Source organism: Thermosporothrix hazakensis (assembly GCF_003253565.1).
Taxonomy (GTDB): Bacteria; Chloroflexota; Ktedonobacteria; order Ktedonobacterales; family Ktedonobacteraceae; genus Thermosporothrix; species Thermosporothrix hazakensis.
The window spans coordinates 57,672-109,753 of the sequence record NZ_QKUF01000021.1; the positions used below are offsets into that span (position 1 = coordinate 57,672).

The 52,082-nt window shown below is 52.5% G+C and carries 45 protein-coding genes and 1 pseudogene (1 of these 46 only partly in view); 25 read left to right on the forward strand and 21 right to left on the reverse strand.

Going from position 1 to position 52,082, the window contains the following annotated elements:
- Positions 1-168, reverse strand: the 5' portion of a protein-coding gene (gene priA, locus EI42_RS22475; protein WP_111324888.1) for a replication restart helicase PriA. It extends 2,439 nt beyond the left edge of the window; 168 of the gene's 2,607 nt are visible here — the first part of the coding sequence; its start codon is at positions 166-168; its stop codon lies beyond the left edge, outside the window.
- Between the two features lie 13 nt (positions 169-181).
- Positions 182-2,278, reverse strand: a complete 2,097-nt coding sequence (mutL, locus tag EI42_RS22480; protein ID WP_111324889.1) for a DNA mismatch repair endonuclease MutL — start codon at positions 2,276-2,278, stop codon at positions 182-184.
- A 291-nt stretch (positions 2,279-2,569) separates the two neighbouring features.
- On the opposite strand from mutL, the gene EI42_RS32735 reads away from it, so the two are divergent.
- The 3 genes from EI42_RS32735 (at position 2,570) to EI42_RS22490 (ending at position 5,683) form a co-directional block, all read left to right on the forward strand.
- Complete coding sequence (locus tag EI42_RS32735) at positions 2,570-2,716, forward strand: hypothetical protein (RefSeq protein WP_170142831.1); 147 nt, start codon at positions 2,570-2,572, stop codon at positions 2,714-2,716.
- A gap of 137 nt (positions 2,717-2,853) precedes the next feature.
- Positions 2,854-4,218: a dipeptidase gene (locus EI42_RS22485; protein WP_111324890.1), complete on the forward strand. Its 1,365-nt coding sequence runs from the start codon at positions 2,854-2,856 to the stop codon at positions 4,216-4,218.
- Positions 4,219-4,309: 91 nt separating this feature from the next.
- Complete coding sequence (locus EI42_RS22490; protein ID WP_170142832.1) at positions 4,310-5,683, forward strand: M20/M25/M40 family metallo-hydrolase; 1,374 nt, start codon at positions 4,310-4,312, stop codon at positions 5,681-5,683.
- 127 nt (positions 5,684-5,810) lie between these two features.
- Here the strand turns inward: EI42_RS22490 and EI42_RS22495 are convergent, their stop codons facing one another.
- The 4 genes from EI42_RS22495 to EI42_RS22510 form a co-directional block, all read right to left on the reverse strand.
- Positions 5,811-6,935: a carboxylate-amine ligase gene (locus EI42_RS22495; protein ID WP_111324892.1), complete on the reverse strand. Its 1,125-nt coding sequence runs from the start codon at positions 6,933-6,935 to the stop codon at positions 5,811-5,813.
- 462 nt (positions 6,936-7,397) lie between these two features.
- On the reverse strand, positions 7,398-7,784 hold the full coding sequence (locus tag EI42_RS22500) for a cytidine deaminase (protein WP_111324893.1): 387 nt from the start codon (positions 7,782-7,784) through the stop codon (positions 7,398-7,400).
- 87 nt (positions 7,785-7,871) lie between these two features.
- A complete protein-coding gene (locus EI42_RS22505; protein ID WP_111324894.1) occupies positions 7,872-8,729 on the reverse strand; it encodes a DUF3592 domain-containing protein in 858 nt (285 codons plus the stop codon).
- Positions 8,730-8,910: 181 nt separating this feature from the next.
- Entirely contained in the window at positions 8,911-9,543 is a 633-nt protein-coding gene (locus tag EI42_RS22510; protein ID WP_111324895.1) for a GNAT family N-acetyltransferase, read from the reverse strand.
- Between the two features lie 264 nt (positions 9,544-9,807).
- On the opposite strand from EI42_RS22510, the gene lgt reads away from it, so the two are divergent.
- The 4 genes from lgt to EI42_RS22530 all read left to right on the forward strand — a co-directional run bounded on the left by lgt (position 9,808) and on the right by EI42_RS22530 (position 15,415).
- Positions 9,808-10,920, forward strand: a complete 1,113-nt coding sequence (lgt, locus tag EI42_RS22515) for a prolipoprotein diacylglyceryl transferase (RefSeq protein ID WP_111324896.1) — start codon at positions 9,808-9,810, stop codon at positions 10,918-10,920.
- Between the two features lie 211 nt (positions 10,921-11,131).
- Positions 11,132-12,064 (forward strand): ABC transporter ATP-binding protein, encoded by a 933-nt coding sequence (locus EI42_RS22520; RefSeq protein WP_111324897.1) that lies wholly within the window; start codon positions 11,132-11,134, stop codon positions 12,062-12,064.
- Between the two features lie 27 nt (positions 12,065-12,091).
- On the forward strand, positions 12,092-13,459 hold the full coding sequence (locus EI42_RS22525) for an ABC transporter permease (RefSeq protein WP_111324898.1): 1,368 nt from the start codon (positions 12,092-12,094) through the stop codon (positions 13,457-13,459).
- A gap of 291 nt (positions 13,460-13,750) precedes the next feature.
- Positions 13,751-15,415: a hypothetical protein gene (locus EI42_RS22530; RefSeq protein WP_111324899.1), complete on the forward strand. Its 1,665-nt coding sequence runs from the start codon at positions 13,751-13,753 to the stop codon at positions 15,413-15,415.
- An 8-nt stretch (positions 15,416-15,423) separates the two neighbouring features.
- Here the strand turns inward: EI42_RS22530 and EI42_RS22535 are convergent, their stop codons facing one another.
- Positions 15,424-16,854 (reverse strand): hypothetical protein, encoded by a 1,431-nt coding sequence (locus EI42_RS22535; RefSeq protein WP_137686163.1) that lies wholly within the window; start codon positions 16,852-16,854, stop codon positions 15,424-15,426.
- 224 nt (positions 16,855-17,078) lie between these two features.
- On the opposite strand from EI42_RS22535, the gene EI42_RS22540 reads away from it, so the two are divergent.
- Entirely contained in the window at positions 17,079-18,740 is a 1,662-nt protein-coding gene (locus EI42_RS22540) for an ArnT family glycosyltransferase (protein ID WP_111324901.1), read from the forward strand.
- 31 nt (positions 18,741-18,771) lie between these two features.
- Here EI42_RS22540 and EI42_RS22545 read toward each other — a convergent pair whose 3' ends face one another.
- The gene (locus EI42_RS22545; protein ID WP_111324902.1) at positions 18,772-20,112 is read right to left on the reverse strand and encodes a hypothetical protein; all 1,341 of its coding nucleotides are present in this window, start codon (positions 20,110-20,112) and stop codon (positions 18,772-18,774) included.
- A gap of 515 nt (positions 20,113-20,627) precedes the next feature.
- Here EI42_RS22545 and EI42_RS22550 point away from each other — a divergent pair.
- The 4 genes from EI42_RS22550 to dtd are packed head-to-tail and all read left to right on the forward strand — an operon-like array spanning position 20,628 to position 23,680.
- Positions 20,628-21,287 carry an MBL fold metallo-hydrolase gene (locus EI42_RS22550; protein WP_111324903.1) on the forward strand — a complete coding sequence of 220 codons (660 nt, stop codon included), beginning with the start codon at positions 20,628-20,630 and terminating at the stop codon, positions 21,285-21,287.
- A gap of 20 nt (positions 21,288-21,307) precedes the next feature.
- Entirely contained in the window at positions 21,308-22,717 is a 1,410-nt protein-coding gene (locus tag EI42_RS22555; protein ID WP_111324904.1) for a UDP-glucose dehydrogenase family protein, read from the forward strand.
- Between the two features lie 4 nt (positions 22,718-22,721).
- Positions 22,722-23,237 (forward strand): holo-ACP synthase, encoded by a 516-nt coding sequence (gene acpS / locus EI42_RS22560; RefSeq protein WP_211326314.1) that lies wholly within the window; start codon positions 22,722-22,724, stop codon positions 23,235-23,237.
- Complete coding sequence (gene dtd, locus EI42_RS22565) at positions 23,234-23,680, forward strand: D-aminoacyl-tRNA deacylase (protein ID WP_111324905.1); 447 nt, start codon at positions 23,234-23,236, stop codon at positions 23,678-23,680. Before acpS ends, dtd begins: the two co-directional genes overlap by 4 nt.
- Before the next feature lie 65 nt (positions 23,681-23,745).
- Here the strand turns inward: dtd and EI42_RS22570 are convergent, their stop codons facing one another.
- Positions 23,746-24,585 carry a hypothetical protein gene (locus tag EI42_RS22570; RefSeq protein ID WP_137686162.1) on the reverse strand — a complete coding sequence of 280 codons (840 nt, stop codon included), beginning with the start codon at positions 24,583-24,585 and terminating at the stop codon, positions 23,746-23,748.
- Between the two features lie 570 nt (positions 24,586-25,155).
- Between EI42_RS22570 and EI42_RS22575 the strand changes: the two genes are divergently transcribed.
- Together EI42_RS22575 and cysS are read left to right on the forward strand one after the other, a co-directional pair.
- Positions 25,156-25,929 carry a TatD family hydrolase gene (locus EI42_RS22575; RefSeq protein WP_111324907.1) on the forward strand — a complete coding sequence of 258 codons (774 nt, stop codon included), beginning with the start codon at positions 25,156-25,158 and terminating at the stop codon, positions 25,927-25,929.
- 1 nt (position 25,930) lies between these two features.
- Entirely contained in the window at positions 25,931-27,118 is a 1,188-nt protein-coding gene (cysS, locus tag EI42_RS22580) for a cysteine--tRNA ligase (RefSeq protein WP_111324908.1), read from the forward strand.
- Between the two features lie 59 nt (positions 27,119-27,177).
- Here cysS and EI42_RS22585 read toward each other — a convergent pair whose 3' ends face one another.
- Positions 27,178-28,353 (reverse strand): phosphoribosylaminoimidazolecarboxamide formyltransferase, encoded by a 1,176-nt coding sequence (locus EI42_RS22585; protein WP_111324909.1) that lies wholly within the window; start codon positions 28,351-28,353, stop codon positions 27,178-27,180.
- A 309-nt stretch (positions 28,354-28,662) separates the two neighbouring features.
- On the opposite strand from EI42_RS22585, the gene EI42_RS22590 reads away from it, so the two are divergent.
- The 3 genes from EI42_RS22590 to EI42_RS22600 all read left to right on the forward strand — a co-directional run bounded on the left by EI42_RS22590 (position 28,663) and on the right by EI42_RS22600 (position 34,013).
- Complete coding sequence (locus EI42_RS22590; RefSeq protein ID WP_111324910.1) at positions 28,663-30,996, forward strand: MFS transporter; 2,334 nt, start codon at positions 28,663-28,665, stop codon at positions 30,994-30,996.
- A gap of 11 nt (positions 30,997-31,007) precedes the next feature.
- Complete coding sequence (locus EI42_RS22595; protein ID WP_111324911.1) at positions 31,008-32,108, forward strand: hypothetical protein; 1,101 nt, start codon at positions 31,008-31,010, stop codon at positions 32,106-32,108.
- A 366-nt stretch (positions 32,109-32,474) separates the two neighbouring features.
- A complete protein-coding gene (locus tag EI42_RS22600; protein WP_111324912.1) occupies positions 32,475-34,013 on the forward strand; it encodes an APC family permease in 1,539 nt (512 codons plus the stop codon).
- Between the two features lie 50 nt (positions 34,014-34,063).
- Here the strand turns inward: EI42_RS22600 and EI42_RS22605 are convergent, their stop codons facing one another.
- A complete protein-coding gene (locus EI42_RS22605) occupies positions 34,064-34,933 on the reverse strand; it encodes a MurR/RpiR family transcriptional regulator (RefSeq protein ID WP_111324913.1) in 870 nt (289 codons plus the stop codon).
- Between the two features lie 148 nt (positions 34,934-35,081).
- Here EI42_RS22605 and EI42_RS22610 point away from each other — a divergent pair, with 148 nt between their 5' ends.
- Complete coding sequence (locus EI42_RS22610; RefSeq protein WP_111324914.1) at positions 35,082-35,948, forward strand: DMT family transporter; 867 nt, start codon at positions 35,082-35,084, stop codon at positions 35,946-35,948.
- Positions 35,949-36,280: 332 nt separating this feature from the next.
- Complete coding sequence (locus EI42_RS22615) at positions 36,281-37,735, forward strand: MerR family transcriptional regulator (protein ID WP_111324915.1); 1,455 nt, start codon at positions 36,281-36,283, stop codon at positions 37,733-37,735.
- Between the two features lie 5 nt (positions 37,736-37,740).
- On the opposite strand, the gene EI42_RS22620 is transcribed toward EI42_RS22615, so the two are convergent.
- From EI42_RS22620 to galU, 8 genes are all read right to left on the reverse strand, one after another.
- Entirely contained in the window at positions 37,741-38,613 is an 873-nt protein-coding gene (locus tag EI42_RS22620) for an alpha/beta fold hydrolase (protein ID WP_111324916.1), read from the reverse strand.
- A gap of 80 nt (positions 38,614-38,693) precedes the next feature.
- Positions 38,694-39,401 (reverse strand): succinate dehydrogenase iron-sulfur subunit, encoded by a 708-nt coding sequence (locus tag EI42_RS22625; protein ID WP_111324917.1) that lies wholly within the window; start codon positions 39,399-39,401, stop codon positions 38,694-38,696.
- 14 nt (positions 39,402-39,415) lie between these two features.
- Complete coding sequence (sdhA, locus tag EI42_RS22630; RefSeq protein ID WP_111324918.1) at positions 39,416-41,167, reverse strand: succinate dehydrogenase flavoprotein subunit; 1,752 nt, start codon at positions 41,165-41,167, stop codon at positions 39,416-39,418.
- A gap of 18 nt (positions 41,168-41,185) precedes the next feature.
- Positions 41,186-41,605: a succinate dehydrogenase, hydrophobic membrane anchor protein gene (gene sdhD / locus EI42_RS22635; protein ID WP_111324919.1), complete on the reverse strand. Its 420-nt coding sequence runs from the start codon at positions 41,603-41,605 to the stop codon at positions 41,186-41,188.
- A gap of 54 nt (positions 41,606-41,659) precedes the next feature.
- Positions 41,660-42,067, reverse strand: a complete 408-nt coding sequence (gene sdhC / locus EI42_RS22640; protein WP_111324920.1) for a succinate dehydrogenase, cytochrome b556 subunit — start codon at positions 42,065-42,067, stop codon at positions 41,660-41,662.
- Positions 42,068-42,531: 464 nt separating this feature from the next.
- Positions 42,532-43,866 (reverse strand): metallophosphoesterase family protein, encoded by a 1,335-nt coding sequence (locus tag EI42_RS22645; protein WP_111324921.1) that lies wholly within the window; start codon positions 43,864-43,866, stop codon positions 42,532-42,534.
- Positions 43,867-43,899: 33 nt separating this feature from the next.
- The gene (locus EI42_RS22650; protein ID WP_111324922.1) at positions 43,900-44,292 is read right to left on the reverse strand and encodes a hypothetical protein; all 393 of its coding nucleotides are present in this window, start codon (positions 44,290-44,292) and stop codon (positions 43,900-43,902) included.
- Between the two features lie 258 nt (positions 44,293-44,550).
- A complete protein-coding gene (gene galU / locus EI42_RS22655; RefSeq protein ID WP_111324923.1) occupies positions 44,551-45,435 on the reverse strand; it encodes a UTP--glucose-1-phosphate uridylyltransferase GalU in 885 nt (294 codons plus the stop codon).
- A 251-nt stretch (positions 45,436-45,686) separates the two neighbouring features.
- On the opposite strand from galU, the gene EI42_RS22660 reads away from it, so the two are divergent.
- Positions 45,687-46,208, forward strand: a complete 522-nt coding sequence (locus EI42_RS22660) for an EXLDI protein (RefSeq protein ID WP_111324924.1) — start codon at positions 45,687-45,689, stop codon at positions 46,206-46,208.
- A gap of 427 nt (positions 46,209-46,635) precedes the next feature.
- Positions 46,636-47,139, forward strand: a complete 504-nt coding sequence (locus tag EI42_RS22665; protein WP_111324925.1) for an Hsp20/alpha crystallin family protein — start codon at positions 46,636-46,638, stop codon at positions 47,137-47,139.
- A 64-nt stretch (positions 47,140-47,203) separates the two neighbouring features.
- Here the strand turns inward: EI42_RS22665 and EI42_RS22670 are convergent, their stop codons facing one another.
- Positions 47,204-47,908 (reverse strand): hypothetical protein, encoded by a 705-nt coding sequence (locus EI42_RS22670; protein WP_111324926.1) that lies wholly within the window; start codon positions 47,906-47,908, stop codon positions 47,204-47,206.
- 340 nt (positions 47,909-48,248) lie between these two features.
- On the opposite strand from EI42_RS22670, the gene EI42_RS22675 reads away from it, so the two are divergent.
- Positions 48,249-49,358 carry a tyrosine-type recombinase/integrase gene (locus EI42_RS22675; protein WP_111324927.1) on the forward strand — a complete coding sequence of 370 codons (1,110 nt, stop codon included), beginning with the start codon at positions 48,249-48,251 and terminating at the stop codon, positions 49,356-49,358.
- A 671-nt stretch (positions 49,359-50,029) separates the two neighbouring features.
- Here the strand turns inward: EI42_RS22675 and EI42_RS34970 are convergent.
- Positions 50,030-50,221, reverse strand: a complete 192-nt coding sequence (locus tag EI42_RS34970) for a helix-turn-helix domain-containing protein (RefSeq protein WP_111324928.1) — start codon at positions 50,219-50,221, stop codon at positions 50,030-50,032.
- Positions 50,222-50,359: 138 nt separating this feature from the next.
- Here EI42_RS34970 and EI42_RS22685 point away from each other — a divergent pair, with 138 nt between their 5' ends.
- From EI42_RS22685 to EI42_RS22695, 3 genes and pseudogenes are all read left to right on the forward strand, one after another.
- Positions 50,360-50,836, forward strand: coding sequence for a DNA-binding protein (locus EI42_RS22685; protein ID WP_111324929.1), 477 nt, complete (start codon positions 50,360-50,362; stop codon positions 50,834-50,836).
- 78 nt (positions 50,837-50,914) lie between these two features.
- Positions 50,915-51,032, forward strand: a pseudogene (locus EI42_RS34725) (phage antirepressor Ant); the annotation flags it as partial.
- A 417-nt stretch (positions 51,033-51,449) separates the two neighbouring features.
- Complete coding sequence (locus EI42_RS22695; RefSeq protein WP_111324930.1) at positions 51,450-51,977, forward strand: DUF6036 family nucleotidyltransferase; 528 nt, start codon at positions 51,450-51,452, stop codon at positions 51,975-51,977.
- Positions 51,978-52,082 lie beyond the last annotated feature (105 nt).

Consider the following 52,082-nt stretch of genomic DNA (forward strand, 5'->3'; position numbering starts at 1 on the left):
ATCGTCCAGCAATGCCCAGACAATCCCCTCAACCAGACGTTCCCCATATGGTGCGGCAACCAGTTGGCCGGGTTGTAATGCAGCCTCCAACTCCACAGGCACCTGATAGGTTAACAGTGGTTGCTCAATAGTCCACCGTGCAGCAGACGGCACAATAGCAGCTAGCATACAATACTCACATCTACCGACGCTCAAACTCGTGTGCAAGGGCAGATAAGCCAAAGTTAATCATCGTTGGCCGCCCATGACAACAACTGAACGGCGCTTTCGTCTGCTGTAACTGCTCGATCATCTCCCGCATCTCGGCAACGGTCAAAAAGTAGTTCTGCTTGATCGCAGCTTTGCAAGCGACATTTGCCAGCGCCTGTTCTTCCCAGGTCTCAGTATGACCCAGATTCTCTTCTGCCGTCAACTCCACCAGGAGTTCTTGTAAGGAGGCCTTATTCAAACGCTTGACCAGCACATCAGGAACCGCACTGATCGAGACCGTCTTACCATCCTCAATCGCCAACGCGAAGCCGATATGTTCCAGTTGAGCGCGATGTTCCTCAAGGGCTTCAAGCTCTGTTGGAGCAAGCGTGATTTCAATTGGAGTCAGCAGGAGCTGCGATAGGGGAGTACGCGCCTTCCAGTTCGCGACCATGCGTTCCAGCAAGATGCGCTCGTGTGCTGCATGCTGATCGATCAAATACATGCCGTCGGGCCCTTCGGTCACAATATAGCTCTGCGCAAGCTGGCCGATGACCCGAAGTTTTGGAAAATGAACCGGGCGTTCCGGCACAAGCGCCGTCTCCACAGGCCGCACTACCGGCTCGACGGGCAGCGCTATCGGTTCAGCGGGCACGGGAACAGGAGCGACCTCGACCGGCGGAGGCGAAACAACAGGAGGGAGCTCTTCCTGAGACGGTACCGACGTTATCTCTTCAGGCAAAGTAATCCCGAGCGTGGGCGGCATCCGAGAAGGTGCGTGCGCGGCGGTCCGGCTTGCTGTCGGTTCGGGCTGCTTCGGCTCCTCAACCGGTGCCGGCTTGACGGGTTTTTCCTGTGGGGTCACGCGGACATGGCCCTGCCAGAGACGCGAGAGCAGCGGCGGCTTCGTTCCCGTCTCCTCCTCGGTAAATGTGATCCAGGGACTATCAGCCGGGAATGTAGTCTCTTCCTTCTGCGTGGGAAGTGGCTGTTCTGTGGTCGGTTCCTCTTCTTCTACCGGCAATTCCTTTTCCCGGGCCTTTGGTGGCTCAGGAGCGCTTTTCGGCTGCCACTGTGGGAGTTGTGGATCTGCCAGCAGAGCCTTGCGTACCGCCCGTAAAATTGAGGCATATACACGGCGTTCTTTGAGAAAGCGAATCTCGGTTTTCGCGGGATGCACATTCACATCCAGCAAAGCCGGGTCAATCTGAATATTCATCACAGCCAGCGGATGCCGTCCCGCCAGCAAAAGCGAGTGATAGGCGTTCTCGACCGCTGCCGTCAAGACCCGACTCATCACCCAACGCCGATTGACAAAGAAAGAGATATGTTGCCGGGTACTTTTATAACAAGAAGGACGACTGGTATAGCCCTGTACCAGCGGGTAATCAGTATCGTCATCATGTTCGTCATCGCCGTCGACGGGCACCATCTGTTGCGCGATTTGCAGCCCATACACCTCAACCAGTACGCTGAAGAGTTTACCATCTCCGGGTGTCGCAAAAACCTGCCGATTCTCGCTAAAAACCATAAAGCGAATCTCGGGATAGGCAAGCGCATACTGTTCCAGCAAATGCAGGCAGTGGCTGACCTCGGTGTTTCGACTTTTGAGGAACTTCAGGCGAGCAGGCACAGCGCTGAACAGATTTCGTACTGTGATAGTGGTCCCTACCGCAACAGCAGCGGGTGTCACCTCCGAAATACGGCCATTCTGAGCCTGGATCTGCGCACCATGTTCAGCATCACGCGGGCGGCTCTGAAGCGAGACATCAGCTACCGCTGCGATACTGGCAAGGGCTTCCCCCCTGAAACCAAGTGAGCGAATATTTTCTAGATCATCGATAGAGGCGACTTTACTGGTTGCATGGCGCGATAAAGCCAGCGGCAATTCATCAGCAGTAATGCCACACCCGTTATCCGTCACTCGAATAAGTTGCAGTCCCCCATGCATCAGATCAACGCGTATCTGAGTTGAGCCGGCATCTATACTGTTCTCGATCAGTTCTTTCACAACGGAGGCGGGCCGCTCTACCACTTCACCAGCCGCAATCTTCGCCGCAACATCTGGCGCAAGTTGACGTATAGGCATTGTTTCTCTTCCCCGGCAATATTGTTGTCTTTAAGAACGATTGTTCATGGATGATTATAACACAGTCCACGCTCGTTGTAGAGCCCTACTTTTTTCCTGGAACCAGTTTAAGCACTTAAAAAACGCAGGAACTGAAAGTCTCTATACTATAGAGAGAACATATGCGGCCGTGCGGCTCTATCCTCAAAAATGAGCGCACAGCGTCATTCTACCAGAATATGTTTTGAATGCATACAGCCGTCACAGCCTCTGTAGTGGTTTTGCCCGGGTAAGGACAAGGAGCAAAAGCCCATGCCAGTTCTACTGATGATACGTCCATCGCACAAACAGCTTGTTCCCCGCATACCATTCTTCTCTAGCGAGCCCGACGAAGAGGATGAAGAATCGGGCTGTCCGGGCCCCTATGATGATGATGGGGATCTCGTTTTTCTACCCTAGAACAAGCGTGCTGCGGTGGCTCCTGTCAGGGTCACCGCTTTTCTCGGGATAAAGCCGCCAGAAACCTTTACTTAGGATGCTGTACAATGCTACCATGAAGAGAGAGTTCCGCTTATAGATAGAAAGGGTTTTGGCTGATGTCCCAACTGGAAACATACATCACAGAGAACGAACAGCGTTTTCTAGAAGACCTCAAAGGTTGGCTCCGTATTCCCAGTATCAGCACGCTTCCCGAGCATGCGAAGGATGTACGTCAGGCAGCCGAATACGCGGTCAATCAATTACAACGGATCGGCTTTGATGCCACGTTGATCGAGACCAAAGGTCATCCCCTCGTTTATGGGGAATGGCTCAAAGCAGAGGGAAAACCCACACTTCTTATTTACGGTCACTATGACGTTCAGCCCGTTGATCCTATAGAGCTCTGGGAAAGCCCCCCTTTTGAGCCAACTATCCGCAATGGTAACATCTACAGCCGCGGCGCAAGCGACGACAAGGGCCAGACAATGCTGATTCTCAAAGCGCTTGAAACGCTGATGGCCGTTGAAGGCAAGCTTCCGCTGAATGTGCGCGTCCTGATTGAAGGCGAGGAAGAGGCCGGCGGCGCGTCTATTGAGCACTATGTCAAGTTTGAGCATGAGAAGCTGAAATGCGATGCGGTCTTTATCTGTGATACCGGGATGCCGTCAGCCGATATTCCTGCCCTGGTTGCCGGACTGCGCGGCATTATCGCCGCCGAGATCGAGGTACATGGCGCTCGGCGTGACCTGCATTCTGGCGTCTATGGTGGCGTTGCCCCCAATCCCCTTCACGCGCTATCCCTGATTATCAGCCGCCTCAAAGGAGAGGATGGGCACATCAACATCCCCGGCCTGTATGATAAGCTGCGTCCGGCTCCCGAGGTGGAGAAGGAGTTCTGGAGAAACGATCCGCTGCACCTGGGCGAAAGCATGCTCAAGGAGATGGGCATCAAACAGTTCGTAGGGGAAAACAACTATCCGCCACTGGAACGTGTCTGGGCACGTCCCACCTTCGAGGTACATGGGATCGTCGGAGGCTTCACAGGTGAAGGCTCCAAGACCGTGATCCCCGCAGTCGCAAAGGCCAAAGTCAGCCTGCGCCTTCCGCCCGATCTGAAGCCAGATGAAGTCTTTGAGCTGCTTCAGAAGGCAGTGAAAGATGTTGCTCCGGCAGGAGTCGACGTCACTGTGCACATGGGTCATGGAGGTGATGGGCTGGTCGTCAATCCTGAAGCACCGATTATGCAGGCAGCCGCCGAAGCGCTGAAAGAGGTCTACGGCAAAGAGCCGATCTACACTCGCGAGGGAGGCTCTATTCCCATAGCGGCCCTCTTCAACTCCACGCTCAATGTACCCGTGGTGCTGATGGGCTTTGCTCTGCCCGATGACAACCTGCATGCCCCGAACGAGAAATACTCTATCGATCAGTTCTTCAAGGGCGTGCGCACTGTCATCCGCTTCCTGCAAAATGCGGGAGCATAAGCCCCGGAAGGGAGCGCCGAAAGCCAGGTGTACGGTGCTCCCTTTTTCTTTTTCCCCCTCACTGACACCTCACAGGACGAAAGGAGAAGACATGATGTCAGTCGACATGCAGCGCATCCAGACCTATCTATCAGAACATGCCGGAGAGGCTCAAGAGCTTCTTGAGCGACTCTGTCGTCAACCCAGTATTTCCGCTCAGAACATCGGTATCGCTGAAATGGCCAATCTGGTGGAAACGTTGCTGCAAGAAAGCGGCTTCTCTACACAGAAACTCGTGGCTCAAGGAAGCGCCCCAGCCGTGTTCGGGGAAATTCGCGGACGCAGTTCCTTTACCCTTCTTCTCTATAACCACTATGATGTTCAGCCTCCCGAGCCGCTGGAGCTGTGGGAATCGCCGCCCTTTGAACCGACAGTCCGTGATGGCAAGCTCTACGCCCGGGGCGTTGCCGATAACAAGGCTGAAATCGCGACGCGCCTGACCGCGATTCGTGCCCTGCTGGCTCTCTATGGCGAGCTCCCCATCACCATTCGCTGGCTTATTGAGGGCGAAGAGGAGATCGGAAGCGTCAACTTTGACGCCATCGCCGAGAAATACACGCATCTTTTGCAGGCTGATGGTGCGCTCTGGGAAGGCGCGAACTTTGGCGACAACGGGCGTCCAGAGCTGATGCTTGGCGCGAAAGGGCTGCTCTATGTCCAGCTTGATGCCGATGGACTCGGGGTTGACGCGCACTCGGGCTCAGCGCCGATTCTCCCGAGCGCCGCGTGGAAGCTGGTACAGGCACTGGCGACGCTCCGTTCACCATCTGGCAAGGTACTGATTCCCGGCTTCTACGATGCGGTGAAAGAGCCCACCGAGCAACAGATTGCCGCCCTTGCGGCACAGGATGATACCGAAGAGCAGTACAAACAGGCCTACCATTTCGAGGAGTTTGTGGATGGCCTGAGCGGGCTGGAACTGCGCAAGCGGCAGGCATTTGCGCCGACCTGCAATATTGCTGGACTGCTCAGCGGCTACACAGGAGAGGGAACCAAAACGGTCTTACCCGCCCGCGCAATGGCAAAACTTGATTTCCGTCTGGTGCCCGATCAGGACCCTGAAGATATTCTGGCAAAGCTTAAAGCGCATCTTGTAACTCAGGGATACGGCGATATCCGTATAACGGCCTTTGATTATTGCCGGGCCGATATGACGCCGATTGAAGATCCCTTTGTGCAGCGCATTCAGGCCATTGCGGAAGCTTTCGCGGGCAAGCCTGCCGAGATTACACCGCTTGGTGGAGGGACGCTGCCCCTGCTGGAATCCCTGCGTAAGCGGGTCGGCTTGCCGGGTCTGTCAGCTCCGGGGAATGCCGCCTACTGGGGAAGCGCCGCTCACTCACCCAACGAAAATATCAGACTGGCTGATCTTGAGCGTGCAGTGCAGTTCAATTGCTATCTGTTCGCCTCTCTGGGAGAAGCATAAGTCGGGATATTCGGGGGCGACGTGGGGCCCTGATAGCTCCTGTGGCTACCAGGGACCCCACGTCGCTACCACGTCATGTTGAATAGCCACAGGACAATCAGCAGGACCTGCACGCGCATCTGCCAGCCTACCAGGGTTTATTCAGAACAACATCCTGTACCATCTGTTGCATCAGGTAATGGGTCACGGCATGGACACTGCCCGTTTCATGATAAACAGCAAGCTGTCGATCCGCTCCGGTCCCTCGGGGATCTTCAAGCAGAGCACGGAGATAGTTGATCTCGCGGCGACTGCCCAGATCATCAAGCACATCGTCTACAAAATCCAGCATCTCGTTCACGGCATCCCGCATCGACATGCGTCGCGCCTGCACAAAGTCGACATATTCCGCATCGAGACCATAGCGAGCGGCCCTCCATTTATTCTCTTCAATATATGTAGGAGGCAAAACCTGCGTCGCCAGATTCCGTTCATGCAGACGGGTTACCTTCGCAACCAATGCCTGGCAGAGTGCGGCCAATGCAATCGTATCTTCAAAGGTCGCAGGCATATCAGCAATGCGGAACTCAACAGTCTGGTAGAACGGATGCGGGCGAATATCCCACCAGATGCGTTTTCCGTCGTCAATACAGCCGGTTTTGATAAGTTCCTGTACGTATGTATCGAATTCCCGGGTGGACTGGAAGAGGATCGGGACACCAGAGCGAGGAAAGCGCCGCCAGACAATGGAACGCCATGACTTGATGCCGGAATCGCGCCCGGCCCAGAAAGGCGAGTTCGTCGAGAGCGCCAGAATATGCGGTAGCCAGGTACGCAACTGATTCATCAGCGGCACAGCCAGTTCATGCGAGTCAATACCTACATGCACATGCAAGCCAAAGATCAGGATTGAGCGCCCGACATCCTGAAACTCTTCCTCCAACTTCTCATAGCGCTCATTCTGTGTGCGTATCTGGTCGTGCCAACTGGAGATAGGATGCGTACCCGCACTGATCAGGGCCAGTCCTTCGGACTCAACCAGTTGTCCCAGGATGGAATGCATATGCTGTAAATCAAGGCGCAAAGCAGCGATATTCGGACAGACATTCGAGATCAGCTCTACAGTTGACTGTAACATTTCTGCCTTCATGTGTTCACCCAGGATGGACGCGCCTTTTTCCAGAATTGTGTGAATATGGGATGCAAGATGGCCGGTCTTTTTATCAACCATCTGAAATTCTTCTTCGACGCCGAGGGTGAAACGCTGCGCCATAGCACATACTCCTTCCTGCGATCAAGCAAACACAGGGTAACAGCAGACAACAAAGGAGAGTACGGTTCAGGCTTTGCGGTGATCCACACTCCTCTATGAGAGGAAGATGCGAGAAAAACCGTGTCCTGTTGTCTCCTCTCCCGTTATGCCACCCTCGGGGGACACATACGGTGGCACATACAGAACAAAGAGAGGAGTCACGACAGGCAGGCACGATCCACTCATCAAAAGAGAGGAAAGAAAAAAGCAGAGCCCAGAAACACCTGTACTTTACAACTCCGAGCCAGTTTTCAGAAGCAGAACGTGTTCGATTGTTGTGGTACTGGAGCACAGAAGCGCCAAACCACATTGGACACCTCTAGCGAAGAACGCAATTGACGCACCAGGGGAGCCGCACTACAAGTTGTTATATCCGGGACTTATAGCGTATCTAAGAATCCCTCCAGATGTCAAGGGGAATTCCTACAAACCGAACGCATACGGTAACAGGTCTTTCACAGAAAATTCACGCTCTACTCCGTCAAGGTAGATCGTCGCGTCAGGTGCCAGATCTGCCAGCCATTGCCGACAGGCCCCACAGGGCGAACGACCGGCAATCGATGCAGTCGGAGGCACATCGATGCAGGCAACCGCAACTTGAGTGATTGGGCCAGCGCCCGCACTCACCGCGGCCGACAACGCCGAACGCTCAGCACACAACGTCAAGCCATAACTTGAGATCTCGATGTTCACACCAACAAACACCTGATCTCCAGCTACCAGCGCCGCCCCTACCCGAAAATGTGAAAAGGGGCAATGGGCACGCAGAGCCGCTTCACGAGCCATTTGCAATAACTGCTGTCTATCCATACTATCCTGCTTTCCATTATATCATTACGAACTTCTACATTCAATACAGGTAACTTGTTTCAGCTTGTTTCCTACCAGGCAGGGAATTTACGAAAAGCCGGGTATGCGCATCACAATATCATAGAGAAATGAGAGCAGCATAGCCAGCAGTGGAAGCCCGATCACCAGCCCGGGAAGCACAAAATAGAGCGGCGGGCGATCCCCAAAACGATCATATCGCGGTTGCCTGGGATCATAGCAGATCGGTACTTTGAGCCAATCAACAAACTCCCGCTCCTCTAGCGGCGTTGACACGTATTTAATGTAGCGTACAGTGTCTTCTCCTCCTTTGCGCCCCCGCGCCTTATAGAGAATAGTATGCTCGGAAAAAGGCTCTCCGCGCCACCAGAGGAAGCTTCGTCCCGGCTTCACCTCGGTTTTGACGACTGCGCCTATGACGACGACGCCGCGAAAGCGCAGCACCAGAAAGCGCCAGATTAACCATTCCAGACAGAGAAAGAGAATAGGCACAAAGAGCGCAAAGACAAGCGCGTAAAAAAAGAACTGCCCCGATGCCATCTGGAATGTATATCCCTGAAATACCAAGAAGGCATGCGTCGGGTCAGCCGGATCATACCAGCAAGGAGTGGCTTTCCCGGGCTGGAAACGTGCCAGAAGCGCATTCACTTCCTCACGTTTCCGATAAATGCGGGACTCCGGCCCGTCAAATCCCTCAGCCTGAACGACGTTGCCATTGGCAGGATATACCGCATAGCGTACATACGGGGCAAAAGCGGCGGTCACAGGCCCCTGTATCGTGCGCACGCGCTGCTCCAAAATAGTGCAGGTTCCCCGCTGAAAGGCCCCATAATACAGCGCCCGGCGCACCGGACCAAAGGAAGCCAGAGCCACCACAATGATAAGGAGTATGATGACACGACGCTGATAAAAAGATCGATCCTTCACCTTTGCTACACTTCCTGATCCAGATTACTGCTTCTGCCATTGACATACGAACAGAAAGAAGCGCTTCTTCTCACATCTCTTCACAGCTCAGTTGCTCCTCCCCCGGAAGTACCAGCACAGGCGCAGATCTTTCGCTGAAGGAAACGCTTCAAGGAAGCATTATAACGCAGAATATGGAAGGTTATCTATCGTTTCCTGCACGCGCTTGCAGCAAAAAACGGGAAAATCCCCCGGGATAGCGGCTCTGCCACTCCTCGCGCAACACGCCATAGCCCAACCCATCATAATATATACCTCCGACAATGCGGGCTTTGCGGAAACGTGCTTCCTGGACATAACCAAGCTTTTCCGCCAGGCGCATCATTCCAGTATTCCCCGACCACGTCCGCAGGTCCAGCCGCACAAGGCGTTCATCTACGCGAAATAAATAATCACTCCATAGGCCAAGTGCCTCAAAGCCGCGTCCGCCGCGCCAGTAGGCCGGATCATAGATCACGATACCCACACATAACCAGTTTGTTTCACGGCTCTCCCAGTAGCTTGAAACGGTTCCTAGCATGCACTCCGTCGCCCGGTCAGCAATCACAAGATTGGTGCGTATGGGCGGGAATGCATGTTGTTCAATTTGTTCCTGCTTCTCCCGGCAAATCTCCTCCAGACGCTCGGGCGAGGGCAATGGATAGTAGGGACCATCAAACGCCTTCCAGGGGGCATCAGGACGCATCCAGTTTCGGTAATAGTCCAGATCCGGGAGCCGCCAATCTCGCAACAGCACCTGGTTTCCGGCCAGAGAGATCGGTTCCTCACTGCACATATTCAGCTCCTTCCTCAAAAATAACATATAACACTTCTTACCTCTTTTTCAACTCTTGAAAGATACAGTTCCCTACTTGCACGTAATGGAAATGCATACTATCATACAAGCAAGAGGGAGAGCGGGCGGCTTGTCACAAACATCATACCGTAAATTTCGTAAAGAGAACAGGCATCACGTTTCTCCAACTTTGTTGGGGCGCAACTCGGTAGCAATGAGCTCCTCTGACCTTTTGAAAAAAGAACAATACGGAGTAAGGAAAGCATGCACACACTCTCCGCAATAACCGCAACGCAGCCGCTCCTCGATTGGGGTTGGTTGAAAATCGGGCCACCAATCTACCTGAATATCAATCCTGTCCTGCTGCAAATTGGCCCGATCGCCCTGCGCTGGTACGGCTTGATGTACGTTGTTGCTATCTTGATGGGTCTCTGGTTCATTCAGGGATATTGCAAGCGTAAGGGCATCACCCAGGAACTTGTATACCGCCTGCTCTGGTGGTGTATTGCAGCAGGTATTATCGGCGGTCGCCTCTATTTTGTGATCCAGCAAGATAATCTTGTCGACTACTACCTGAAACAACCAATTCATATCATCGCAACCTGGGAAGGTGGAATGGCCTTTTATGGCGCGATCTTCCTGGTTATTCCTACCTTGATCTGGCGGGCACGAGTGGAACGCGTCAATCCGCTAGTGCTGATCGATGCGGGAGTCCTGTTTGCGGCAGGAGCGCAGATCTTCGGTCGGATCGGAAACTTGATTAACGGCGATATTATCGGCTATCGCAACGACCACATTCCCTGGGCAACCGTTTATCTGCATCCCGATAGCTGGGCCTGTCATAACCCGAGCACCTGTGGCGTTCCAGTTGAGCCAGCCGCAGGATACGAGATGCTCGCCAATATTGCCCTTTTGCTTGTGATGCTTTTCCTGGCGAAACGCTTCCGTCGCCCCGGCGCCCTGATGCTGGTCTACCTTTTCGGGTACGCGATTACACAGTTTGTCGTCTTCTTTGCTCGTGATAACGTAATTGTGGAGCCATTCGGGCTGGCCTGGGGCCTCAAACAGGCGCAATGGACATCACTTGTCGTCCTGATCGCGCTCCTGCCTATTACCTATCTGGTTATGCGTAAATCACGGCCTGTGCCAGAGGGAGAGACCGCGATCACCTATGGCGTTACGCAGAAGCAGGAGTCTGAGACCGCACAGCCAGAGGATACCGAGCCCAAAGAGGGGGACGAACAAATCCAGGAGCCTGACAGGACAGCAGAAAACGCCCTGGAGGAACCTATCATTCCGGATGACCAGAAAAAGCCAGAACCAGAGGGTCACCGGACAGAAAAGACCGAGCCAATTGTGAACTCAAAAGAAGAATAGCCTCGCACGTTCCCTGCCAGGCAATTCTACGAATGTTTGTCTGGCAGGTTCTTTTTTCACTCCGCGCTCACATACTACCGGCGAATAACCTCATACGTATATGCTCTATGAGAAAAGGCACAGGGACATACTATCCTCCCAATACAAACCATGCAACGCTCTGGCAGAGAAAGATGCACAGCATAGAAGATAAAGAAGGAGATCCGCATACATGGGACTGACCGTGGAGCACATCAACAAATCGTTTGGCTCATTCCAGGCCATCAAAGAGCTCTCAATGGAAGTGAAAGAGGGCTCTCTATTTGGCTTTCTTGGAGCCAATGGCGCGGGAAAAACGACTACCATGCGCATGATTCTGGATATTATCCGCCCCGACAGTGGACGAATCACGTGGCAGGGCACACCCGTCCATGAGGTTCCCCGACATCACTGGGGCTACCTGCCCGAAGAACGGGGGCTCTATCCCAAAATGATCGTAGAAGAGCAATTGCTTTTTCTGGCGCGCCTCAACGGCCTATCAAAACAGGATGCACAGAAGGAACTTGACGAATGGTTGGAGCGCTTTCAAATCAATGCCAATCGGAAAAAGAAGGTTGAGGAGCTCTCGAAGGGGAATCAGCAGAAGGTACAGTTCTTAGCAACCATCATGCATAATCCCGATATCTTGATTATGGATGAGCCCTTCAGCGGTCTTGATCCGGTGAATGCCAATGTGTTGAAGGATGCCTTTCTTGAGATGCATCGTCGTGGCAAAACAATCATCTTCTCGACGCATCAGCTCGAACAGGTGGAGGAAATGTGCGAGGATGTTGTGATCATCAATAAGGGGGAGGTTGTCGTTCAGGGCAGTGTGCGCGAGATCAAGCGCCAGCATGGACGCAACATCGTCCGTATCAAACTGGACAACGACCCGGAATGTGCCTGGCTCGACACCATAGAAGGCGTTCAGGTACTTAAGCGGCGTCAGGATTATATTGAGCTGCGCATTCAACCCTCCGTCACTCCCAACACTATTCTCGCAGAGGCCCTGCGTCAGAATGGCATGGTCACGCTCTTCGAGCTGGTTGAACCATCTCTTACTGATATCTTTATCGCGCGAGTGGGGCAAATCGCGCTTCCCGATGCCCCTTCCCACTCTGCTTAGTATCTAGAAGAAGGAAAATGTCAGACCATGAGTCAGATACCGTCACCCCCAAACGAGAAACAGACAACGCTTGCTCCAGGGCAAGGAGGCGCCGCTTCACAACACACACTACGCAATATCTCCCTGATTATCGGACGAGAATATACTACCCGTGTAAGACAGCGCTCGTTTGTGATCAGTACCATCATTATGCTGATCATTGTTGCGCTTGGAACCTGCGTCCCGACCATTATCGCCTTCTTTAATCAGGGCAGTAACGACCAGAAAACCCTGACGGTTGCAAACAATGCAGGCTCCATCGCGGGTATGGAGAACACCACACTCCAGAAGACACTCTCTGATCTCCTGAATGGAGACGCCTCACACTATAAGCTGAAGCTTGAGCAGGGAAACAGCCAGCAACTTGAGCAGCAGGTAAAAGCAGGAAAGCTTTCTGTACTGGTTGTTATCGATCGAGGAGCCGATCAGAAGCTGCATTTCAAGTACTATACCAGCAATACCGATAGTATCGATCCCGATCAATCAGCAGTGCAAGCGATGGCGCAACAAATTGCCATTCTGGACCGGGCTAATCAGCTCCACCTGACCCCCCAACAGACACAGGATCTTTTTGCCCCCGTCACCCTTGACGTTGTAAAAACGCAACAGGATGCCCGCTCCGGGACAGACCTGGCTATTGGTATGATAACCGCCTTTATCGGCGTCATTCTGATCTTTGTCACTGTCTTTATGTATGGAATTCAGGTGGCGAACGGTGTCGCTGAAGAGAAGGGCAACCGCATCATTGAGATTCTGGTCAACGCCACAACGCCATTTCAGTTGATGGTTGGAAAGGTGATCGGAATCGGCGCGGTGGGGCTGACTCAGATGGCGGCACTGACCGTTACCGGGATTCTGTTCCTGCTACTTCAACATCCTTTGCAAAACGCTCTGGGCATCGGGCAGACCGGCATTACCATCGCGCTGGCAGGCGTTTCAATTCCGTTGCTACTGCTTGTCTTCGTCTTCTTTATTCTTGGTTTCCTGCTCTACGCAACCCTGTTCGCGGCAGTTGGTGCGCTGGTCTCACGGCAGGAAGAGGTCTCATCGGCCGCGACACCTCTTACCTGGCTCTTTATGATTGGCTACATCGTGAGTCTCTACGGCGCAACAACAGCAAGTGCGATCTGGTTCAAAATCCTGTCATTCATCCCCTTCTTTACGCCAACTGTGATGCTTGTGCGCGTGGGCACTATGTCAGCAGCGCCCTGGGAGATTGGGCTGAGCATTCTCCTGATGATTGCAGGAATCTTCGTGTGTGCATGGGTAGCCGCTCGCATTTATCGCCTCGGCATTTTGATGTATGGGCAACGACCGAATATGAAGGAAATCATCAGAATGATTCGCTCGAAATGAGCTGTTGCGGGGTCCATCGGTAATGGACCTCGCTTTTTCTATATGGCCCTATAAGAAATTTGTACCAGCAATGATTGAGCTATAGGCTAAAAACTGTAGAGATATTTTCCCGATATCTACGCTTCCTTTCTTGCAAAAATAATAACATTCCTCGCACTACAAATACGAAATATTGAAAAGGCTCTCTATGCTATAATAGTAGCATGTCGGTCAGGCGGCAATGAGATCATAGCTAAAACCACAGATACGCCGAACAGGAGTGCTGGGATAAGAAACGTGGAGGGGAGCTTTATGGGGACGCTGCAAACATCGGCACCACAACGTGATTTTGAGGTCAAGACACATACATTTTTAGAGCAAGCAAGGACACGTCAGGAACTCTACCAGGAACAGTATCATCTGTTGAGAAGCCGACTGATCCGTCTGCAAACGCAACTACGACAAGCGCAGAGGCACAGCAGGACAGCGCCAGAGAGAGTGGAGCGACTGCGCACAAGCATCGCCGAGAATCAGAATAGCCTGCATATCCTGCTTTCCTGGATGGAAGATGCACTTGAGAACTACCACATCTTTCTGGAACAAGAGCGCGAGAACAGCAAGCGCTATCAGCAAGAACGCCAGAATCTGAAAAGGCTCATGCGCCAGTGCGCCACGCAGCAGCGCCGACTCCAACGAGGGGGAACACTGGATAAATACGAGTTCCGAGAGTTACAGAAGCTCATTCGCCTGATGCCAGCATTACAGCAACGCCTCAATACACTTGGCTCCTCAGAAATCCAGAGCATGCAATCACAGCTCGATTTGTTAACCCTCAAAAAATATACCGATGAAATCAGGGAACAGCTTTTCCCGACCACTACCATTTTTACCACCCTCAAAACGCTCTGGAACTGGGCACAGCGCAGCACATCCCTGACGCTCGGGAGCATGTGCATACTGGTCGGGCTCTTCCTGCTGATCAATCTCTGGACCCCTCATTTTCACCCGGGCGCCCAGTTTCATCACCTCTGGCACTATTACCTGAGCGCCCCGGCAGCCTTTACCGGGGGGATCTTTGGCGTATGTAACCTGTTACTCAGCACCTGTATTCTCACCCTGACAGGGCCAACCCGGGATATGAGACGCGAGCTACACTACCTGCGGACGCGCTTTGGCTCTATCGCGGGCTCGCTCTACTGGTTCCTGTTGCATAGCCTGCTTGGCATGCCCATCCTCGCGCTGGTTGCCATCGGGCTGGATCTTTTTGTTGGCTATCTCTTTGCCGAGGTCATGGTACATCATCTGTACATGCCCCGTTTTGCCAACAGCAACGCGATTGTTCTGGGCGTCGTGCTGAACTGGTTTCAAGCGCCCTTCGGGGGAACGCTCTACACTGTCCGTCAGGCCCTGCTCTTTGGTTTTATCCCGCAGATTGATAAGGAGATCAACCGACTTGAACTGTTACTCCAATCGCGCAGGCGTGCGGCACGTTCCCCGCGCATTCCCGACGGCTTCTACCTGAAAGGAGTCAATTTCCTGCTCATCCTCTGTATCGCAGAATTCCTCCTGGTCGGGCTGTTGCTCAACGGCTTTGGCTTTGCCTCCGGCCCCAATCCATCCCAATGGGAGATGGGCGTTATCTCGGTGCTTTCAGGCATCAACGGGATAGCCACAGGCTATCTGTTCACCTGGATAGCAACGCTGGTTATCTGGTTTACGCAGGTTGGTTGGCCCCAAAGCAAAGATGACTGGTTGAGCTTCCAACAAACCACCCTTCCGACCATGCTTCTTTCAACTTTCGGGGCAATGGCTCCATTTCTGGCAATTGTGGCGCTCTCCCTGTTTGCTTCGCCGCAGCTCAATCAGGCAGCGCTTACGCCACAAAAAATAGCCCTGAACGTCTGCCTGTCACAACTCTTCGGTGCGTTACTCTCGCAACTGGTGACCGCGTGGCAGGCACGACGAATCAGGGCCTGACGTCCTTTTCAGGAGGGGATGGAGGCAACCATTCCCTCTTTTCTTTTCGCATCCTCTTCAGGTAAATAGCCATGCACACGCGTCCAGCGAAGCAACTGCTGCATTTTCGTCTTCGTTTTTTTCCGTTGCTCAAGCACCTTCGAGACCTGCTGTATCAGCGCGCGCTTCTCGTCCAGCACGATCGCTGGATGCACCATCGCACAGAGCACCGCGTCATGTCCGAAATAGAGCCGGTCTTCGTCATATGCGTGGGCAGCAACTTCGAGCAGGCGCACAGGATCATAGCCCCCATTTGCCGCGACCACCAGACGGGCGAGCTTGACGAATTTGGGCAGCGCGATCTGTCCGTCTGGCTGAAATAGTGGATCACCCGGTTCCCCGCAGAATTGCAGGAGTGCGCTCAAGAGCTCAGGCTTGCGCACGGCCGGCACCGCTTCGGCAGGCAGATACTCGTTTTGACGCAAAAAGGCAAAGAGCTGTTGTGCCTCCTCATCGGGCGCAAAGCTCTCATATAACGCCTGATAAAGGCTGTCTGTCACCGGCTTTGCGGCAAGAAAGCGCTGCCAGCTACTTACCTGACGCAACTCATCTAGTAACGCGGGCGATGGCTCAACTGTCAACACATTCAGGGTTTCCAGCGTGCTATCTGCGAACATCACCATCCGCTCTAAAACAGGGCGAGCAAGTGCCGACAGCGGGAAAGCGCCCACGCTCATATAGAGGTTCTCACCCTCTTCGTCCAGAGGATCAGCAGTAAGCGCCTCGGCACAGGCTCTCAGGAATGGCTGTCGCACACGCCCGGGCAGGTACTTGAGCGCTTTCCAGCTATAACGCTCACGGCTGAAGTGACGATACATGCGCCAGCTCCGCAGATCTTCTACCACAGACGCATGCTCAAGTCGCCCATATGCCAGCAGCAGCAGCCAGGCTTCAACTCCGGCATAAAAGCTCGGATAGGGTGCCTGAAAGCTAGTAAGACCCGCCTGCACCAGTGCCTGTAAGCGTGCAAACGCCGCTGGTTCGGAGGAACGAGCCAGCGAGCCAAGCGGGTGCAGATGATACTGCTGATTCTCTGTATCGGTCCAGCGCTCAACCTCGGAGACCTCCCAATCGCCAGCCTCTACCAGAACACACAACGTATCGTAGAGATCACGATTCCACCAGCAGGCGAGGGCAGTGCGTCCCTGTTCGATCAGTTCTACACGCTCGGCATAGGATAGTTCCAGCAAGGCCCTGCGGGCCCGCTGATAGGCATCATACTGCCTGTCGAGAATGTACTGATGGGATGGCTCAAAGAGTGTATTCAGCTCCTCTGTACAGCCATACCACTCATACAGCCGGAACACAGAGAGTGTCGAGCAGGTTGCTGCATATCCCAGCACATTTCGCTGCGAGCAGACAAGGGGATACAGCAACGACCAAAATTCCTGTAGCTTCATGTCTGATATATTACCATCAAAAAAATCGGTTTCCTACTCTCTTTTCTCCTACTTAATAGCTATAGAGGACGAAGGACACTGGCATAGAGAAAAGCCCTATAGTATAGTAGAGGTAAAGAAAAAACATAAATACCGCATGAGATGGGTTATTTTTTCTTGTCTTGAGGGAGGAAAAGGCTATTTTAAACGTACGATGGTTTAAAAAGAACCCCTATACCTATAGTATGATTCTAATTGTTGTCCTGGCCACACTCTTTCGCTGTATACTTCTTGCATTTAACTGGCCGACAACCAATAGCGATGAGGGAAATTTGGGGATCGCGGGCATGCGCATCGCCTTTCATGGGGAATTGCCGATCTTCTTCTATGGTCAGGCATATATGGGCCCGGTAGAATCGTATCTGGCAGCGCCACTCTTTCGTTTGTTCGGTCCCTCACTCTTCACGCTGCGCTTCAGCCTTATCTTGATGTATGCCGGTTTTCTTATTGGAACCTATTTCCTGGTGCGCTTGCTCTACACCGAACGCTACGCGCTGGCATCGGTGTTGCTGCTCAGCTTTGGTTCACCCGAAGTGATCCTGCGCCTGATCAAGGCCGTCGGTGAGTATCCAGAGATGACGGTTGCCGCACCCTTTATTCTGCTCATTGCTACCAAGCTGGCCCTGACAGCCCCCACCAGAGAGCGCCCATCTCCTATGGTGCCGTGGAAACGGTACATGCTCTTTGCGCTTCTGGGAGTCATTTTCGGGGTCATCCTCTGGGTAGACCTTATCATTCTGCCCTTCGTTGTCACCGCCTCGATTTTCCTGCTGATCTTCTGCTGGCGGGAGGCACGGAGCTGGCCGCTGCTCTGCATTATCGGGGGACTGCTGCTGGGGCTTTTCCCTATGATCTATTACAATATCTCGCTGCTGTCCGATATGAAGGTATTTCTGGAACAGAACTCGGTCTCTGTGCTCCTTCATATGCATGGCGTCAGTGATGGGGTAATGGCAGAGAAACATCTGACCCTGCTCCATCAGCTTTTGGGCTCCATCATGATCGCGCTGCCACTGGCAACAGGCGCGTACCCATCCTGCCCGGATCAGGACTGGATTCTCTTTGGACATCCCACCTCTGCCACCATCGGCTGCTCAATCGCCTCACTGACCTGGGGAATTGTGTTTCTGCTGCTCATGGCACTGGCAACCATTCTGGCTATTGTTGCGGTCTGGCGTCATCGAGCAATCTTCCGTTCTCAGGATGCCGAGAAACGAGAGCTGTTTATTCTGAAGAGTGCCCGCGTTATGGTCCTGCTCAGCGCCTGTCTGACCTTCGGGCAATATATCACAAGCACCCACGGAGCGGTCTATCCTGTGACTTCAGCTCGCTACCTCAGTTGCTTGTTGGACACCATGCCCGCGATTTTCTGGCCTGTCTGGGTAGGTGCCGGGCGCCTCTTCAAAGCGATCAACTGGAAACAGCGTGCGTTGGGCATTGTCAGCAGCATCCTGCTGGCGATTCTGTTTGTAACCTTTGTGCGGGGTACAATTGGAACAATTCGAGATGTGCCCGATGCGTACCGCAACTATCAGCAACGGGATCGTCTGGTGAACCACCTGCTTTCTATTGGTGCGACCCGCATCTATTCAGAGTACTGGACCTGCAATGATCTGATCTTCCATAGCAAAGAACAGATCATCTGTAGCGTGCTGTATCCCAATCTCCGCCCGGGTCTGACGAGGTATCGGCCCTATCAGGCGATGGTTGATCAGGCGCCGGTCAAGGCGTATATCTTCCCGAAGAGCGCCGAGCATCTCAAAGCGCTAGAGAAAAAGATGCAGGGAACAAACTATAAGAAAGAGATCTTTGAAGATCGCTACGTGATTTATTATATTCCGCAATAATAAGCGGGTAAGGGATCGAATACTCGATCCCTTATTTTTTCGGTGTTGGTGTTGTATTCGCTTTCGGCGTCGCCGTGCCTTGTGGTTGGGTCAGTTTCGCCTTTTCCTCCTCCAGCTTCCGCTTCAAGGCACGCAGATAGGCCTGCGCCCCATCCAGATCGGTCTGAGTGATCGTATTGAGCTGTTTGGGCATATGTGTTACCTGATCTTCCCAGGTTTTCAGGATCTTCTCAATCGCAGCCAGTGTTTGATTGTCCTGTCTGACCGCTGCTAGCATCCCGCGCGCCGTCTTAAATGCCTGATACATCGCCGAAAGGAAATTTCCGGCAATACTCGCCCCGGCCTGAATGACAGGCGAGATGAAAACGTCATAGGCGACGCGCGTCAGCTTTGCCGCAGCCATTGCTCCATCAAGCGTAAAGCCCTCAAGGTTGTCCAGTGCCATGAGCAGCTCTTTCCGGGCCGACTCCGCACCTTGAGCCACACCCTTATTAAAGGCATCTTCAATCTGGCGCTGAACGTTTGCCCCCACATCACCGGCGATCTGTGGCACGCGGGGAGCAAGCTGATACGCGGCAATGCCAGCACCCGCAGCGGTCGCCGCTCCCAGACCAAGCAAGACCCCGCGGCGGGTCCACTTCCCCCTCTTCTTCCGCGGGCGCCCGGCCTTCTTGCCAACCATCTCCTCATACTCGTCCTCGTCAATTACCTCTTCCTCATAGGGCGCGTCATCATAGTCCTCGTCCTCAAAGTCATGCGAGGGCGGTGTGCGATGTACAGGCGAGCGCAACGAGGTGCTCCCTTGCCGCGACGGCACAGCAGGAGGCAGGACAACAGAACGCCGCGAGCGCCCGGAAGCGCTATGGTCGATATACTCATCTTCAGCAAGGTCGTCGTATCCAACATCTGGATCGGCTTCAATATCAAGAGGAGCAAGCTCGTTTTCCTCGTCATATTCTTCCATAAGCTTGCGGGTGGATGGCAGATGAGGAGGAAGGTGCACGCTCTCGGTACGACGCGGACGAGCGCGACGAGATGCAGGCGTATAATGAACGAGATCATCAGACGTACGAGGATGCCGCCTCGCCAGCTCATCCGTTTCAGGCGAGATGGCCTCTTCTTTTTCAGCCAGCTCATGCACTTTGCTGGCGATAATACGCTGTCGCAACAGTTGCCGCGTTCGGCGTGGATCGGGTCGCTGTGCTAACAGAATACCGGAGCGGCTCCCGGTCTCTTCGCGGCCGTTGAGCGCTTCACTCGATCTGGTTCCTGTTATTTTCCCGCTTCGACTACGCAACGGATCATATTCATATCCATACTGACGGCCAGGACTTCTCCGATACATTCTGCGTTCCTGTTGATCCTTTGCCATTGAAACTTCTTTCCTCCTGGATGAAAACCAACCACTGAAAAATTGAACATCTGCACACCTTTGCACAAAACCGACGAACACGGTGGGCGTCCATTAGACATTCTACAGCATCTTTTTTATTCAAGTCCAGTTTTCTGCTATAAAGAATACTTGCGCTTGATCTATTGCCTCAACCTTTCTCTCCCGAACAGGACAAATGGCCTGAGCGTCCCCAAAGCACGATACATTAGGAATATTCTGCTATCTCAGTACTCTCCCATCCTATTCTTTCGTAAGAAACCGGTAGAGGAAAAAGGCCCTCGCTTTCGGCCCATAGCGCCTCTTTTCTCAGCAGAGGCATCTGGTACGCCAGAACTATAAGAAATTGTATAGCGCAGAAACCCCTGTCGTCTTCTGCATTGGAACCAGGAATGAGACTGTATTCTCTGGCGAAAAAACGTTCCATGAGAGATTGCAGGGCTTATGTTATAATGAGAGTCAGTATTTGGCGCACCGATCAGAAGGGAAGAAACAGTATGTCAGAGACAGCAAATCACCAGGATCAGCCCATTATTGCGTGCATCACCGTGGGGGAACTTGCTGAGAACTGCTACCTCTTCGCCTGTCCGAAGACGCGTGAAGCAGTGATCATCGATCCCGGCGATGAAGCCGAGCGCATCCTGAATGCCATAAAAGAGCTACAGATCACCCCAAAATATATTCTGAATACGCACGGCCATTATGACCACATCTGCGCTATTGACGCGGTCAGCGAAGTCTATCCCGTCCCGCTGGCAATCCACTCCGCCGACCTGTATATGTATACCGACGCAGATACAGCCCGTATGCTCGGGAAAGAAGGCCCCCTGGTCAAGCGCAAACCGGACATGCTCTTGAAAGAGGGTGACCGCTTCACTATCGGCACGCTTTCGCTTGAGGTGATTGAAACCCCGGGCCATTCGCCCGGAGGTGTCAGCTTCCTGTGTCCTGAGTATTGCATTTTTAGTGGTGATACGCTATTTTATCGCGGTATAGGGCGTACCGATTTGCCGGGCGGAGATTATGAACAGATTGTTCATTCGATCCGAACCAAACTCTATACGCTTCCCGAAGATCTGGCGGTCTTTCCCGGTCATGGAGAGCCCACTTCTATAGAAGAAGAAAAATACGAAAATCCTTTTGTCAGCTTAGACTAATTACGAGGAGAAACACTACCGTGGCTGTCATCAGTGTTATTGGTACCGGGTATGTCGGACTTGTCACCGGAACCTGTCTTTCCGATATGGGAAACCAAGTTACCTGTATCGATATTGTTGAAGAAAAAATTGAGAAACTGAATAACGGCATTCTCCCAATCTATGAGCCCGGCCTTGAAGAGATGGTCGAACGGAACGTCGCAGCGGGACGCCTCCATTTCACAACGAGCTATGCCGAAGGCTTGAAAAATGCAGAGTTCATCTTTATTGCGGTCAACACTCCACCAAGCTCCGTCGCTGGTGGCGCAGATATGCGCTTTGTGGAAAGCGCGGCCCGCATGATCGCCGAGGAGCTGGATCACTACGCGATTATCATCAACAAGAGTACCGTTCCTGTCGGCAGTGGTGATATTGTTTCGCGTATCGTTCGCAACAATCTCAAGCGTCCGGATGTCACCTTCTCGGTCGTCTCGAACCCCGAGTTCCTGCGCGAAGGTGATGCAATTAAAGACTTCCAGAATCCCGACCGCGTGGTGCTTGGCTCCTCCGAGCGAGACGCCGCCGAAAAGGTCGCACGCCTCTACCTGCCTCTCCGTGCGACGATCATGATCACCGACATCTACACCGCCGAAATGATTAAATACGCCTCCAATGCCTTCCTCGCAACCAAGATCTCCTTCATTAACGAGATCGCTCAGATCTGCGAGCGCCTGGGAGCCGACGTCAAAGAGGTTGCCAATGGCATGGGCTATGACAGGCGTATTGGTCGCGACTTCTTAGATGCTGGCCTGGGATATGGCGGTAGCTGCTTCCCGAAAGATGTACGTGCGCTGGCCCACATGGCCGATGAAGCGGGCCTCCATCCTCAGATGCTGCATGCCGTCATGGAGATCAACCATGATCAGCGCCGCCTGGTTGTCAACAAGCTGACAGACATTCTTGGCTCCCTGCGCGGCTGCGTGATCGGCATTCTGGGTCTGGCCTTCAAGCCCAATACTGATGATATGCGTGAAGCGCCCTCTCTCGATATTATCCGCTGGGTGACCGCTCAGGGTGCAACCGTGCGCGCCTATGATCCTGTTGCCCGCGAAACAGCCGTCGAGGCCATGAAACTTCATTCTATTTCGCTCGACAATGTCACGTTCTGTGAAACTGCATACGACGTTGCAGAAGGCAGTGACGCGCTTGTCCTCGTGACACACTGGAACGAATTCAAGTCGCTCAATATGCAGCGTATTCGCGAGTCCATGCGCCGCCCGATTCTCATCGATGGCCGCAATATGTATGAGCCATCCGAGATGACAAATTGTGGCTTCATCTATCGCGGCATGGGTCGTGGTTCCGGCCCCGCGCCGACCATTCTACCGCCGGGAGACACCACAAGCACACTGCCAAGCGAGCCAGCGCTAAGCCTGACAGAAGGGGACTAATGCTATGTCAACTCAAGACCGTCCACTCCTCTTTACACCATTGATTCGCCAGCCGGGCGAACCTATTCCCGATTGGATCTTCGGGCCCACCGGAGTGGCCGGTCTCCCGGCCCCACTCACCCCACCTCAGGGCGTGAATGTGGCGGTCGGCATTGACATTATCGAGGTCGAGCGAATCCGAAACGTCTTTGAAAAACATGGAGAACGTTTCTTAAAGCGCATTTATACCGATAATGAGATTGCGCAGTGTCGCGGCAAGGCTGCTCGATTGGCTGGCCGCTTCGCCGCAAAAGAGGCCATCAGCAAAGCGCTTGGCACCGGTATTCACGGTGTCAAGTGGCGCGAAATGGAGGTCGTTCAGCTTGCCAGCGGACGTCCAAGCGTTCGCCTGCACGGTGTGGCAATGCTGCGCGCCAAACAGTTAGGATTGAGCGCTTTCGATGTAAGCATTGCTGATCTGGCCCAGTTTTCAATTGCGATTGCCGTTGCTATTCAAACCAGCCAGAAAGAAAACGAATGAGAGCACTGATTCAGCGTGTCAGCCAGGCCAGCGTCACTGTTGATGGGCAGCGTATCAGCGAGATCGGACAAGGAGTCCTGATCCTGCTTGGTATCGGCCAGGGAGACGGAGAAGCACAGCTCAAGAAGATATGCGAGAAGATCGTTCATTTACGCATCTTTGAGGATGAAGAGGGCAAAATGAACCGCTCGCTCCTCGATATCAACGGGCAAGCGCTGGTCGTCTCTCAGTTCACGCTCTATGCCGACGCCCGCAAAGGTCGCCGCCCGAGCTTTATCAACGCCGCCTCTCCAGCGCTTGCCGAACCGCTGGTCCAGCGCTTTCAGGAGATGATCGCGTCTTATGGGATCCCGGTTGCCGGTGGTATCTTCGGCGCTGATATGAAGGTTGGCCTGATCAATGACGGCCCGGTCACTCTCTGGCTTGACAGCGACCAACTCTAAGCAAAAGAACCAGGAAGAGGGTCTGCGCATGGGCAGGCCCTCCTGCTTTTTACCCATTTGTTCGGTTAAAACGGCTCCTCAACCCACATATCGAAAAGAGCATCATTGGAAGCACTCTCAGAATCGCTCGGATCAGGTACTCTCTTCCAGAGCTTTCCAGGCTTTAACTTCATCAGTATATCCTCGATGCGATACACAACATCATGGATACCATTTTCATTATAATATCGCACAAATTCACTTAGTACGATTATAAAATATTTTGGCATGTAATACTCTAAGTAGCCCGGTATAGCTTGCTGAATAAGATCCCTCAACATATTTGCTTCTTCAGGGGTCCAGACAAAAAAGCCAACTTGAGAAAAGAAGGTGACTTCATCTTCTTCAGGGAATAACAAGAGCAGCGAATCCGACCCATCTCCATTCTGTGCAGCTCGTCCATATGAGTACTGCTGACTTTCACGCCAACGCCACTCTCGCTCATGGGTCCAATCTAACGGATGATTCTTTTCCTGACGATTGGGATCAAGCGTGATATACCTATACTGTTCGCTCAGAGGCAACAGGTTTTTGTCGATTACCCGAATATTGCCTTGATCTTGCACAATACTTACACCTGGCACCGATAAGCCATAAACAGCGGGTCGAGCGCCTGCTTTAAAGAGTTCGCGTTTGAGCAAACATACTCCATAAGGAGCACACCAGGCATAATTATTACGAGCAACAACATATTGAAGAAAATTGATAATTGGCATCTCAGTGAAGCAAACCGCTGGTATTCCGCCATAAATAGTCGGCTTTCCATTCCGCCTACCAAACGCTGGCTTAAGACCTCTAGAAGTCACTATTTGTTTGAGCACCTCAAAAGCCTCAGGACAGGGATTACAGAGGAGTTCATTATCCATACTCCACGTAGTCCTTGCATACAGCTTTACACCATCCTTTGGAACACGAACAAAATGAATAGCCCATTCTGTAACATCTGTTCTATTACTTGTGATATACATGTAGTTACCCCCATAAATATTTCTACTGTTTATTAAGACGCTGTCGTGAAATATTTTTAAAGCACCATTTCATTACTATGATTATTAACCATAATATATATAAGTATGCGCGCTATTTACTTTATCTTCTTTAACCTTATAAAGCATTTTCCCTCAAATAGACCCGTCTGTTTCTTTCCCCTTGCGCCGTCCTCAGAGCTCCACACATTGACACAACAATAACCGTCTCTTATACTACATAAAATGAAGCGACAAAAAAAGAACCAGCAGGGCAGGATGGTCGAGTTGCTTGCTTCCCGTGAAAACCCGGGCATAGAATGCCGCCACAAAGTGTTCTCATATACGGGTGTACAATAAAGTACAGGCCACATATACCTGAGGAGCAGAGTCATACAGGCGGGCAAGCACAGGAGGAAAAGACCGCTCCTCTTATTTTAGAAATTCAGATGCGAAAGGATAGTAAGACAGGTGCTCGTCGATAGCCACGCACATGTTGACACAGAGCGCTTTGATCCTGACCGCGAAGCAGTTATCAAAGCCGCACTTGCAGGAGGCATCACACGAATCATAGATCCCGGCTGTGACCTGCCTTCCAGCAAGGCAGCGCTACAGCTTGCAAAAGATCACCCGGGCGTCGTTTTTGCCGCAGTAGGCGTGCATCCACACGATGCAACCACCTACAATGACGCTGTTGCAGCCGAACTTCGGGCTATGGCTCAGGAACGCGAAGTTGTTGCAATCGGCGAAATCGGGCTCGACTACTTCCGTATGCTTTCTCCCCGTGATGTACAGCGAGCAGTGTTCAGCGCACAGCTTCAGCTTGCTCGTGAACTGGATTTACCTTGCATTATTCACGTTCGCGATTCCTATGATGATGTGATTGAGCTGCTACGGGAACAGGGCCCGGGCCTGCGGGGAGTTTTTCATTGCTTCTCGGGAACGGTAGCACAAGCAAAGGAATGTCTGGAGTTCCCCGGCTTCATGCTTTCTTTTGCTGGCCCTCTGACAAAACAGGGGAATGAGCTTCCAGAAGTTGCTCGTATGGTCCCTCTTGATCGCGTTCTGGTTGAAACCGACAGCCCCTATCTGGTGCCAAAACCAGTGAAAGCCAGACGAAATGAACCGCTCTTCGTCAAGCATGTCGCCCAAAAACTGGCAGAGATTCGCGACATGTCCTTTGCCGAGATTGCCCGAATTACCTCTGACAACGCCATCCGCTTGTTCGGTCCAGGAGTAAATTAGAATGAAGCTTTTCAACACGCTGAGCCAGGCCAAAGAGATTTTCACCCCACTCGAAGATAACCTTGTCCGTATGTATGTCTGCGGCGTCACCCCGTATGACACCACACACTTAGGGCACGCCTTTACCTATGTTACCTTCGATACATTGAAGCGCTATTTAGAATTCAAGGGCTATACTGTTCGCTATGTTCAGAATGTAACCGATATTGACGATGATATCCTGCGGAAGTCCCGTGAGGTCGGTATGGCCTGGGATGAACTGGGACGAAAAGAGACAGAACGCTATCTCCGCGATATGGATATGCTCAATGTCAAGCGTCCCGATGTCTATGCCAGGGCTACCGAAGAGATTCCGGGCGTCATCGAGGTTATAAAGGGCCTGATTGAAAGAGGATTGGCCTATGTTAATGAGGGCTGCGTCTTTTATAGTGTACAGAAAGATCCAGATTTTGGCGAACTGGCTCGTGCGATCGGCCTGAACAACTACGAATCCATGTTGAACGTCGCGAATGAGCGCGGCAACTATCCCGATGATCAGCGCAAAAAAGATCCACTGGACTTTGTGCTGTGGCAGGCTCAGGCCCCCGGTGAACCAGCCTGGGAAAGCCCCTGGGGGCCAGGACGTCCCGGCTGGCACATCGAATGCAGCTCAATGATCCTGCATCATCTTGGACCACAGATTGATATTCATGGAGGCGGCGCGGACCTCGCCTTCCCACACCATACCTGCGAGATCGCCCAATCAGAGCACTACACCGGGAAACATCCTTTTGTGCGCTTCTGGATGCACGTTGGAATGGTCTATCAGGACGGAGAGAAGATGAGTAAATCTCTGGGCAATCTCACCCTGATCAGCGATTTGCTGAAAGAATACAGCGCCGATACCATCCGCCTGACACTGTTGAGTCACCACTATCGCCAGCCCTGGGAGTGTTATCAGGCTGACCTGCGAGCAAGTGAGAAAATTGATACGCTGTTCCAGCGGCTTCGAGCGCTGGTCGGCAAGCAGCCCGAGGGCGAGAATCTGGCCCTGCGCGAGCAATTTGTTGCGGCAATGGACGATGATTTCAATACCCCACGTGCCATCGAAACTCTGCACACCGCAGCAACCGATGCACTTGCAGCCAGCGATCACGCAACCGGCGCCGAGGTACTCCGCCTTGCCACTGTCCTGGGCCTCTGCGTCTAACAGAAAATCTCGCAAGCACCTTGAGAGGCTCTGTCACATGGCAGAGCCTCTTGTCTTGCTTAGTGGTGGAACAGGCGCACGCCCGTAAAGGCCATTACCATGCCATACGCGTCGCAAGCCTCGATCACATCCACATCACGCACTGACTCGCCGGGCTGCACAATGTATTTCACACCATATAAGGCGGCAAAATCAATGTTATCGCGGAAAGGGATAAAGCCATCAGAGCCAAGCGACACCCCCTTCAGGTTGCTCAGCCATTCTTGCTTCTCCTGCGCCGAGAGACGAGGTGGCACCTTCTCAAAGAGCTGCTCCCATTCCTTCTCTTCAACCGCGGTCAGGTCATCGCGCAAATAGGTATCGACTGCGTTTACCCGGTCCTGCCGCTTCACTCCTGCCTTGAAAGGAAGAGAGAGCGCCGCAGGATGCAGCCGTAAATACCAGTTGGCCGCTTTCTCCGCAGCGACACGCGTACACATAATGCGCGACTGGCCGCCGGCACCAATACCGATCGCCTGCCCATCATAGGCAAAACAAATAGAGTTCGACTGCGTGTACTTGAGCGTGACCAGCGAAACCAGCAAATCACGCACTGCTTCTTCGGGTAGCTCTTTGTTCCGGGTCGGAACGTTTTTTAACCACTCCGCACTCGCAATCGCATTGTTGCGCTTCTGCTCAAAGGTAATCCCGAAGACATCACGTGTCTCCATCTCTTCCGGCTCATAGTTTGGATCGATCTGCAAAATGATATAGCTTCCCTTTTTCTTCTTGCGAAGCAACGCCAGTGCCTCTGGCTCATAGCCGGGAGCAATCACGCCGTCAGAGACTTCGCGACTCAGCAATTTCGCGGTCGCATAGTCAACAATATCGCTCAGTGCTGCCCAGTCTCCAAAGGAAGCCTGTCGATCAGCGCCACGGGCTCGTGCATAAGCACTGGCAAGCGGCGAGAGTTCCAGATCCTCAACGCCATACGCCTTCTGCAAGGTCTCACTTAAAGGCAGACCAACAGCCGCGCCAGCCGGACTGACGTGTTTAAAAGAGGTTGCCGCCGGAAGCCCGACCGCCATCTTTAACTCACGGACCAGTTGCCAGGAGTTTAAGGCATCCAGCAGATTAATATAGCCGGGTGCACCATTGAGTACAGTAAAAGGGAGAGCTCCCTGCTTCATAAAGACACGCGCAGGCTTCTGATGGGGATTGCAGCCATAGCGCAAAGTAAGCTCATTCGTTTCCATGATGTGTCCTTTCGTATGCAGGATGAACCGGCAGCTTTGTTGTCCGGTACCGTCCATCTTTATCTTACACTGTGCGCTCTCGCATGAGCAAACACATCTCCTGAATTCCTGCAATTCCCAAAAGTACCATTTCACAGAGAGATACGGCAAAGCCCGGTTCTTTCTGATAGAAGAGACAGCAGGCGCAACGATTCCGCCGGCCCTGTCGTACGTCATAGTAATAGAAGCAATCATCAGACCCTTTATCAGGACGCTTTCACGCGCTCCCCGCTGCCTTCAAGGGCAGTGTAGCATTTCAACGGGGGAAGAATGGATACTCACGCAGACGATCACGTTTCCTCTTCACATATCGATATCAGCGATCTGCCCACTCGTCCGGCCTCGGAACAGCCAGCAGACGCAATACAACCGCGCCGCCCCAACAGAACAGCGCTTGCAGCCCTGACGGTTGCCTGTATCGGGGTATTTTTCACAGCGCTGGATCAAACGGTTGTGGTGACAGCGCTGCCACAAATTATTGTAGATCTCAATATCCCGATCACGCGCCTGGATAACGCCTCATGGATCGTTAGCGCTTATCTGCTCGGCTTTGTGCTTGCGATGCCACTGATGGGGCGCGTCTCTGATATCTATGGGAGAAGGCGCGTCTTTCTGCTCTGCCTGTTGATCTTCGGGCTTGGCTCTCTCTTTTGTGGCGTGGCGCCCATACTTGGCAAATATGCCCCGCTGGGCTTTCTTAGCCTGTTCCATCTTGACCCCGCATCTTCCGGGCTCATCTGGCTTATTCTGGCGCGTCTGGTGCAGGCGATAGGTGGCGGGGCAGTGGTCCCGGTTGCAATGGCAATCGTGGGCGATTTTTACGGGCCAGAACGCCGGGGGATCGCGCTTGGTATTATCGGTGCAGTCACCGAAATTGGTGGCGTGCTAGGGCCTGTTTATGGGGCTTTTCTTGTCGAGCATTGGGGCTGGCAATCCATCTTCTATCTCAACATCCCGCTAGTACTCGTGATTATGATAGCTGGCTGGAAGCTGATTCCACAGGGAAGCAGGCTTCATGAAGGGATCGACTGGTTGGGCTCACTGCTACTTGGCATTGCCTTAACCTGCCTGAGCCTCGGCCTGGCTCAACAGGGGACCTCACTTGGTCCAGCCACGGTACAACAAACGCAACCGCAAAACAACCCGATCATGTTGCTGCTCTCGGTAGTGTTTCTGGTTGCCTTCTTGCTGGTCGAGCGCAAGACGCGCTGGCCCGTCGTAGACCTCTCGCTTTTCAAGAACCTCTCTTTTAGCGCCTCCTCGCTGGTCAGCCTGCTGGTGGGGGCCGCGCTGATTATCGCGATGGCCGATATCCCTATCTACATGGATACGGTGCTTCAGCACTCCGTGATGGATAGCGGTCTCGCGCTACTGCGCATGACGGCTTTTATTCCTCTTGGTGCGCTGCTTGGTGGCTGGCTTTGCAACGCGATTACCTGTCGCTGGACCGCCGTGCTCGGCCTGCTCTACACAGCAACAGGCTTCTATCTGATGAGCCGCTGGCCAATCAATGTAGGCTGGACACAAATCACCATCAGCACTGTAACCGCGGGCCTGGGTTTCGGGTTGGTCATCTCTCCGATCAGTACAACCGCGATTAACGCTGTACGGGCCCGACAAGCGGGCATGAGTTCAGCGATCGTGACCGCGCTACGTATGGTTGGTATGATGCTTGGTCTGGCCGCACTGACCTCATGGGCCCTGGCCTCCTTTCAGGCACAACTACAGCACTATCAGGCGCTCCCAAAAAACGCAACCGCCGGGCAATATATCATCTGGGCGCAGGGCTATGCAGTGCACGCGATCAAGACGGCCCATAGCGTCTATAACAACGTCTTCTTTGCCACCATGTTCCTCTGTCTGCTGGCAATCATTCCGGCCTTCTTTCTCTGGGGAAACAAACCACCCGTTGAGGGAACGGTACAGCTCACGAAGCCAACCCGCCAGCGAAAACCGATAATTGCCGCCACCAGTATCGCCCTGAGCGCGATTTTGATTGGTGGCGCCTTCCTCGGCTTCCTGCTCAGCCGGGATATGATGACCCCGGGCAAGCCAGACGCCTCGCTGGTGGGCAAGCAGAAGTTTCAGGTGGGACTGAATAAAGAGGCGCTCACCTCGCTTTTTACCTCGCAACTCGGGTTACAGCAGGAGACGATCAAGAACTTTTCAGTGGCTCCTGCCGCCAATAACGGGCTGCTGCTGAATATGACGCTGCACCTCGATACCAACGGACTCAAGCGCGACCTCCCGGTATCACTGGAAGGCGCTTTAACGCTGGACCATCAGCAGAATCTCCACCTGCACATCACCCATATGACACGGGATGGGCAGGCAGCCGACGCGGCAACAATCGCCCGGATGCAGAAAGCTGTGGATACCATGTTCAGCGAAGCCGTCATACCAGCGCTACGAACGCAACTGAGCGGCGTCAAGCTCGTTGCGGTTCAAACCGGCACAGGGATGCAGTGCAGCCCGAAAACGCAGATGCTTGTTCTTGTGCTGGAGGTACCCGTTCCAGCGGATATCTCAATCCCGTCAATGCCTGATACTTTCTGTCTGACCGGACCCATTGATCTGAACGCCTTGCCGCCAATCCAGCCATAGAAAGGGAAACGATGAACATTAAACGCAGCATCCTCATCGCCATAGTGGGAATCACGCTTCTCGGCAGCCTCTTTCTGGCCCCGCTGTCGGTGGCAGCGCGCCCGGAGACGTCCCAGGCCACAACGACAATCAACACCAGCATCTACCTGACGGCAGAAGCTCTGAAGCCATACTTCCAGGAACGTATCAACCAGCAGGTGCCGCAGAGCGTCAATGGCGTCATCGATTCGCTGGTGAAGAAACAGCCACAACAGCAGCAGGGCTGGATGAAAGCAATGGCCGGAGCGCTGTTACAACCCGGCGCGACCCTGACCGACCTGACCACACAGCAAGATGGGCTGGTTACCTCTTTGCGCCTGAGTCTGTATCAGGGAGACCCCAAACCGACCGACGCGCAACTACTGGTCACATTGAGCGTGCTCGATCAACAGACAATCCAGGTCAGTGCGAAGCCACTGGCACACAGCCCGGCACTCTTTCAGGGCCCACTGACCACCCTGCATGTTCCACTGGGCCAGTTGCAACAGATCACAACAACGCCCTCGTGTGGTCAGAGCGCCCTGGGCCTGGATCTCGGGCTCCCACTCAGCTTCAAGGAGAACAAGCCAGAGAACAGCCCACAATCAACAACCCTCGCGTCACTGCAACCGCTCGCAATGACACAACAGGCAGGGCTCTCAGGAACCGTGATCGAGATCCCGGAAACCTCACTTGCCTCTATCGGTAAAGGGATCGGGGCCCTCTCACTGGGCAATAACCTGTACGCCCGCAATATACAGATCTCTGTGCAGAATGGACAACTGGTCAGCGTCTCAGATATCACGCTTGGTCAGTCACTCAAACTGGGTGTTGCGACAACGCTTATTCAGCCCGACGCGGCCCAGGGGAAGCTGGCAATGAAGGTCCAGAAAACGACGCTGAAAGTCCTCTCGCTCTTTGACTTTGAAGTTGATGCCTACAATCAGCAGATAGAGCAGCAGATCAACATGCAGTTGAATACAGCCCTTGCCAACACGTTTACCGTGACAGAGGCAACGATTGGCTCAAATGCCTCCGTCCCCTGTACCGCGAACACGAGCTTGCTGCTAACAGGCACACTTAGAGCACTCTAAAAGCCAGGGCGCAGAGCGCAGGGTTTGTCCCTGCGCTCCTGCCCTTTCCTCACGCTCAAGAAGAAGCGATATCGGCAGAGGCCCAACCATGTAGTCAAATATTCCCACTTTTTCCTGCTCATTCTCTAAATCAGTTATGCTATGTTACACTTATTTTCATAAGATTGTTTTATCTAATAACGCACAACAACTCTATATATAGAGAGTCTGGAGCAATACAGAAAGGAAACAACGGTAAAAGGGGTACTCGATTAAGCACTGCTACAGGAAAATCCTGTACGTAGCCATACGTGAAAAGCATATATGTCGGTGTGTGGATGATCGGCAGCTCTGCTGATCTTATGTAGTAAGGGAGTAAAGAAACATATGGCTTCATCTGAACAACAAACCTCATCGGTTCCAATGGCGCAGGAACTGAGAACGCCACCCCCCGGGCAGATGACCGCAACCCACCTTAGAAGAGGAAATGAACGGCATTTGATCTCAGAAAGCTACGTCCCTCAGACGATGCCCGCTCTCCTGGGAACCTGGGATATGACGACAACCTTTCTCTTCTCAACCTACCTGATCTCTTGCGCGTCTGTTACCGCGCTCAATGGGGTGATCTCGCTGGTCTATCTCTTGCTGGCCTTCCTGACTTTCTATCTGCCAAGCCTGATCGCCACCATCCAACTTGGCGTTCTCTTTCCCTATGAAGGCTCGCTCTATAACTGGGCATATAAGGCGCTAGGCGGCTATGGAGGCTTCTTCGCGGGCTTCTGTGCCTGGTTTCCCGGAGTATTGATCTCGGCCAGTTCGGTTGATCTGATTATCACCTATATTCAATCAATGCATCCCGGCTGGCTTCTGCCTCCCTGGCAACAGGGCCTTGTCATCTGTGGCATTCTGCTCCTTGTCGGCCTGCTTTCAATCCAGCGCTTTCGGATTATCCAGAACCTTATCAATCTACTGGCCTGCCTGATTTTCTGCGGGTCCATTCTCCTCTGCGTCTCAGCGGTCGTCTGGCTTAGCAAAGGGAACGCTCCGGCCACCCATTTTACCGACCTGAACTCCTGGACACCGCGTATTGATACAATCTCGCTGTTCAGTATCATGACCTTTGCCTTTCTTGGCACAGAAAGCCCATTGATTCTGGCCGGAGAGATGAAGAGCCACCAGAACATCAAGCGACATCTCTGGCTCGGGACAGGGCTGCTCATCACACTCTACCTTGCAAACGCGGTCTCTATGCTGATTGTGCAGGGAGAGAACGGAGACCCCACCCTTTTCGCAATGGTACGCACTGTTGACATTGCGCTCGGGAAGCCATTTGGGACGCTGGCTGCGATCTGCATTATGGGTTCCAGCCTGGGAACGGTGATGGTCTACAACTACATGTACGCCCGTCTGCTCATGGTTGGCAGCATTGACCGTCTGCTCCCCCTCGCAATTGGTAAGCTCAATAAACATCGTGTCCCGGCCAACGCGATTCTCTTTCAAACCTGCCTGGCAATCCTCTTTACGGCCTTCATCTTTATTGTGGCTCCGCGCCTGCTTCCACATGGACAACGTGTCGCCTTCGCGATTCAGGCTTACCATGTCAGTCAGGCAGCCGCAACTCTGATCTGGGCTATTTCAACGGGAGTGCTCTTTATCAGCCTGATTGGAAACTACATCCGCCATCGTGCCCTGTTTCAGCAGCGAAAAGTGTTTCCTACGCCATTGATCTGGCTAAGCTCGATTCTAGGCCTCACCAGTTGCATCGTCACCATTGTCGATACGCTCTTTTTCTCCTGGACCCCCTTGATCAAAAACTATCAGTGGTGGTATCTGGTTGGCAGCCTCACCTTGATCTTCCTGATCTTTGCCGCGGTCGCCAGCATGCTCGCCAACAGTGAAGCCGCCTGGCAGGATATCCGCAAATAACCCAAAGGCTAGAAGGGCGGCATCCCCTTCTAGCTTTCCTCCCTCACGTTCTATAGAAGCGCCGTCTCATCCAGAATATCACTGACCTGCTTTAAGAGGCGAAGCGAGGAGTCAGGACGCTGCATGGCAATCGCCACATAGAGAGCATCGATCACGCTCAAATGGGCGATACGGCTTGTCAGGGCTTCCCGTCGGAAAGCGGTCTCTCGAGCAGTCGTAATCAACTGAATGTCGGCGTACTCTCCTAATGGCGTATTGGCATGGCTACTCAGCAGAATCGTGCTTGCCCCGGCTTCGCGGGCCTTTTTGAGCGCCATCAAGGTCTGGCGAGAACGCCCGCTATGCGAGATTGCAAAAGCAACCGAGCCCTCGGGCAACAACGCCGCGGAGACGGCCTGCATATGGGGATCAGTTACCATCGTCGCCGGGAGCCCGATGCGAAGAAAGCGGTAATAGGCATCGATGATAATTGGCAACGAGGCGCCGATCCCATACATCTCGATACGCGAGGCCTTGAGCAAGACCTGAACCGCCCGTTCCAGCATTGTTTCATCCAGAATGGAGAGGGTATCGGCAATCGCCTGCATATCGGATTGCAACACTTTCTGTGTGATCGTCAGCACGCTATCCTCTGGCCTGATATCCTCATGAATCTGGTGTAATGAGCCCGCGAGCTCACTTGCCAGCGCCAGCTTCAGATCACGAATGCCATGATAGCCAATAGAACGACAGCAGCGCACAATGCTTGCCTCACTGACATGAATGCGCTGCGCCAGCGCCTGGACTGAGAGGTGAATAAAGTCCTGCGGGTGCTGCTCGATAAAGCGGGCAACCCGCTGTTCAGTGTCGGACAATGACGAAAAATGCGTGCGCAGGCGCGCAAGGACGCCTTCGGGGATTGCCTGATACTCTTTTTCCATATCTCTTTCTCCTCGTTATCTCCTCGCCAAAACGCTCTCTCCCAGTATAGCGCCCTCTCTTCCTACCGACAACGACCTTGCGCAAAATAAAATTTCACTATATATTACTGAAAAGTAATATTATTTCACAACAACCAAAGAGGTCAACATGAGTATCTTCGCTGTTGCGCTGGTGTTGTTCTCGGCGCTCTGTCATGCGAGCTGGAACCTGCTTACCAAGAAGGTTAAAAGCGATACGGCGTTTCTCTGGCTTTTCAGTGTTGTCTCGCTCGTCATCTATCTTCCACCTATGGCTGTCTCCCTGATTTTCCAACCTCCGGTCATCAGTGCGATGCTGCTGCTGTGTATTCTGGTCAGTGCTATATTGCACTCAGGCTATTACCAGTTCCTGCAAATCGGCTACCGAAAAGGAGACCTCTCACTGATCTACCCGCTTGCACGAGGCACCGGTCCCTTGCTTTCCATGCTGGCCGCGATCCTTTTGCTGCACGAGCGCCCTGGCTGGCTATCTTTGCTCGGGGCTCTGCTCATCATCAGCGGCGTCTTTATCCTCGTCGGCAATCCAATAGCACTGTTGCGCCAGGGTATTCAAACTCGAACCGCAATCCTCTTCGCACTGCTGACCGGCATGTTTATTGCTTCGTACACGCTCTGGGACAAGTATGCAGTCAGCGTAGTGATGATTGCTCCACTGTTCTATGATTGGAGTATCAGCCTTCTGCGCAGCCTTTTCCTTGCCCCTGTCGCCCTACGCAAATGGCATACCGTTCAAGAGCTCTGGCAGCATCACCGCAAGGAGGTATTCGGGGTAGCGCTCCTCAGCCCGCTGGCCTATATTCTGGTGCTGGTCGCCATGAGCTTCACGCCTCTGACGTACGTAGCGCCATTGCGTGAGGTCAGCATCCTTTTCGGCACATTTCTCGGTGCACGAGTTCTCTCTGAAGAGGGAGGCATGCGGCGTATTCTTGCAGCACTTGTGATTGTCGCAGGCGCCGTCTCGCTGGTGCTGAGTTGATAACAAGCCAGCTGACAGGACACAGAAAGGAACAGGGTACTTGTTTTCTTTTCCAATACAAATAGCTCTGTTTTATCTGCCCAGTCAGCTTCCTCTCCCTTTTTGGGAAGCTTGCCCCTTACACAAGTTTCCTGGTATTTCTTTTTAAATTACCTGAAAATTAATGCTTTTCTAATACCTTCTGAAGCAACTTTGTGTTACACTTGAAACAACGAGGTACATACATTGAAAAGGAATGTTGCTCAAATACGCTACAAAAGAAGAAACATGTTTTCATCGACAGTAAACAGTAATGTATCAGGTGTGTGTGCACCGGGTAGAGGAGGGACAGTATGGAGCGGTACACCGAAAGCATTCATGAGAACCAGATCATCACCAAAAGCCCTTCACTCAAGCGAGTGGCATATCATCCACTGAAGAATACACGGCCCGATCAGATCAGCATCGTACAGACACCCCCGGATGATGGACTCCCCCATCTGGATCTCTATTCCGCCACTCCCTGCCTTGATCTGGAAGCCACCGTTTCCGCTACTGGCATTCCGGCTATGACCTTACGGACCTGGGAGCGGCTCTATGGGATTCCGGCAGCCTGGCGCACTAGCAACAACTACAGTCTCTACTCACAGCGGGATGTCGCGGCCCTGCGCTGGATACGCAAACAGCTCACCCGCCAGATCAGCGTACGACAGGCAATGGTCGAGTTGACGCAGCATGAACCAGGCTATGCCGCACAAAAGGGAGTCCATACGCGCCTGCAAAGGGCTCTGTTTCTTCCCGGGCGTGAGCTGCATGTACTACTTGATCCCCTGTTACAGGCTATTGCCCAGTTTGATGAGGCCGGGGCGAATCATCTGCTACAAGAAGCCTTCGACACCCATCCCGCACAGCGCGTCTGTCAGCACCTGCTACAGCCTGTCCTGTTAAAGGTGGTAGAGATGTGCCACAGCGGTGTTTTCCCCAAAGCAACCGAGGTCTTTGCCGCTAAGATCACGCGCTTACAGGTTGTACATCTGATTGAAGCGGGTTTCTCGCCAAAGGCCGCCCTTCAACATTTGAATGACCTCCCCGGACAGGCAGAAGAGGCTTACAACGCCCTACGCCAGCAACAACGACGTCACGCCTTTCACGTGCCTGAGCTTCCCCGTATTCGCTTGCTCCTGCTTGAAGCCATCCAGCAAAACGACGAGCACCATATCCAGAATATTCTTGATGAAGCTTTCTTCTATTATTCCGTCGAGGAGATCTGTCTGCATCTGCTGCATCCGCTCCTCGCGCAACAGACCTGTCTGGTTCCCTTCTCGGCCATCCTTCGATTCGCGGCGCAACATGTACAGCCCCGGCTCTTGCATCTCTTGCATGCTTCGACGGAACACCGGCAAGGCCCCGCTATCTTTATCGGGCGTACGATCTATAAAGATGACGAGCTGGAAACGCTGATGCTTGCACTCTGCTGGCAACGGCAGCGCTTTAACGTCTATTATCCCGAGCATATTCAGGAGGGAAGCCGCCTGATTCAGACGATTGAGAGCGTTCAGCCGGAGATCGTCTACCTCTCGGCCTCAAGCAGGACGCGGCTCCGCGAGCTGACCGCAACCATCCGCGACATTGGCAAACTTCCGCCTCCACATCCGCTGATCTGTTTTGGAGGCCGGGCCTTCCAGACATCGCCACATCTGGCGCGCAGCATCAAGGGAATCTTCCTCGGCGTCAATCCCTTGCTCGCAACCGAGCAACTACAAGAGCTCATCAAGCGTCTGACAGCGACTACAACAGACCCACTTTAATGGCATTATGTCCGCAAAAATGAGGCCATCGCGTCATTGACGACCTCCGGCTGTTCCTGTTGCACCCAGTGCCCGCAGTGAGCGATCGTCTGAACGCGCAGGTGCGGAACCCAGGGTTCCAGTCCTCTGGTCAAATTCAGCGTTAAAGCACTGTCCTGCTCTCCCCAGAGAAGCAAGGTAGAGGCTGAGATGACCGCCTGCTTGTTTCGCTCCCCGGGAAGAAGTTGCGAACGCATAATGGTTCGATAATAGTTCAGGGCTGCCGTCAGCGCTCCGGGCTTGCTCATAGCATCGCGATAATGCATCAACACCTCGTGAGGAAAGGCCTCTTTCTGTACGGCGCTTCGATAGAGCATTTCGCCAATCAAAGCAGCATGCTTGCGGCCCAGGACCCATTCGGGCAACCAGGGAATTTGAAAGAAGAAGACATACCAGCTTTTGCGCCGCTGCTCTGGGTTCGAGCGCAACTCTCGCATATATGCCGCAGGGTGAGGCGCATTCAGGACGATCAGCCGTTCGGTCATCGCGGGATAGCTGGCAGCAAAGGACCAGGCCAGCACGCCGCCCCAATCATGACCTACAATCGTGGCCTGCTCATATCCCAGACCGCGAATCAGGCCAACGATATCGAGCAGTAAGCTGGAAATACGATAGCCTCGGCGCGGCTTATCGCTCTCGTTATAGCCTCGCAGATCGGGGGCAACAACCCGAAAACCTCGCTCGGCCAGAAACGGGATCTGAAACCGCCAGGAATACCAGTACTCGGGGAAACCATGCAGCAAGACAATCAAAGGACCACTGCCCTGCGTGACATAGTGCAGACGCACGCCATTCGAGAGGATATGAGCATGTTGCCAGGGTTGTGCTATGTGAGTCATCGACACAAACTCCTCAAAAAAAGAAAAAGACGTTGCGGGAAGGCTGCCTCCCTGCAACGTCTTTGTGTGGCTTCTCAAGCTTACGCGTTCTTCGTATCGTTAAAGACTATCGCGCGTTTTACCTGCTCAATCAGATCGGTCACAGGGATACCACGCGGACAGGCATCGGTACAGTTGAAGATCGTACGACAGCGCCAGACACCATCTTTGCGCCCCAGAATTGATAGACGCTCGGCTGCCCCCTGATCGCGACTATCAAAGATAAAGCGGTGCGCGTTGACAATCGAGGCAGGGCCAACCCAGTCAGGATTTCCCCAGATGGATGGACAGGAACCGGTACAGGCTCCACAGAGAATACACTTCGTGCCCTCGTCAAAGCGCTCGCGCTCCTCAGGAGACTGCAAGCGCTCAGTTCCCGGCTCCGTATCGTAGGTGATCAGATATGGCTTCACCGACTTATACTTCTCAAAGAACTGGTCCATATCCACAACCAGATCTTTAATCACGGGATAACCAAGCATCGGTTCAACCGTCACCCTGCTTCCGACGTCGCGCATCAGCACTTTACAGGCCAGACGATTGCGCCCATTGATGCGCATAGCATCCGAGCCACAGATACCATGAGCGCAGGAACGGCGATACGTCAGGGTGCCATCCATTGTCCACTTGATCTTATTCAGCGTATCCAGCAAGCGATCAATCGGCTCCACATCGACTTCAAACGTGCTCCAGTAGGGCTTCTGATCTCGCTCAGGGTCGTAGCGTTTGATACGCACTTCTACTTTCATAGATCGAAACTCCTCTAGTATTTCCGTTCCTTAGGCTTGAAGATCGGGTCATCGATGAGAATAACATCTTTGTACTCAAGACGCACATCATGCGCCTTCGACCCCCGGTAAGCGAGCGTATGCTTGAGCCAGTTCGCGTCATCGCGCTTGGGATAATCCAGGCGGAAGTGAGCGCCGCGGCTCTCCTGGCGAGCCAGTGCCCCATGAACGGTTGCTTCCGCACAATCGAGCAGGAAGCCAAGCTCGATTGCTTCCATCAGTTCGGTGTTGAAGTTCTTGCCTTTATCCTGCAATTGAATGCGGCGATATGCATCCTGCAAGCCATCAATTGTATCAAGAGCGGTGCGCAGACCCTTCTCTTCGCGCTCAACATAGACCTTATCGTTCATCTCATTTTGCAGAGTTGAACGCACATTCGCAGCCGACTCACCACCGGTTGAGGTCAACAGGCGCGAGACCAGCTCACGGGAGAACCCTTCCGGCTCGGAGGGTAGAGGCACAAAGTCGTTCTCCTGAATAAACTTCGCCATATGTTTTCCAGCCCGGCGGCCAAATACGATCAGGTCTACCAGGGAGTTGGTGCCCAGGCGATTCGCCCCATGCACAGAGACACAAGCCACTTCACCGGCAGCATAGAAGCCGGGCATCGGCGTCCAGTCAGCGTCAAGGACGACGCGACCATCAATATCAGTCGGGATACCCCCCATCGCGTAGTGCGCGGTCGGCTGAATGGGAACGGGCTCGGTCAAAGGCTCGACACCAAGATAGTTACGAGCGAAGTCTGTAATGTCCGGCAGCTTCTCGGCGATCGTCTTCGCACCCAGATGGCGCACGTCAAGATACACATAGTCATCGCCAACAATGCCGTTCCCTTTGACACCGCGTCCCTCTTTAATCTCCTGAATGATACAGCGAGAGACGATATCACGCGGCGCGAGGTCTTTCATGGTCGGCATGTAGCGTTCCATAAAGTATTCACCCTTGCCGTTGAGCAGCTTTCCGCCCTCACCACGAGCGGCCTCGCTCAGCAGCACACCAACCTTGTAGAGACCAGTGGGGTGGAACTGGTACATCTCCATGTCCTGCAAAGGGATACCACGGCGATAGGCAATCGCCATGCCATCGCCCATACATGCGAACGCGTTACTGGTCACGCGCCAGGCCCGGCCATAGCCACCGGTCGCGAAGAGCACCGCTTTCGCATGGAAGGTATGAATCTCACCTGAACGAATCTCCATCGCCACCACACCACAGGCGCGGCCATCGTTGATCAGGAGATCAAGGACCAGATACTCGTTAAAGAAGCGCACCTGATTCTTGATCGCGTTCTGATACATCGTTTGCAGGATCATATGGCCGGTGCGGTCCGCAGCGTAGCAGGAGCGCATGACCGGGCCCTCGCCAAAGTTGCGGGTATGTCCACCAAAGCGACGTTGATCGATACGGCCATCTTTCGTGCGGTTGAATGGCAGCCCCCGGTGCTCCAGTTCGTACACGGCATCGATCGCCTCGCGAGCCAGCACTTCAGCAGCCGTCTGGTCGACCAGATAGTCACCGCCCTTGACAGTATCGTACATATGCCACTTCCAGTGGTCCTCTTCCTTGTTTCCAAGAGCAGCCGCGACACCACCTTGCGCCGCTCCGGTATGCGAGCGTGTCGGATAGACTTTTGTAAGCACAGCAACACTGGCATTTGGGAGCTGCATAGCCGCCATCAAGCCCGAGCCACCTGCACCAACGATCACAACATCAAACTTCTGATACATAGCTTCCAATCCTCACTATTAATGCCCACCAACACAAGCAGGGCCCCACTGAGCAGCGTTTACAGGAGAAAACGTAATCAGGGTGATAGTGCCGAGCATAAAGAAGACAAGCAACAGCACGGCAGCAAGCCCTTGCAGAGCCAGGCGGGCCTGTGGGTGACGTACATAATCATCAATGACGACGCGCAGGCCATTCACTCCGTGCGTCAGGCCCAGAGTGAGCAGCAGCCAGTCATATAGACGCCAGAACGGATTCGCGTAACGCGCAGCTACAAACGAGTACGTGGTGCACGCAACATCGGTTGTGACGTGTGTCAGCGTGATATGACCGATAACTAGAAAAACCAGTAGAATACCGGAAATGCGGAAATAGTACCAGGAAAATGTTTCAAATCCACCGCCAGCAGGCCGTGGACCACCATACAGGCGTGACAACATGTTCTATTTCTCCTCTTTTACAAGGGGTGTTCTTCCCTTTACGCTTTTTCCGACCTAATGCGTACTCATGATAGCATTCACATCAACAAACCAGTATGCGCCCTGCGCCAGAAAGGGCAGTGCCGGTCTGAGGACGAAATAGGCAAAAGGAATAAAGGCAATGATGGTCAGGACCAAAGCGGCGATAAACATTGGTTGCTGGAGCTTGACACCTCGGCGCCAAAAATCAACCAGCACAATGCGAATACCATTAAAGGAGTGATAAAAAACGGCTACTATTAACGCCAGAGACAGAAAACGGACTATAATATTGTCGAACAGTTCGATCCCCTCGTTATAGACGTTCGGACCAAAACTCAATAACGAGATATCGACGACGTGGATAAACAGGAAGAGAAGAAGACCGAGTCCTGAGACGCGATGCAGCAACCAGGACCACATTCCTGATGGACCTTTATACATCTTTCCCTCGCTTCTGGGCGGGCATGAGGGCATGTGAGGCTTTCCAGACAAAAAGAAAACCTGCTCGGCCTTTGCACTTGCTCCGCCCGTTTTCAAATGCTTCTTCCTGAACGGGGCACCGTGCCGAACCGGCAGTCCGCTGCGTGAGTAAACTTCTGTTCTCGCCAGAGAGAACCAGGCGGGTTCCGTTACGTACTACTACAAATAAATTTGTCTTCTCGCAAGCATCACAGCCCTCTGCGACCAGGCACCCCGCTGTGCTGTTACAACCAAATAGTTGTTCAATTTGGTTCAGTAAGATTGTATATGTATTATACTTCACTGTCGAGAAGCACGCAAACCTTTCGCACAGCAAGCGAGAGCGGATTCTTCGCACTTCTGCCCGCTTTGTGCAAGCAGAGCATCTACCACATCCCTCACAAAAATCGTCTTCTTGCAACTCAGCTTCACAGGCACGGGCTGCTTTATTCTTCCTTCTTTTCAAAAAGCGAGGCCCGTTTCTCGCGCAAATACTGCGCAATTTGAGCGGGCTCATCTTTGCGCAGCGCCTGCGCTTTGATGTCCGCCAACACCAGGCTCCATTGATCCTTTTCCGCTAAAAAGCGGTTATCTCGTGCCAGCAATTCGGCGAAGATGTGTTTTTCCAGCGCATGCCACAGAGAGCGATCGCGCCCATCAAACTCGCCCTCATCCGGCTCATAGTCCTGATCATTCGCCCGGTTATCAATGCGCACATGGAGCGGTCGAAATGCGTTCCGGATCATTTCTTCCATATGTGTCTGATCCAGTGCGCTCCGATCAAAGGCCAGGATCCCACTCAGGTGAAGCAATACCACAGGCGCAAGCGCCGCCTCCTGATACTCAGGACCATGCTGCCGACAGAACTCATCCAGTCGAGCATAAAGCGCCTGCGGGGACTCAAGCCCATCAACCCGTAGATCATAACGTAAGAATGGACGACGCGGGTTCTGCAAATGCTCAGCATGATGAAAGCGAGCCCGCGCTTCCGGCTCAAGCATGGGCTCCGCGGTATCGACCTGAACATAAAAATAGCCGCGATCGGTCCACTGTGTTTCCTCGGCGCTACATGTTTCGGGCGAACCCGGATTATAAATCCAGCCGCCAAAGGTATAGGGCTTGTGTACATGGCCAAGTGCCAGATAATCAACCTTGCCCTCAAGCACCTGAAACTGTCCAAGCGAGGGCAGGCCCTGAATACGTGGCACCAGACCATCAATACCAGTATGCATCAGCAAAACACGATACTCGACGCCTGCCGCCTCTTCCTCTGCCCGATGCTGGTCCAGCGCCTGCGCCATCCCTTTGATCGCGCTTTCAGTCGAGGCACCGAGCCACGAAAGCCCATAGACACGCAACCGTCCCCCCTGTAGATCAACATAGGAACCAAGCATTGTCCTGCTGTCCCACGGCTCGATGATCGGCACGGCGTTCTCATAGCGGGGAGTGAGAAGGATGATATATTGCTGATAACACAGGAATTGCAGCCATGAAAGGCCATCCCGATAATAGGTCCGATCGTGGTTGCCCTCAATCGCAATCACCGGAATACCTGCCGTCTTCAGCTTGCTCAGGCCATCGATGGCATGAAGCAGAGTACGCGCATCAATCGCTCGCTTATGAAACAGATCACCGGCAATCAACACAAAGTCAACCCTGCGTTCCAGCGCATCCTGAACGATCGCCTGGAACGCACGCGTGAAGTCATTGAAGCGCTCACGCACGCCATATTGTTCATAGCCAAGATGTGTATCAGCACAATGAATAAAAGAGGCTCGCATGCCTACCTGTTCATCCCTCTCTTTCCCGCTTCATCAGGCGACAGGACCCGTCATGAAGGCGCGAATCGCCGCCGCCAGCATAATCAACGCGACAATACAGTAGATCAGCACGTCACGCCGCGCATTCTTGCCACCAGAGGCATAGGTCAGAGCGACAGGGATCGCGAAAATGGTGATCGCACCATAGACGTAATGCAGATAGTAGAGTCCCTGTCCGCCTCCCGGCTTCAGGCCCATAAGCAGCATCACAACGCCAAGCAGGCCCTGCAAAGCACTTGCGCCAAAAGCGACCCAGAGCAGCGACATCCAGGGTTTAGCGGGCCCTTTCTTCATAAAGAAGAGAACTAGGCCCCAGATCAGACCAATGCCGCTCAAGGCAAAGATAACATAGGGTATATATTGATGAAGGAGCAAAATAATACTCAAAGTCCAACTCTCCCCCCATAACGCCTCGGCGCTATGGGCCAACGTACTACTCTTCTTTTTCGCGTGAAAAAGAGCGGTAATCTTCTTGCAATACTATAGCGCGAGAGGCAACAAGAAGACAAGCCTTGTTTTCAGGCTGTGTTTACCATGCAGAAAGCGTTTCACCAGCGGGAAGCAGCAGCTCTCAGACAAAAAGAAAGCGCCTCACCCCTCGGGGAAGAGGCGCAGCAGGATGCTACAAGCGTTCACATCGCTCCTTCATCTACCCTCGTGTTCAGCAAGTGCCTGCCGCATATACTCACGCAACGCCGGTGCGATATCGGGGCGTTTCAACGCGTAGGCGATAGACGTGGTCAACAGGCCCAGCGGTGTCCCTGTATCATAGCGGATGCCCTGAAAATTCAAGGCATAGCAGCGGCCAGCCTCCGCCTGAACTTGAATCGCATCGGTCAACTGAATTTCGCCGCCTTTGCCGGGAGGCGTCTTTTCCAGAATCGCGAAAATATCGGGAGTAAAGACATACCGGCCCGCAACCGCCAGATTAGAGGGAGCCTCTTCAATGGAGGGTTTCTCAACCAGATGTTTCACCTTAAAGGTATCCGCCGCACCCGCAACGTGTTCTACCGAAGCAATGCCGAGCGACGGAATATTTTCCTCTGGCACCTCAAAGAGACAGATAACTGAGCTCTGATAGTGCTCATATAGCTCGATCATGCGTTTAAGACAAGGGGTATCAGGGTCAACCAGATCATCGCCGAGTAAGACAATAAACGGTTCATCTCCGACCAGATGCCGCGCACACCAGACCGCATGCCCCAGACCAAGCGGAGCAGGCTGACGAACCGAGGCATAAGCTGCCAGATTCTGGATGCTCCGAACCGCTTCTAGCTCCTTCTGCTTGCCTTTTTTTTCCAGAGTACGTTCAAGTTCTGGAAATGAGTCGAAATGGTCCTCAATGCTGTGCTTGCTGGCACTGGTCACAAAAATAATCTCTTCAATGCCAGCCTCAACGGCCTCCTCAACGATGTACTGCAATGTTGGTTTATCTACAAGAGGAAGCATCTCTTTGGGGGTCACCTTACTTGCCGGAAGAACCCGGGTTCCTAAGCCAGCAACAGGCAAAACAGCTTTACGAATGCGCATCTGTCCTCCTAAAAAACATAGCGTATTTGTTTATCATAACAGATTTGCGCTCCCAATGGCGTATTTTATTGTATGCGATAGACAACGAAGCGGTCAAACCTATGTTGTATTCGCACCATCACGGCACTCATGATAAATATATTCTGCAAGGATACTGCTTGACACAGGAGTATCCACATATTAGGATACAGAATACATTTCCCTTGATCATGAGCAGCAACATTATCGCCAGGCAGTAGGAGCTATGTATCATGCCAAATCGAACTATTTATGTTGCAGAAGCTGATCTCCCTCTGTTGGAAAAGGCCCAGACTCTGGCCGGAGGGAACCTTTCCGCCGCAATTGTTCAAGCCCTCAAGCACTTTGTCAAGCTGCGTGATGTCCAGAAAGAGAACTTTGAAGAAATCACCGTTGTGACAGGAAAAATCACAAAGGTGCAGAAACGCTTCTACGGGCGTCTTCTGGTTGAAGGACGTTTCACCACAACCGACAAAACGTGCTCCGTGCTGTACAAAATCTACCTCACACCCAAGCAAAACTTCGCCGTATATACTCAAAGCGCTCCTTACTATCCCTGTCACTCCGATCATCTCTCCTCATCACAGCAACCCTCTGATGCAATGCCGCACTGGTCGAACCTTGATCAGGAGGGAAAACTTGATGTCTTTGCCAGCCTGGAAGCTCTGGCTCCTCAGCTTCCCCGAGAATTGTATGAGGCAGTTGCCTCTCTTTTACACAGTACAGACAACCACATTGAAACCCTTGATATTTAAGTCAGCAGGACAGCCTGTGTAGCGAACGTCGCTGTTCGTACCTGATAACTCAGGACTCTCACCTCCTGAGCCATTTTTCTCAGTGTAGAGGAGTGAATCGTTATTCTTATACCCTTTCAGGCGTTTCAACAAACATGAAGCATCATGCGACGTAAGCGTGTACCCCTCTTACGTCTGCATGATGCCCGTCTTTTTTGCAACTCTGCGAGACGGGCAGTTCTCTCCCCAAACTCAATACGGCTGTCCTTCATTTTTCGCTTCACCACACGTGGGCCTGCAGTGATACACATCGCTGTCACATCATTCAGTAGAATAGCGTGTAAGCTACTGAATTGGTTTTACAACAGAAGCATTCTACATGTATACCTCTGTATGCATTACATGTAGAGCAAGAATGTGCACGCAATTTAGAAAGGGGGAATAGAGTATGTCGATCACGCGCTATGACCCATTCCGTGAAGCAATGAGCCTGCGCAATGCCATCGATCAGCTTTTCTCGCAGAGCTTTGTCAATCCTTCCTGGACCACCCAAACTCCGAATGCACCAATGGACGTCTACGAAGACGAACACGGCTATAAAGTATCAATCAGCCTGCCAGGTGTCAGACCGGAAGACATCGACGTGACGGTTCACCAGAATACACTCAACATCAAAGGCGAGTACAAGCATGAGATAGAGCCCGAACAGCAACAGGCTCAAGAGAAACCGCGCGGGAACTGGCTGGTACGTGAGATCAGCAGTGGTTCATATCAGCGCTCCATCACCTTTGATCGCCCCATCGATCTGGAGCATATCGAAACAAACTACGAGCATGGTATGCTTACGATCAACCTGCCTGTAACAGAAAGCAGTCGCCCGAAACGCATCGAGGTCCGGAGCGGCGCAAAGTCACAACAGGTGCCTGTCGAAGCAGGAAAGCGCCAGAAATAAAAGAGAAGCAGTGGGGGAAAAACTCCACTGCTTCTTTCTTTTTTGCGCTATCAGGCACGCGGTCTTATGACTCGCTTGCCTCGTCCAGCCGTTCAGGATTCGAAACTTGATTTAGCCGGTTCCAGAGGACGTAATCTGTGTCCTTTTTGGCTACATAGATATGCCCCGGCTCCGCGATCATATTGGCAGTTGCCACAAACTCGCCCCGCTCCAGATGCTTGAGATCAATATACTTTGCCCCTTGCTCCAGGCGGCTCCCTTCTCCCACAGGAATGAGGCTTTTCAGTTCATCATCGGAGAGATCAGCCAGGATGGTATGCAGCTCCTTGATATCCATCGCTGTGCGTCCGTAGTCCAGAATGCTCGGGTCACGCATCCCATGATGCTCGCCAGCAAGATTATTGGCAAGCAGATCTTCCGAGTAATCGACCGAAACGCCCTTTCCTCTCGGCTCCTTGATCCCCTTATGTTCCCGGTGCACGCGCTCATCTTTGCGCGGAGTCGTCGCATTCGATTCGCTTCCACTGCGCGTCTCCCGATCCTCCATACGCTCCTGTGAATCGGCTTTGTGGGTAAGTCCCGGATGGGCCACACGCTCAGGATGCGGCTTCTCATGCTGGGCGATCACACCGGGGTCTTTATGCTCACGCGCTTCGCGCTCATATGTTTCCTGTTTCTTCGGGGTTCCGGTCGTAATTTCTGTGGTTTTCTTCGGGTTGTTATGGCCTACAAGTTTTTTTGCCGGTGCTTGCTGATGTCGTTTAGGCATATAGGCCTACTTCTCAGCACTGCTCTATTTCTCTACTTCCTTGCTCAAGGCACGTTCTGTCAGGCGAAAATGTAACCGTAACCAGCAAGAGAGAAACGGTATGGGAGAGCAGTTCTCTTTTGAGGAGGAAACGGCTTTGATATAGGTCAGCCAAAACAGGAGAAAAAGAAAATCCCGCTTTGAAAGCGGTTTTACAAAGAGCCGGTGAAGGGATTCGAACCCCCGGCCGGCGGTTTACAAAACCTGTTCCATTATAAAATGGCTTGTAGTGCGGTTTTACGGGCTAGTTGTTTGCAAAAGGTAACGGTTCATCCCTATTCTCCCTTGCAAGGGGGTGCGCATGCCTAAAATCAAAAAGCGTGAGGAGTCATCACTACAAATTCCCGTTCAGGAAGCAGTACATGATTTCTTTGCTTCTCCTGAATTTAAAAGATTGCGGCCCTCCACCAAGCAAGAATACTTCCAGGAGCTTCCTAAGTTTGCAGCATGGTGTGCATCTCATACCATATTACAGGATAAAAACAAGAAATCCTGGTATGCTCTGCCAGTAGGAAAAAAATATGAACCGATCATGTTGAATCAGATAAACCACCATGTAATTCAGTGCTTTGTTGAATACTTACAACAAACACACAAGCCATCAAGATCTGCTGCAAGTGAGATATCCACTTACACCCTGGCCAGCTATGTAAGAGTGGCTAAACGCTTCCTCAGTTGGTGTCTGGAGGATGAGCAGTATAGCGATATACTTGATGCTAAAAGCATAAGCAAAATTAAGCTCCTAACAGTGGTAAAAACCATTATCGAGGTCTTCTCGCCTGAACAGCTAGAAGCTCTTTTTGATGCGTGCAGATATGAGGAGTCTGAACATCTGCAAATACGAGATCAGGCCATCCTTGCACTGCTTGTAGATACAGGTATCCGAGCTTCCGAACTCGTTTCTCTCACTATAGGGAATGTAAGCCTAGACACAAAAGATTCTTACGTTCGGGTACTTGGGAAAGGGGGAAAATGGGGTGAAGTTGGCATGGGAGAGAAAACACGCCGGCTCTTACAAAAATACATACGTATGTTCCGAGTGCCAACAATAGAGTTTGCAATTGAAAGCCAGCTTAAAAAACTGCCTACTCGTAGCGCACAACAATTTAAGGCACAGGCGATACAAAAAGCGAATCTCTTTATGAGCCGGTCAGGAGGAGGGTTAACAGTTAGAGGCTTAGAGAGGTTGATTGAAAGATTAGGTGAATGGGCAGAAATAGAGGGAGTAAGATGTACTCCCCATACCTTCAGGCACACCTTTGCAGCAATGTTTATACGCAACGGAGGGGACATATATACGCTTTCCAAACTGCTCCGCCATTCCTCTGTGAAAGTCACAGAAGAGTACCTAAAGAGTTTGAAACAGTCAGAAGCACGGAGAGGGGCAAAGTCGGTACTCGATACCCTCTAGCTCTTTCCCTTGCAAGGGGAACTACAGAACATTTCCTCTGTAGCTTCTGATTGAACAGCCGGGCTGGTGTCGAAGGCACCTTCCCGGCCAGCAGTCCTGTCACTAGGTTCAGGACTAAGCGATATTAGTTCCTGTTTGTCTTGTGAACGACAGGCGACAAGTCCTGCCAGCTCCGGTGAGGGGCCGTCGCCCTGGCGATGGACAACGTGACGATCAGATCTATTATATCCCCTCACCTACAAATTTGTACACCGTTACTTCAAATAAGACTTCAAAACTTCAATAGTATTTATATTAATATCTTCGACTCCTACTTTTTGTAGCAATGCCTACCATTCCTCTGCATTAGTCGCAAGCTTACGGCGTTGCGCTAGCACCTTCAGCTTTCTTATTTCAGCGTCAAGATCAGCCTCCGGTTCAGGCCCGTAGCCAGCAAAGGCCAGCGCCCGCCCTAAAGCCGCGGTTTGCGCTCACTCAAGGGGAGCTGCTCCACCCTTAAACTTGATCTCCGCATCTCCATAGTATTGGCGATCTTTTACCTGGATACAAACCGAGAAAAACCAGCGATCTCCCAGAGAATACCGTTCCTGAGAAATCATTGTGTCCCCCCCCCGTCTCGGTTACAGAGCGCAATGCGCTCCGCAACTGTCAAGTATGCAGTATTACGTATCTTAATTGGCATTACTATTTCCTCCGTTGAGAATACATTCAAGAGTTTTCTCTGAAATCCTACGATTATTCCTTTTTCCATATTTCGGTAAATCTACCGCGGGAATAATTCTGTCTCGCACCCAACGCCATATAGTGGCTCGATTCACTCGCAGGCGTCGTGCAACTTCTGGAATTGTCAGTAATTTTTCCATGATGCATCCCTTAACATTTTTATGTGTTTAATATAAACTAAAAAGCAAGTCTAGTTAACCTTGTTTTGCTTGACGGGGGAGAGCCGGACAACTATAATTGCCTTAGCTGCAACAGAAAACAAAGAAAAGAGGTAAGAGATGAATAAAGGACAAATTATTACAGCAAAGCGCGCTGCGGACCTACTCGGTATGTCGCCACAATGGGTCCGCAAGCTCGCGCTGGACGGAAAAATTCCATCCTATGTCCCAGACGAAGAACACGGCGGCTTTAAACCGCGTGGTCAGGAGAAGAAACGGCTTTTTTTCTACGAAAATGATATAAAGTGTAAGGCAGAAGAAATTGAGCGCCAAAAGAGTCAGGTGCTCGATAATTTAAAGAAAAAAAATCTTCATATTACTAATGAAGAGCGACAATTAATTATCAAAACCGGAAATGAACTTATGCAGAAATATGGATACGTTTCACGTACCACGCTGCATAAAATTTTACTTCAAGAGCAACCTGATATTCCAAATAGTAAATCATTCTATCGAAAAATCCGGCAAATTGCACACGAAATGCAGTGGCCGATTCCTCCGCGGGCCCGGAATAAAAACCAGCTTCATAGATGGTAGGCTATGAAGCTGGTTTCAAAGCAGAGCAAGCCCTGCTCTGCTTTATCTGTAGGAAATGATGCAAAGATGGAAGTCAAAGACTACCATTTAAGCCGCTACGCCTGCTATCTGGTAGCCATGAACGGCGACCCTCGCAAAAAAGAGATTGCAGCAGCTCAAACCTACTTCGCCATCAAGACGAGAGAAGCAGAAATGAGTCAGGGACAGAAAATCGACCAACCGCAGACCCAGACCCCCTTGCAAGGGCTACGCGACCTCTTGCCCGTTCCCGACATTGAGGCTCTCAAGCAGGTGCTCCGTGCCGCTGAACACTACAAGCGAACCGTTGAAAACGTGCTCACTCCTCAGAGCCAGTGGGAAAAACAGCCGCCAGCTCCGACACTGCTCCTGGAAGAGCCGAATCCTGAGCACATTCAGCGTGAAATCCTGCGCCACCTGGAGCGCGTGGAGACTCTGACAGTCAACACGCTTCGTACTTCCTGCATGAAGCACTACGACACTGCAGCGCTCCAGGCACAGCTTGAAGTGCTACTCAAGCACGGCAAAATCTCATAGTTCCAGACCAGCCACAGCACAAAGTATCAGCGCATATAAACAGCAAGGAAGATGAAAGATGAATCGCAAGGACATTGAAAAGCTGCTCAAGGAACTCGACAAAGAGCTATGCAAACAGCAACTTACGTCACGCGTTCAAATCATGATCGTTGGCGGTGCGTACATGCTGACCCAGATCCGCAACCGCGAAGCGACCAACGATGTCGATGTTGTCTTTCTGCATATTGAGGATCGCCAGATATTTAAGCAGTCCGTTGTTTCCATTGCCAGGAAACAGCAGCTCCCTGTTACCTGGCTTAACGATCTGGTTGATGATTTCCTCACCGAGCTTGGCCTTCCCGGGAAGTATGTCCCCTGGAAAAGGTTCAAATGCCTGGAAGTCTATGTGCCACCAAAGGAGTACATACTTGCACTGAAGCTGCTAGCAGGAAGACAAAAAGATCTACCAGACATTGACGCCCTGGCAAAGCAACTCAAAATACGAACACGCAAGCAAGCGCAACAGCTTCTGGATCGCCACTTCTCGCGACGAGCACAGCAGATCTACGAAGTCAGAAATACGCTGGAATTCTGCTTCCCGCATTGACACTCCCCAGGCCAGAAGGCCGGGGATTCTTCCTTCATCCAGCCTGCTTGCGCGGCGCCGCAGTGCGACGACGCGTAGCGGCAGGCTGTCCAGAAGCGTTCGACG

Excerpts from the sequence above, each read along its gene's own strand:
- mutL (WP_111324889.1), bottom strand. The coding sequence starts at position 2,278 with ATGCCTATACGTCAACTTGCGCCAGATGTTGCGGCGAAGATTGCGGCT.
- EI42_RS32735 (WP_170142831.1), top strand. The coding sequence starts at position 2,570 with ATGCCAGTTCTACTGATGATACGTCCATCGCACAAACAGCTTGTTCCC.
- EI42_RS22485 (WP_111324890.1), top strand. The coding sequence starts at position 2,854 with ATGTCCCAACTGGAAACATACATCACAGAGAACGAACAGCGTTTTCTA.
- EI42_RS22490 (WP_170142832.1), top strand. The coding sequence starts at position 4,310 with ATGATGTCAGTCGACATGCAGCGCATCCAGACCTATCTATCAGAACAT.
- EI42_RS22495 (WP_111324892.1), bottom strand. The coding sequence starts at position 6,935 with ATGGCGCAGCGTTTCACCCTCGGCGTCGAAGAAGAATTTCAGATGGTT.
- EI42_RS22500 (WP_111324893.1), bottom strand. The coding sequence starts at position 7,784 with ATGGATAGACAGCAGTTATTGCAAATGGCTCGTGAAGCGGCTCTGCGT.
- EI42_RS22510 (WP_111324895.1), bottom strand. The coding sequence starts at position 9,543 with ATGTGCAGTGAGGAACCGATCTCTCTGGCCGGAAACCAGGTGCTGTTG.
- lgt (WP_111324896.1), top strand. The coding sequence starts at position 9,808 with ATGCACACACTCTCCGCAATAACCGCAACGCAGCCGCTCCTCGATTGG.
- EI42_RS22520 (WP_111324897.1), top strand. The coding sequence starts at position 11,132 with ATGGGACTGACCGTGGAGCACATCAACAAATCGTTTGGCTCATTCCAG.
- EI42_RS22525 (WP_111324898.1), top strand. The coding sequence starts at position 12,092 with ATGAGTCAGATACCGTCACCCCCAAACGAGAAACAGACAACGCTTGCT.
- EI42_RS22530 (WP_111324899.1), top strand. The coding sequence starts at position 13,751 with ATGGGGACGCTGCAAACATCGGCACCACAACGTGATTTTGAGGTCAAG.
- EI42_RS22535 (WP_137686163.1), bottom strand. The coding sequence starts at position 16,854 with ATGAAGCTACAGGAATTTTGGTCGTTGCTGTATCCCCTTGTCTGCTCG.
- EI42_RS22540 (WP_111324901.1), top strand. The coding sequence starts at position 17,079 with ATGATTCTAATTGTTGTCCTGGCCACACTCTTTCGCTGTATACTTCTT.
- EI42_RS22545 (WP_111324902.1), bottom strand. The coding sequence starts at position 20,112 with ATGGCAAAGGATCAACAGGAACGCAGAATGTATCGGAGAAGTCCTGGC.
- EI42_RS22550 (WP_111324903.1), top strand. The coding sequence starts at position 20,628 with ATGTCAGAGACAGCAAATCACCAGGATCAGCCCATTATTGCGTGCATC.
- acpS (WP_211326314.1), top strand. The coding sequence starts at position 22,722 with ATGTCAACTCAAGACCGTCCACTCCTCTTTACACCATTGATTCGCCAG.
- dtd (WP_111324905.1), top strand. The coding sequence starts at position 23,234 with ATGAGAGCACTGATTCAGCGTGTCAGCCAGGCCAGCGTCACTGTTGAT.
- EI42_RS22570 (WP_137686162.1), bottom strand. The coding sequence starts at position 24,585 with ATGGATAATGAACTCCTCTGTAATCCCTGTCCTGAGGCTTTTGAGGTG.
- cysS (WP_111324908.1), top strand. The coding sequence starts at position 25,931 with ATGAAGCTTTTCAACACGCTGAGCCAGGCCAAAGAGATTTTCACCCCA.
- EI42_RS22585 (WP_111324909.1), bottom strand. The coding sequence starts at position 28,353 with ATGGAAACGAATGAGCTTACTTTGCGCTATGGCTGCAATCCCCATCAG.
- EI42_RS22590 (WP_111324910.1), top strand. The coding sequence starts at position 28,663 with ATGGATACTCACGCAGACGATCACGTTTCCTCTTCACATATCGATATC.
- EI42_RS22595 (WP_111324911.1), top strand. The coding sequence starts at position 31,008 with ATGAACATTAAACGCAGCATCCTCATCGCCATAGTGGGAATCACGCTT.
- EI42_RS22600 (WP_111324912.1), top strand. The coding sequence starts at position 32,475 with ATGGCTTCATCTGAACAACAAACCTCATCGGTTCCAATGGCGCAGGAA.
- EI42_RS22605 (WP_111324913.1), bottom strand. The coding sequence starts at position 34,933 with ATGGAAAAAGAGTATCAGGCAATCCCCGAAGGCGTCCTTGCGCGCCTG.
- EI42_RS22610 (WP_111324914.1), top strand. The coding sequence starts at position 35,082 with ATGAGTATCTTCGCTGTTGCGCTGGTGTTGTTCTCGGCGCTCTGTCAT.
- EI42_RS22615 (WP_111324915.1), top strand. The coding sequence starts at position 36,281 with ATGGAGCGGTACACCGAAAGCATTCATGAGAACCAGATCATCACCAAA.
- EI42_RS22620 (WP_111324916.1), bottom strand. The coding sequence starts at position 38,613 with ATGACTCACATAGCACAACCCTGGCAACATGCTCATATCCTCTCGAAT.
- EI42_RS22625 (WP_111324917.1), bottom strand. The coding sequence starts at position 39,401 with ATGAAAGTAGAAGTGCGTATCAAACGCTACGACCCTGAGCGAGATCAG.
- sdhA (WP_111324918.1), bottom strand. The coding sequence starts at position 41,167 with ATGTATCAGAAGTTTGATGTTGTGATCGTTGGTGCAGGTGGCTCGGGC.
- sdhD (WP_111324919.1), bottom strand. The coding sequence starts at position 41,605 with ATGTTGTCACGCCTGTATGGTGGTCCACGGCCTGCTGGCGGTGGATTT.
- sdhC (WP_111324920.1), bottom strand. The coding sequence starts at position 42,067 with ATGTATAAAGGTCCATCAGGAATGTGGTCCTGGTTGCTGCATCGCGTC.
- EI42_RS22645 (WP_111324921.1), bottom strand. The coding sequence starts at position 43,866 with ATGCGAGCCTCTTTTATTCATTGTGCTGATACACATCTTGGCTATGAA.
- galU (WP_111324923.1), bottom strand. The coding sequence starts at position 45,435 with ATGCGCATTCGTAAAGCTGTTTTGCCTGTTGCTGGCTTAGGAACCCGG.
- EI42_RS22660 (WP_111324924.1), top strand. The coding sequence starts at position 45,687 with ATGCCAAATCGAACTATTTATGTTGCAGAAGCTGATCTCCCTCTGTTG.
- EI42_RS22665 (WP_111324925.1), top strand. The coding sequence starts at position 46,636 with ATGTCGATCACGCGCTATGACCCATTCCGTGAAGCAATGAGCCTGCGC.
- EI42_RS22670 (WP_111324926.1), bottom strand. The coding sequence starts at position 47,908 with ATGCCTAAACGACATCAGCAAGCACCGGCAAAAAAACTTGTAGGCCAT.
- EI42_RS22675 (WP_111324927.1), top strand. The coding sequence starts at position 48,249 with ATGCCTAAAATCAAAAAGCGTGAGGAGTCATCACTACAAATTCCCGTT.
- EI42_RS34970 (WP_111324928.1), bottom strand. The coding sequence starts at position 50,221 with ATGGAAAAATTACTGACAATTCCAGAAGTTGCACGACGCCTGCGAGTG.
- EI42_RS22685 (WP_111324929.1), top strand. The coding sequence starts at position 50,360 with ATGAATAAAGGACAAATTATTACAGCAAAGCGCGCTGCGGACCTACTC.
- EI42_RS22695 (WP_111324930.1), top strand. The coding sequence starts at position 51,450 with ATGAATCGCAAGGACATTGAAAAGCTGCTCAAGGAACTCGACAAAGAG.